Raw genomic sequence first — 57671 nt, 5'->3', positions numbered from 1 at the left:
TATGTGAAGGTCAATCAGGGCTTTGTGGATCTCACGGGTTATCAGAAGGATGAGGTCCTTGGTCGCAGCCTCTACGAAATCGATATCCTCAAGGACGCGGAAAAGCTCGACGCGGCCAAGGACAGGCTGCGCGAAGGGCGGACCGTCCCGCAAATGCAGGCGGATATCGAGCTGCCCGACGGCGGACGCAAGCTGGTGATCGTTGCCGGACAACCCGTCGAACTGGATGACGAGCCATGCATGCTCTTTTCCTTCGCAGATCTTGAGCCGCGCAGGCAGGCGGAGAACGAATTGCGGCACAGCGAGGAGCGGTTCGTCACGACGTTCCGTCTGGCACCGATAGCGATGGCGATCACGACCTGCGACGAGGGCACATTATGTGACACCAACGACGCTTTCCACCAGCTTACCGGCTGGTCATCGGACGAGGCCATGGGCAAGACCATGCAGGCGCTCAATCTGTGGAAGGACGCGACCTTCCTGGACACAGCTTCAGAAGAGCTGAACGAACGGACGGCCTTTCGCGGCAAGGATGCAACGGTGCGCACCCAGGAAGGCGGCTTGACGGAATGCCTCGTCTCGGCCGCCTCCATCTCGCTGCGGCGGGACACCTGCATCTTGTGGGTCATCCAGGACATTCATCAACGGCGTCATAGCGAACTGGAACTGATCGGGGCGATTGAAGCGGTGATGAAGGACACCAATTGGTTCAGTCGAACCGTCGTCGAAAAGCTTGCCAATTTGCGAGCGCCGCATGGCGCCCCTCGCCCGGTCGAGACCAGTGAACTTACGCGGCGGGAGAAGGAAGTGCTCAGCCGCTTGTGCGAAGGCGGTGATGACACGGTCATTGCCAGGGAGATGGGTGTTTCGCGCAACACGCTCCGCAACCATGTGGCACGCGTCTATGCCAAGATTGGGGTCAACCGACGTGCCCAGGCCGTGTTGTGGGCGCGGGAGCGCGGCTATCCGCTCAAGCTGCCAATAAACTGACTTATTGGTGCAGAACTACTATACGATTTGGTATTTGCGTATCTGCCACGCCTAGGTTGCCCACCCTATTTCTCCATCATCGGCGCCGCTTTGGCGCGCCATGACGATGGAGGATCATATGAACGAGAACCGGATCAAGGGCGATGTGCGCCAGGTGAAGGGATCGATCAAGGAAGCGATCGGCAAGATCACCGGCGACCGTAAAACGCAGGCGGAAGGCGCTGCGGAAAAGATGAGCGGCAAGGCGCAGGCGAGCGCGGCCGAAACGATCGAGGCCGCCATCAAAACGCTGAAGAACAAGTAAGCGCCGCTCCCATTTCCCTCCCCCAATGATCAAAGAACAGGAGGCTTCCATGGCAACGACCATGAACGATCCGCATTTCGACGTCCGCGTCACCCCGCGCATGAGCTGGTCGGCGCTGCTCGTCGGCACCGTTGTCGCACTCTCGATCGAATTGATGCTGGGCTTGCTGGGTGCAGGCATCGGTTTTTCGAGCCTGGATCCAGCTGGCAATGATGGACCCAGCGCGGGCAGCCTGGGTATCGGCGCCATCATCTGGTGGACGCTGAGCACGGTGATAGCGCTGGGCGCAGGCGCCTTCGTCGCCGCGACAATCTCTCATACACGGCGTCCTATTGACGGCGTCCTGCACGGCATCGCCATTTGGGGTCTGACCCTGCTGCTGACCTTCTACCTGCTCAGCTCCGCGATCGGCGGCCTGGTGGGTGGCGCATTCCGTACTGTGGGTAGCCTCGCCACCGCAGCAACGACCGGCGCGAGCGTGATTACGCCCACCGTGGCCAAGGCCGCAGGCATCGACAAGGCGGATATCGATGCGCAGGTCAGCGCATTGCTGGACGACGCCCCCGATAACCCCGCACAGATGACGCCAGAGCAGAGCCGCAAGGCGATCGTCGCCGAACTCCCCGGCATGGCGCGCGGCGGCGCGGAGGGCCAGGAAGCGGAAAATCGCATCGCGGCGATTATCGCGGTCCAGCAAAAGATCAGAGAAAGTGATGCCCGCGCCAAAGTGGAAAAAGCCCGGCAGGACTTTCTCTCCGCCAAGAGGAGTGCCGTAGACACCGCGATCGACGCAGGAACGAAGGGTGCAGACTATGCTGCAGGTACCGCTTTCGCAGTGTTTCTCATCATGCTGCTCGGTGCGGGCACGGCCGCAGCGGGGGGTGTCGTCGCGACCCGGCGTAACCTCTGACCGATCCAACCATCCTTAAATCTGACTGGAGCATAATCATGAACAAGCACGACATAATGGGCACCATCAAGGACAAGGCCGGCGCACTGGAAGAGGGCTTCGGCACTCTGACCGGGGACAAGGCAACCCAGCGACGCGGGCAGGCCCGCCAGCTTGAAGGGCAGGCGGAAGCGTTGCTGGGGACAGTGATCGACGAGGCCCGTGCCTTTTATCGGGCACACCCCGTCGTCAGCCTGCTCGCAATCGGGTCAGCAATGCTCGCCCTCATCCCCGCCCTCAAGGGCAAAGGCTGAAACATCTGATGGGAAGAAAGGACAAGACCATGAAGACGATCACCCTCGCAATGGCGGCACTTGCCGCTCTTGGCCTCACCGCCTGCAACACGGTGGAAGGCGCAGGCAAGGATCTGCAATCCGCCGGTAGCGCCGTAACCCAGGCGTCCGGACAATCAGGGAAGTCCAGATAAGTCCTGATCCGCAAAATGGAGAAAACGGCGCGGGCCACTCGCGCCGTTTTCTCGCTTGCGCGGCCTTAGCCTTTGCCTTTCCATGCAAGGCAATTGGCCCTATCGCCTTTCCCTGGGCTTCGTCATCCCAACGGGCGGCAGCTGATCCAACTTCATCATCAGATCGGCAAATATGTCGTCGCGCGAGACCGGAAAATGGCGTTGAAAGCCCTCGCCCAGCCTCTTTAGGTCCCGCTCGGTCAGGAACCCTATCGACACGATCCTGTCGGACATGATGCACTCTCCTCAGCCCGCCAACAGCTGACGTTCCTGTAAGTGCCAAAGATTCCACATGCGTCATAATCGGATCGGCGAAAGTCTAGGGTCCCGCGCCACGTCAGGCATGGCGATCGGTTGTACCGATGCGTTGTTTAACCGGGCGATTTTCTACAGAATATGACAAAACCCGATTATGCATCTCTCGCTGGTCAGCAGGCTGACATTTCAAGCGATGGCCAGACTGGGATCTCATCCTATTCTTCAATCTCAGGTCTGCGGCCTGCCTTTTGCTATCAGGTCTTGCCTATGCTTGAACCCTGGCTCGGCCCCGTATGACCGAGCCAGGGTTCGAGTTAAAATGCCGCGGTCAGGGATGCTACCACGGCGCCATCCGATATAGACCCCCGACCGTCCTGCCCCTTGCTGAAATTGGGTTGCAGCCGGGCTGCTTCGTTCGAGGAGATGTCGGTATCCATATGGGAGATATTGAACGTCAGATTGCGCCAGGTCGTATCCACACCAAATGACCAGTCCCAATATTCGCCCGTGGGCGCCACGCTGGTGCCGTTCGGCCCGAGACCGGGATTGCCATTCGAATAGCCGATATGGGCCTTGGCCGTGAACGGCGTACCGGCGATTCCCGCTGCGCCATCACCCCAAAGATAGAGATTGTCCTGCTTCTGGCCGCGGCTGTCAGGATGATTGGAGACATTGGCCAACGCATATTGCTTGGGCGCGAAGGCCGCGCCAGCCGTCAACGTCACCGGCCCGGTGGTCCCGCTAAGCTTGATGTAAGGTTCGGCAAAATCGGTATCGTCCGCGCCACTGGGATACATGTACCAGGTAAGGCCGACATCCAGCGTGGCGTTGTCGGCCAACGGCACCCGGTAGCCCGCAATGAGATCCAGCTCCATATTGGCGCCGCCAAAGGTGCCCCAGCCAGACAGGTTCGAGGCCCATGTCCCGACATAAAGCCCGCTGTCATGCGTCACAGTCAGGCCGCCCTGGACCGCCATGCCCTTGTCGGTTTGCGAGACCCCACGGAAGCGATAGTCGGACGCCAGGGTCGCCGAACCCGATATCGTCACCGAAGACCCGCCGTCGTCCTGCGCGAATGCGGCAGGGGGAACGAAGCCGAACATGACCATCGGCGCGACAAAAATGAATTTCATGATGCCCTCTTGGAAAATTCCGGGCCGCTCGGCGCGGCTCGGCGAGGAGGGTCAACTAGGCCAGATTGACATTTGATATCGAGAGGAACTGAAGGCCGATCACATTGTATTTTCATTATTTTCCGCAGCAGATGCAGACGACGCCCTGCAAGCTCGGCCGGATTTCCGGTGACGAGCAGATCAGGCCGATCTCGTCATGGCACGCGGGTTGCCCAGCGATCCGAGACCATAACGGGCTCCCACAGCCCGGCACCGACGAACGTCAAAAGCAAGCCGGCACTTGCACCGGCGAAAATGGCGGCGGCAAGCAGGCATTGGAGAGGGGAATCTTCCGCAGAAGCACTAACCCTGACCATATTCTGTAACCAGACGCATGCCATCCAGGCAAACGCCAGAAGTCCTATGCCAGCGACCCTGAGGCCGATCCGCGCACCCAATTTTTCATGCCATGCGACCATGACGAGCACCTCTTTGCAAGAGGCACTCCAAATACGCATCGGCGCATAGGAACTCGAGAGGAGGAAGCGGCATTTTGCATTGAGATTGCGTAGGAATCGACGGGTTTTGAGGCTTGCGCGACGCAATCATATGCAATTCATATGGGAATAGCGAAAAGCCCATATGGAAACATAATGCGGCTTCGTGCGATAGCGGGCCTTCAACGGGGCGAGCAGGGATATTGATGACGGACCAGCCGAGCGAAACGCCCGGTCATGAGGCAGGATCGCATGGCAAGCTCCCTGTCCTGGCGCTGGGCGCGCTGGGCGTGGTCTTTGGCGATATCGGGACTTCGCCAATATATGCGCTCAAGGAGAGCTTTGTAGGCCATCATCGGCTGGCAGTGGATGCAGACCATATATTTGGCGTGCTCTCGCTCATATTCTGGACGATGACGCTGCTCGTCACGGTCAAATATGTTTTCATCGTGATGCGTGCCGACAATAAGGGCGAAGGCGGCAGCATGGCGCTGCTGGCGCTGATTTTGCGCAAGCTGGGCGAAACGAAATGGACGCCGGCCGTGGCGATCCTCGGCGTTCTGGCGACCGCTCTTTTCTATGGTGATGCTATCATCACTCCAGCCATGTCGGTGCTGTCGGCGGTGGAGGGGCTGACGGTCGTGAACAGCGGCTTCGAAGCCTATGTTCTGCCGATCGCAACGGTCATCCTTATCGGCCTGTTCCTCATCCAGAAGCATGGGACGACCAAGGTCGGCTTGCTATTCGGTCCGATCATGGCCCTTTACTTTCTGGTTCTGGCCATTTTGGGGGTGATCAATCTCAGCAGCCATCCCTCGATCATCGGCATCATCAACCCTTATTGGGCCATGCATTTTTTCCTCATTGATCCAAAGCTTGCCTTTCTGGCGCTGGGATCGGTGGTGCTGGCGGTGACCGGGGCGGAAGCGCTCTATGCCGACATGGGGCATTTCGGGCGAAAGGCGATCAGCATCTCCTGGCTGTACGCCGCTTTCCCATGCCTGCTGCTCAATTATATAGGTCAAGGCGCGCTGCTGCTCGACGATCCCGCAGCGGCGGCCAATCCCTTCTTCCTGCTGGCGCCGGAATGGGCGCGCCTGCCTCTGGTGATCCTCGCAACCATGGCGACCGTGATCGCCAGCCAAGCAGTGATCTCCGGCGCCTTCTCGGTCACTCAGCAGGCCGTCCAACTGGGCTTCCTGCCCCGCATACGCATAGCGCATACCAGCGCATCGGCGGCGGGCCAGATCTACGTGCCGCTGGTCAACTGGGCATTGCTGGCTCTCGTGCTGCTGCTCGTGATCGGCTTCCAGTCGTCGAGCATTCTCGCCGCGGCCTACGGCATTGCCGTTACCGGCACGATGGTCATTACATCCTGCATGATGGGGGTGCTGACTTTCAATGTCTGGCGCTGGAACCCGCTGCTTGCGGGCGCTACGACCGGGATTTTCCTGCTGATCGACGGCGCCTATTTTGCGTCGAATGCGACCAAGATTCCCGATGGTGGCTGGTTCCCCCTGCTGGTAGCAGCCATCGTCTTCGTGGCGCTCACCACCTGGTCAAAGGGCCGCGCCATCATGTATCATTATATGAAAGAGGGCGCCATGGAGGTGCCTTTGTTCATCCAGTCCATATCCCATTCGCTCAAGCGCGTGCCTGGAACCGCCATCTTCCTGTCGTCGCGGGTCGAAGGCGTGCCGCCGGCGCTGCTGCACAATGTGAAGCATAACAAGATATTGCATGAGCGCGTCATCATCCTGACGGTATTGACCGAGGGCGTCCCGCATCTGCCGCTCGTGGGCCGTAGCGAGGTGACAGACTGGGGCGAAGGCTTCTATCGCATCGTCTGGCGCCATGGTTTCATGGAGGATGTGGATGTGCCGGCAGCGATGAAGTCGGTGGAAGGCTGTGGCGGCCCGATCAACATCAGCAGCACCAGCTATTTCCTGAGCCGCCAGACCCTGATCGCATCCGCGCGCCCCGGCATGGCACCCTGGCGTGAGAAGCTGTTCGCGTGGATGATGCGCAACGCCGAAACGCCGATGGAGTTTTTCAAGCTGCCGACCAACCGGGTGGTGGAACTCGGCTCTCAGGTCGAAATCTGAGCCAATATTCGAGCCAAGTCAGAAGCCGCGCAGCCGTGCTGATCGCGAACACCATGTAACCCGCGCCCTGCCCCCAAGCCAAGACTGGCATGCGGCGAAGTTGCCTGTGGGTCTTTTCTATGAGGGAGGACCGGTCGAGCACCGCCGATACGCTCCGGGGCATTTGCATAGGAACGGGAGAAGGATTGGAGACGAAAAGCCCAGCATTTTGGCTGTGCGCTACGCCGCATATGGAAATTGCTACGCAGCGCCGCGTTTCGTCGTCTCTAAATCAAATGTCCGATTGCGCTAGGCCCGGCTCATGACCTTCCGCCAGACCATGATCGATATTGCGATCCGCGCGGCTGTTCATGCGTCGCTGGGCGCGAACTCCTCGGTTTCGCCTTCGACATTGAAGCGCAGGCGATAGCCGATCCCCAATTCATTGCCGATGATCCGTGGCCGCTGGGGATCGGTTTCCAGCTTCTGTCGCAACGTGCGGACCAGCACACGCAGATATTCGACATGATGCTCCCGCTCATTGGGCCAGACATGCGCCATGATCTGCTCATGCGTAATGACGCGGCCGGGGAATTTGGCGAGTTGCACCAGCACGGCATATTCCTTAGGCGTCAGGTGCACTTCCTTGCCCGCCTTGAGCACGGTGCGGGCAAGCAGGTCGATTTCCACGTCCCCGGCCCGCACCAGCGCCATGCCGCTATCCTTGGTCATGCGATTGCGCAACGCCACGCGCACGCGGGCCAGCAATTCCTCCGTATCGAAGGGTTTGGTGAGGTAATCGTCCGCCCCCAGGTCCAGCGCCGTCACCTTCTGGTCGGTCGCGTCGCGGGCGGACACGATGATGAGCGTCGTATCGGACTGCTGCTTGAACAACGGCACCAGTTCCAGCCCGTCCCGGTCGGGTAAACCCAGATCCAGAAGGCTGATGTCTGGGCGTTCGTTCTTAAGCATTTCCAGCGCCTCTCGCGCATTCTCCGCTTCGACGGTCGCATAGTCGGCGCGCGACAGCGCGACCTGGATCAGCTTGCGGATATGCGGTTCGTCATCGACGATCAGCACCTTGTGACGGATTTTCATATGATATCCTCGTGCGGAAGCTCGGTGATGATCAGCGCGTGCGGGATGATGATAGTGAAGCAGGCGCCGAACGGGTCAGGATTATTGGTCGCAGACACGCTCAGGCCCATCGCTTCGGCGAAACCCTTGACGATTGCGAGGCCAAGGCCGGTGCCATGCTTGACGCGATCCGACCCTTCCAGCCGTGTAAAGGTATCGAACACCCGGCTTTCCGCACCCGATGGGATGCCCGGCCCTTCGTCCAGCACGGACAAGGTGATCGCATCGGGCAGGCGCCGTCCGCGAACGATGACAGGGGTACCCGGATCGCCATAGCGCCCGGCATTGTCGAGCAGGTTGATGAGGCAGTGGTGCAGCAGCGTTGGGTCCACCCGCACCAGCGGAATGTCGGGCAGGATGTCTACCTTCACCTCATGCCCGATCAGGGACTTGCGCGTGTCATGAACCGCGCCGGCCACAGCGTCGAAAAGGTCGGTCGGTTCCACCTTGAGCGGCAGTGCGCCCGCCTCTACCCGCGCCATGTCGAGCAGATTGGCGACGAAGCGATTGAGCCGTTGGGCCTCAGCATCCACCGTGTCGACCAGTTCGGACGGATGTTGCCGCTTCAATTCATGCATGGCGGAGATGATGGTGGTAAGCGGCGTGCGCAGGTCGTGGCTTACCGACGAGAGCAGCGCTGAGCGTAGCCGGTCGCGCTCGCGAATTTGCCGCGCGTCCAGCATTTCCTCTTCGAGTGCCATGCGATCGAAAGCGATGGACGCCTGATCGAGCAGGCTCATGAGCAAAGGTATCTGGTCGGACCGCAGCGGCGCGCCGGCATCCTCACGCGCCAGGCCCAGCACGCCCAGCACGCCCCTGGTCGTGCGCAGCGGATGAAAAAGCCAGTCGGATGCGGTCAGCGTGGACGAACCGCGCCCTGCGGGCTGTTCATTGTCCATCGCCCATTGCGCGGCGGCCCTCTCAATCTGTTCCAGCCGGTCTTCGGGCGGGAAAGCCGCACGCAGTTCAGGACCATCGCGCGACGGCAGAAGCAGCACAGTGCGAACCGACAGCAGGCGCGACACTTCAGCGCAGATGGTCTGCATCAGCTCTTCCTGGCTGGCCGATACCGTCAACTGGCGCGAGAAGCCAGCAAGCGCCGCGTTCTGGCGCGCACTCGACTGGGCAAGATCCGCCTGTGCCCGGACGCGTGCGGCGAACTGGCTGGTCACGATAGCGACACCCAATAACACCAGAATGCTGATGACATTTTCGGGATTGTTGACAGTCAGCGTGCCGGTGGGCGGCAGGAAGAAGAAATTATAGGCGAGGCTGGACAGCAGCCCGGAAAACAGGCCTGCACGCAGGCCGAAACTGGCCGCAGCGAACATCACGGGGATCAGGTAGAGCAAGGCGATATTGCCCAGATCGATGATCTCTATCAGGAGCCGACCAAGCGCCGTCATGCCCATGATCATCAGCGTCGACCAGACATAGTCGATCGGCTGGCCCCAACCCTGCCCGACCATCTGGGCCAGGCTGCGCGGGCCGCGGCCCGGATCGTCGCCGGGCAGCACGTGGATGGCAACATCGCCGACCTCGCGCACCAGCTTGTCGACCACGGAGCCATGGCGCAGTTCAAACCACCAGGAGCGCGTCGACTTGCCGATCACGATCTGGGTCGCGCGTGCGTCGCCGAGATAGTGCCGCAGCCCCTCCACTACCGATGGCGCGGGAATAGTCGCTGTCGTCGCGCCCAGCCGGGAAGCAAGCGCCATGGTGTCGGCCAGTTGCTCGCGTTCCTGCGCTGTGAAGGCCAGGCTGCGCTGCGTTTCAATATGCACTGCCGCCCAGGGGGCCTTGAGCGCGTCAGCCAGCCGCTTGGCAGCGCGTACCAACCCCTGCGCGCTCGGCACTTCGCTGATCGCGACAAGGATGCGCTCGCCCGCCGCGAAGCTGCCCGCGAGTGCATGGGCGCGGACATAGTCGAGCATCTGCGCATCGACCGCCTGCGCGGCACGGCGCAGCGCCATCTCGCGCAGCGCCGTCAGATTGGACTTGGAAAAGAAATGGCCGAGCGCCCGCGTCGCTTCCTGCGGGATATAGACCTTGCCGTCTTTCAACCGTTCGATCAGTTCGTCGGGCGGGATGTCCACCACCTCGATCTCGGCCATCTCCAGAATCGAGTCCGGTACCGTCTCTCGTACCCGAACGCGGGTGAAGGAGGCGACGACGTCGTTCAGGCTCTCCACATGCTGGATATTGACGGTAGAGTAGACATCGATACCGGCATCGAGCAGTTCCTCGACATCCTGATAGCGTTTGGGGTGGCGGCTGCCGGTCGCGTTGGTGTGGGCAAGTTCATCGACCAGAACGAGCGCTGGCCGCCGTTCCAATATGGCGTCGATGTCCATCTCGCCCAGCCGATGACCCATATGGTCGATAGAGCGTCGGGGAATGATCTCATGCCCCACGAGCAACGCCTCGGTCTCCTTGCGACCGTGGGTCTCCACGACGCCAACCACGACATCGATTCCGGCCTTGCGCCGCTGCATCCCGTCGGTCAGCATTTCATACGTCTTGCCCACGCCGGGCGCCGCGCCAAGAAATATCTTGAGGCGGCCACGACCTTCCTGCGCCGCCTGACGCAGGAAGGCTTCGGGATCTCGGCGATCAGGATCGTTCATTAGCGCTTGGTAGCGCCGATCTGGTCCAGGCGTCGATTGATTTCCAGCACATTGACCCGCGGTTCGCCAAGGATGCCGAACAGCGGCTGTTGGATTCCGGCTTCAACCAGCGCACGAACCTTCGCGATTTCGATTCCGCGAACCCGCGCGATCCGCTCTACCTGATAATAGGCGGCCTCTGGGCTGATGTCGGGATCCAGGCCCGATCCGGATGCCGTCACCAGATCGACGGGGATCGGCTTGCCCGGATTGGCCTTGGCCAGCGTTTCGCTATCCGCCTTCACCCGGTCCACCAGCGCCGCGCTTGTCGGGCCAAGGTTCGAGCCGGAGGAAGCGAGACCGTTGTAGCCATCGCCAGCGGCAGAAGGGCGCGAGCTGAAATAGCGGGCGGACGCGAAGCCTTGCCCGATCAGCGTCGAACCCACGACCTTGCCATCCTGCTCGATCAGACTGCCATTGGCCTGAGCGGGGAACAACATCTGGCCGATGCCGGTCAGCGCCATCGGATAGGCCAGACCGAGTAGAATGGCGAAGAGGATCGTCATGACCAGCGCGGGCCGAAGTGATGTGATTATGTCCTTGTTCATGTTCTTGTTCCTCAGGCGAGGCCAAGGCCGTTGACGGCCAGGTCGATGAGCTTGATGCCGACGAAGGGGGCCAGCAGGCCACCAAGTCCATAAATGGCGAGGTTACGCGCCAGCAGCGGCCCGGCACCGATCGGCCGGTAAGTGACGCCCTTCAGGGCCAGCGGCACCAGGAAGGGAATGATCAGCGCGTTAAAGATGATCGCGGACAGGATCGCGCTTTGGGGTGTGGCGAGGCCCATGACATTGAGCACCCCCAGCCCCGGATAGAGCACCACGAACATGGCCGGAATGATCGCGAAATATTTCGCCACATCGTTGGCAACCGAGAAGGTGGTCAGCGCGCCGCGCGTCATCAGCAATTGCTTGCCCAGACCCACGACTTCGATCAGCTTGGTCGGATCGCTGTCTAGATCGACCATATTGCCCGCTTCGCGCGCGGCCTGCGTGCCGGTGTTCATTGCGACACCCACATCCGCCTGTGCAAGCGCCGGCGCGTCGTTGGTGCCGTCGCCGCACATGGCAACCAGGCGCCCTCCTTCCTGTTCCTTGCGGATCAGGGCCAGCTTGTCCTCCGGGGTTGCCTGGGCGAGAAAATCGTCCACGCCCGCCTCAGCCGCGATGCTGGCGGCAGTCAACGGGTTGTCACCGGTGATCATCACCGTGCGGATGCCCATCTGCCGCAACTCACCGAAACGCTCGCGAATACCGGCCTTGACGATATCCTTGAGGAAAATGCAGCCCAGCAGTTCTCCATCCTTTGCGACGGCCAGCGGCGTGCCACCCGCGCGGGCAATCTCGTCGCTGACGCGGCGTAGTTCGGTTGCGGCGGCTGTCGTTGCGGCGGCAGGATAGGCGCGCAGGATCGAGTCCACCGCCCCCTTCTGGATCGTCGAGCCATTGAAATTGACACCGGACACGCGGGTTTGCGCGGTGAAGGGAATGACTTCCGCCCCCGCAGGCAGCGCGGTGGCCGTCTGGCCGAACTTGTCACGCGCGAGGACCACGATCGAACGGCCTTCAGGCGTTTCGTCAGCCAGGCTGGCGAGCAGCGCGGCCTCGGCAAGGCCCGCCTGCGACGTGCCGCCAACGGCTCGGAATTCGGTCGCTTGGCGGTCGCCCACCGTAATCGTGCCGGTCTTGTCGAGCAGCAGCACGTCGATGTCGCCGGCTGCTTCCACTGCACGACCCGACTTGGCGAGCACATTGAAGCGCACCAGCCGATCCATGCCGGCAATGCCGATCGCCGACAGCAGAGCTGCAATCGTGGTCGGGATCAGCGTGATGAGCAGTGCCGCCAGGATCGCCACCGGAATCGATCCGCCGGCATAGCTGGCAAAGCCCGGAATGGTGCCGACCGCGATCAGGAAGATGATAGTGAGGCCCACGAGCAGCAGCGTCAGCGCAATCTCGTTGGGCGTTTTCTGACGTTCGGCTCCCTCCACCAGCGCGATCATCCGGTCGAGGAAACCCTGTCCCGGATTGACAGTGACGCGCACCCGGATCTCGTCGGAAATGACGCGCGTGCCCGCCGTCACGGCGGAACGGTCGCCGCCCGCCTCGCGGATCACCGGGGCGGATTCGCCGGTGATGGCCGCTTCGTTGACGGAGGCGACGCCGGACACGACTTCGCCATCGGCGGGGATAAGGTCGCCGGTCTGCACCAGCACCACGTCACCCATTTTCAGGACGCTGGCGGCGACGCTTTCGTGCGCGTCGCCATCGCCCTTCAGGCGCTTGGCAGTCAGTTCCGCCTTTGTCGCACGCAGCGAGGCCGCCTGCGCCTTGCCGCGCCCTTCAGCCAGCGCCTCGGCAAAGGTGCCGAAAAGCACCGTGAGCCAGAGCCAGATGACCAGTTGCAGCTTGAAGCCTGCGGCCAGCCCGTCCTGCCCGACCACGAGCAGCACGGTCAGCAGGACGGCCACGACGGCGGTCGTGAACATCACCGGGTTGCGGATCAGTTCCCTGGGGTTGAGTTTGCGGAATGCGTCGCCGATCGCAGGCACGATCAGGTCAGCGGTAAAGAGCGATTTGGACGCAGTGCGTGCCATTTATGGGCTCCGATCCTTAGAAAGTCTGGCCGTTGATCATCGCGACATGGTCGGCGACGGGGCCTAGGACGAGGCTGGGCAGGAAGGTGAGGCCGCCGACGATCAGGACGATGCCGACCAGAAGGCCAGTCCACAACGGTCCGGTCGTCGGAAAGCTGCCCGCCGTTTCGGGCGTGTACTTCTTCGCAGCGAGGCCGCCTGCGATCGCCAGCATCGGCACGATGACGCAGAAGCGACCTATCCACATCGCGACGCCCAGCATGCCGTTGTAGAAGGGCGTGCCCGACGTCAGGCCGGCAAAGGCCGAGCCATTGTTGCCCACAGCGCTGGTGAAGCCATAAAGTATCTCGCTGAAGCCATGCGGCCCCTTGTTAAGCGGTCCGGCAAGGCCAACCTCCAGCACTGAAGCGATGGCGGTACCCCCCAGGATGATGAGAGGCAGCACGGCAATGGCGAGCACAGCCAGCTTCACCTCCCGGCTCTCAATCTTCTTGCCGACATATTCCGGCGTCCGACCCACCATCAGGCCCGCGACGAACACCGCCAGGATGGCGAACAGCAGGAAGCCATAGATGCCAGCGCCCACGCCACCGATCACGACTTCGCCCAACTGGATGTTGAGCAGCGGGATCATGCCGCCGAGCGCGGTGAAGCTGTCATGCATCGCATTGACCGCGCCGCACGACGCCGCCGTGGTCACAACCGAAAAGAGCGCCGAAGCAGCGATGCCGAAGCGGACTTCCTTGCCCTCCATATTGCCCCCGGCGATGCCGAGATTGTGAAGGATCGGGTTGCCAGCCGCTTCCTGCCAGTAGACGATGGTGACGCCGACCAGAAAAATGGTCATCATCGCAGCCAGGATCGCCCAACCCTGGCGGACATTGCCGACAGCCTTGCCGAACGTGTAGGTCAGGCCGACACCGATCGAGAAGATCGACAGCATCTGTACCAGATTGGTGAGCGCGGTCGGGTTTTCGAACGGGTGCGCGCTGTTCGCATTGAAGAACCCGCCACCATTGGTGCCTAGCATCTTGATCGCTTCCTGACTGGCGACCGGACCCAGCGCCAGCGTCTGCTTGACGCCTTCCAGCGTGGTGACGTCGACGGATGCGGCAAAGGTCTGCGGCACGCCACTGGCGATCAGATAGATCGCATAAACGATGCTGATCGGTAGCAGCAGGTAGAGCGTCACGCGGGTCACGTCCGCCCAGAAATTGCCGATGCCCTTGGCTTCCCGACGCGCAAAGCCGCGAAACAGGGCGAAGGCCAGCGCAATGCCGGTGGCGGCCGACAGGAAGTTCTGGATCGTCAGCGCCAGCATCTGGCTGAGGTTGCTCATTGCCGCCTCACCCGAATACCATTGCCAATTGGTGTTGGTTGTAAAGCTGACGGCGGTGTTGAACGCTCCGTCCGCACCGATACCCGCATAGCCAAGCCCATTGAGCGGCAGCACGCCCTGAAGGCGCAGTACCGCATAGGTGAAGAAGAGCAGCGCCGCGTTGAAAATCAGCATATGCACCGCATAGCGGCGCCAGCCCTGCTCCTCGTTCGGGTTGATGCCGGCGAGCTTGTAGAGGCTGCGTTCGATCGGCCCGAAGACCGTGTGCAACGGTGTGCGGCGTCCTTCATAGAGGGCAAAGAGCCACAGGCCCATGGGCTTGGCCAACGCCAGCAGGATGCCGACAAAGGCCAGGATCAATATCCATCCCTGGAATGTCATTACGTGCGCCTCCCGATCAGAAGCGTTCGGGGCGTGCGAGCACGGCCACCAGATAAAGAAGAAGACCGACTGCGGTAATCGCGGCTAGCCAGAGGTCGATGGTCATGGCCGGCCCCCCCTATGCATTATCGCAAAGGGCTGCATAGCCAAGCGTCGCCGCCAGCAAGCCCAGGGTGAGGCCGATCCAGAGGATGTCCTGCATGTAAAATCTCCCGCACGGCGTCGGGGTCGCAGGAAGCGCGGCACCGAGTCGTGTGCAGCGTTTCAACTAGGGCAGAGCCGCGTTTGAATTCGAGAGCGGGAAAATAGCAAACGCATAGTATTTGCATATGATCGGCGTATTTTCGTTACGAAGGTCGCTAGGATGGGGCGTTCTGCCGCAGCTTTTCCGACGCCTGGCCGCTGGGGCGGTGCCCAGCAAAACCAAGATTGGTCGGTTGGGTTTCACGAGCGGGACGGGATGCCTGGGCCCGATCATATGACCTGAGATGTCATTCCACTCTGCTAATGCAAATGACTTGCAGAATCGGATGTGCATGATTAGGCAGCGGGAAACCGAAAGGGGAACTCGCTCTCTCATGCCTGCCTTGTTGACCATCCTCGCCGCCACCGCTGCCGCCGTCCCGGCCGCCGAAGCTCCCAATGTGCCTGGGGAGACGGAGATCATCGTCACTGGCGCGCGCACCGAGGGGCAGGATGATTATGCGGTGAAGAAGCAAACGACGACGATGCGCTTTCGCCTGTCACAGCGTGAAACGCCGCAGTCGGTCAGCGTCGTTACCCGCGCGCAGATCGAGGATTTCCAGCTCAACGACATCAACGATCTGCTCAAGACTGTACCGGGCGTTCAGGTGCAGGCGCAGGAGACCGACCGTATCTATTATTCCGCCCGCGGTTTCGACATCCAGACCTTCCAGATCGACGGCATCGGCCTGCCGTTCGCATTCGAGGTGCAGACAGGGTCGATCGACACGGCAATCTATGATCATATCGACGTGGTGCGCGGCGCGCCGGGGCTGCTCTCCTCCACTGGCAACCCTTCCGCCGTCGTCAACTTCATCCGCAAGCGCCCGACGAGATTGTTTCAAGTGAGCGGCAGCGCCCAATATGGTTCCTACGATCATCTGCGCCTCGACGCCGATGTCAGCGTTCCCCTGACCAACGACGGCGGCATCCGCGCGCGCGCGGTAGGCGCCTATCTGGACGAGGACAGCTATCTCGACCGCTACGGCCTGCGCCGCTGGACTGGCTATGGCATCGTCGAGGCCGATCTTGGCCCGCAGACGACGCTGACGCTCGGCTACGGTCATCAGGACCATCAGAGCCACGGCGCGACCTGGGGGGCGCTGCCGCTCTACTATACCGACGGAACCCGCATCGACCTGCCCCGATCGGCCAATAGCGGCCCCGACTGGGCTGGCTGGAACGTCATCGACCGTCAGATTGTCGGCGACATCGTCCATCATTTCAACGACGACTGGCACGCCAAACTGACGGTCGTGCGCCGCGCGGTCAGTGAGGATGACAGGCTCTTCTACGTCTATGGCAATCCCAGCGCTGGCTTCCCCGACGGCATCGACCCGGCGCTGAGCGCGAAGGGTGGCAATATCCGCAGCTATCCCGGCGCGTTCCGGGCGGAAACCCGCAACCTCACCATCGACGCCTATGTCGCAGGCAAAGTAGCGCTGTTCGGGCGCGAGCATGACGTAATGTTCGGCGTCAATCGCAGCGCACAGCGTTATGTCCAGACGTCGGGCTATGATTATGGTGCGATCGGGCTTGAACTTTCGATCGACGATGTGTTGAGCGGCAACACGCCCGAACCGAACTTCCCCTCTGTCTTCAACACCAGCTTCCTGGAAAGCGGTGACCGCACCACGAAGCGCGAAACCGGCTACGGCCTCATCCGGCTCAGCCTCACCGATCCGCTGAAGCTCATGCTCGGTGGCAACCTGACCCATGCAACCAGCAGGGGTTTTTCCTACGGCGCGAACATGGCCTATGACTGGACGCGCTTCCTTCCATTTGTCGGCGCGACCTATGATCTGACGGACAATATCAGCGCCTATGCGAGCTTCGCGACCATTTTCAACCCGCAGACACAGACCTCAATCGACCGCCAGCTGATCGCGCCCATCAAGGGCGACAACCTGGAAGCAGGCTTCAAGGGCGAATGGTATGGCGGACGTCTCAACGCCAGCATCGCCATTTTCCAGGCGCGTCAGAACAACACCGCCGAAGCCGCGGGCTTCGATCCGACCATCGGCCAGACCGTCTATCGCGGCGTCGACGCCAAGTCGCAGGGCATCGAATTCGAATTCGCCGGCATGATCGCGCCGGGGCTTCAGGCGACCGGCGGCTATAGCATCATGCGTCTGCGCGGCGAGAACGACCAGCCGGTCCGCACTTTCGTCCCCCGCCAGCTCGGCCGCCTGAACCTCACCTATTCGCCGCCGACGCTGCCCGCGCTCAAGGTCGGCGCGGCAGTACAATATCAAAGCAAAATCTATCTCGAACCCGGCACCATTTCGATTACCACGGACCAGCCGATCCGCATAACCCAGCCCAAATATGTGCTGCTCGACCTGCTCGCCAGCTACAAGCTGACCAACAACATCCAGATCAGCGCCAACCTCAAAAATGTGACCAACGCCAAATATCTGACCGCACTAAACTATGACCAGGGCTATTATGGCGCGCCGCGCACGATCCTGGGCACGATCAGCCTCAAATATTGATGTTGGGAGAAAGGGCATGACCGCTACGACGCGCCGCTGGATACGCATCGCCTTCGCTGGACCCGGCGCAGTGCTGATCGCGCTGATCATGATGGCCGGAATGGCGCTGTGGCTGCCGGGTGGGGCGGCAGGCATCGACAATCTGGTGCTGCCCCTCATTCTCGCGCCACTGATCTGGGCAGGGCTCTTCTTCCACGCCTGTCTTGATAGCCGCCTCTGGCGGGTGGCGATCGTTGCGCTGGGGATGCTGCTGATCCATTCTGCCCTCATCGCAGACAAATATCTCGATAAAAGCACAGCATCCGCGGAGGCGCACCGATGATCCATCTGGCCAAGGATAAGACCAAGGCCATGGTCGCCGTCCATGGCTGGTCGGGCATATTGCTCGGCTTGCTGCTCTATGCCGTGGTGCTGACCGGCACCGTTGCCGTCTTCGCAGAGGAAATCGGCGCATGGTCGGCCGGCCATGTGGCCACCCGTTCCGCCTTTCAACGTCCCATGGCCGACACGCTGCGCCAGCTTGGTGACGAGACGCCCGCGAAATATCGCGAAGCAGTCGACCTGTTCGAGACAGGCGACCATGATCTCGGCCTCTTCTTCCACCGGCATGAGATGGACGGCGGCGAGTTGATAAGTCGCGGCATATTCTATGTTGTGGGGCAGGACGGTCGCGTCGTCCATCGCCAGACCGGCACCAATGAAGATGTCTATGGCGCGCGCAACGACAATGCGCTGAGCGCCTTTCTGGTCGACACCCATGTCCGGCTGCACGTCCCCAATCCATGGGGCTTGCTGCTGACCGGCATACTCGGTCTCTCGATGCTGGTGGCGGCCATCTCCGGCCTCCTCATCCACCGCCATCTCTTCAAGGACATCTTCACTCTGCGCCGCTCAGGCAGCCCAGTGCTGGCGAACCGCGACGCACACAGCGTTGCGGGCACATGGAGCCTGCCCTTCGCCTTCGTCCTTGCATTCACCGGGAGCTTCTTCTCCTTCTTCGGGACGATCGGCGTGCCAGTCGTGGCGATGGCGGCGTTCGGCGGCAATGTGCAGGCACTGACCGAAGCCGTCTACGGCAACCCCGGCAAGCCCGATCCGCGGCCCGCCGCGATCGGCAATATGGACCGCATCAACGCCGACGCCATCGCACGGGCCGGCGCGATCCCCACCTTCGTCACGATCGAGAATTTCGGTCGGGCCGATGCGAAGGTCACCACTTATCATCCGCCAAAAGCTGGCGCGATCGCGCCCATGTCGCTGCTCTATGACGGCGCGACCGCTGCCTTCGTCCAGGAAAAGCCACTGATCGGGCCGAAGCCGTCGACCGGCGGAACCCTGGCCGCGATCATGTCGCCGCTGCATTTCGGCGATTTCGCCGGGCTATTGTCCAAGGCGATCTGGTTCGGGCTGGGATTCGCGATGTGCTACGTCACCTATACTGGCATCCGCGTCTGGCTTGTCCGGCGGGAAGGCGGGGTGCGATCCTTCGCCTGGCTGGAGCGAACCAATATAGTCGTGGGTCTCGGCCTTCCCTTTGCGCTCGCCGTCTCCGCTGCCGCCTTCCTCCTCGCCATGCCGATCGGCAGCGCGACCTGGTGGACACCGGCAGGCTTTCTGATCGGTGCCGCGCTCGTGATCGCAGCAGGCGCGATCGCGCCTAGCGCCGTCCGGCTCAGCCGATGGTTGCGCGGCGCGACTGGCATGCTGTTAATCCTGTTGCCGCCGCTACGCCTCCTCACCGGAGGCCCAGGCTGGGGCATAGCGATTGCCGCCAACCAGCCCATCATCGTCACGCTCGACATGGCCTTCCTGCTCGCCGGCGGGTGGCTGCTTTGGCAATTGCGCGGCAGGGCGAGCGCGCCAAGTCAATCCGTCGCGTTGCAACCGGCAGAATGATGACTCTCCTCACCCTCGCGGCAATCCTATTCTCGGCCAGCGTCGTCCTGCTCCTTGGCCTTGGCGATCCAAAACGCCGCCGCTCCGCTCGCGCGGGAGCGGGGCATCGCGCGACCGTACGTCAGTTGCTTTCCTTGTTGGCCTTGCTCCCTGGCATGGCTTTCCTCGTGCATGGCGATGCCGCCGCCTTCCTCCTTTGGCTAGGTGGAGCCGCGGTTGCAGGCTGGGTTGTTGCACTGGCGCTGGCAACCATGAGTGATCCAAAAGACGTGCGCCGCAGAGACTATTAAAGCAGGCAAGAAGCACAATCGGCCGACTGATGGCCAAGTGCGATACATCTGCGCGTGTTTGATCTGATTTCTGGGAGTAGTAGATACCAAAGACCCGCTCGATCATCGATTTTTATCGCCCGAGCTACTCCATCCTCCGCACAGTCGAAATCCATCGTGAAGCAATTGCTCGAACTGGCTTTCGACAACAGGGGGAGCAAACAGATAGCCTTGACCTACCGAGCAACCCAGCGCCTGCACGATCGTGCGTTCCGCCTCCGTTTCGATACCTTCAGCCACAACGTGAATATCGAGTGCAGCGCCAAGCTTTACGACACTTTCCACGATAACGCGTTTGGCCTCACTGTGCGCCACGTCGCGGACGAAACTGCGGTCGATTTTTATCTCGCTGAGCGGAAAGCGCTCCAGATAGCGCAGGTTGGAATAGCCGGTGCCGAAATCGTCGACCGAAATATTGACGCCAAGGCGCCTTAGCTGTTCGAAAGACCGGCGCATGTCGTCGGGCTCTGGGATCATCAAATTCTCGGTTAGTTCGAGCGTCAGCCATTGCGCCTGACAGCCAGTCTCTTCGAGCTGCTGCTCGACGAAGGCGGCCATATCGCGCCGCAGAAATTCAATGACAGAAACATTGAAGGCAAAGCGAACTGGGGTGTCACGCCTTTGATTGACGCGCGCTGCATAGGCTGCGATCGTGCGCAGACCCCACGCGCCGATCTCCATCATCGCGCCGGTTTCCTCCGCGACACCGATAAACCGGGCGGGAGGCTGTAACCCGAACGCGCCGTGGTTCCACCGCAACAGCGCTTCGGCGCCAACCAGAACGCCCGATCCTAGATCCACCTGGGGCTGATAATGGAAAAGCAGTTCCTCGTTCGACACTGCGGTCTGCAACTCGTTCGCCAACCGGATGCGATTGCGCGCATCACGCTCATCACTCGCCGCGAACGGATACGGCGAATGACCGGGCGTCGCCTTGGACCGTTGCAGTGCCGCCCCTGCCTGCCGCACAAGCTGAAGCGGTTCGGAACATGCCAAGCCGATCGTGAAACCGGCGGCGAATTGCACCGCAAGGGATGTGCCAGGAAGGATGAAGCGCGGTCTCAGAAGGTCGAGGACGCCATCGACTATTCCCGCAGCGCGACTGGCATCGTCCAGTTCGAAAGCGAGCGCGAAATTGTTGCTGTCCGCCCGTGATATGGCCGCAGCGGGGAGAGTTGCCAGACGCGCGGCCACCGCACAAAGCAGCGCGTCGCCGACATCATAGCCGAACCCGTTATTGACATCATGGAAACGCAGTATGTCCAGTTTGATGACCAGCAGAACACAACCAGTCGATAGTTCGAGCTGTGCCAGTCGGTCGAGCAAAGCGTAGCGGTCGAGCAAGCCGGTTAGACGATCGATACCGGCGGCGTGCGTCACATCACGGATCAGGCCAAGGAAATGCGTCAGATTTCCTTCATCGTCCCGAAGCGGCTCCAGACGCAGTGCATTGCGAAACATAGCCCCGTCCCGCCGGTAATTGCGCAGTGTCACGGCGCAAGAGCGTCCTTCGGCAAGGGCGGCGCGGATTTCGGCGATTTCAGGTTGAAGGCGATCGTTGCCCTGAAGGTAGCGGCAATTCTTGTCGATTACTTCGGCAGCTGAATAGCCAGTGATTGTCTCGAACGCAGGGTTCACCTGCACGATCGGATGCCCCCTCAAGCGCATGTCAGCGATCAGAACGCCATCGCTGACATGGTCGAGTATCAGCGAGCCCGCATCGCCCGGAACGGCTGTTTCAGTCGACTGCCCTACCAGTCGGTGCCAACGCGCGGGTTTGAACATAGGAGGCTGAGACGCTGGAATCATCCGATCTGCTTCATGCGTCATCGCGCGGCTGTGGTCCCAAAGCGACCACCGCGTTCCAGAAGTTCCATTCCGCGGTATCCGCGATTTTCCGTTCGCATATGACGACCTCCCTCACCGACGATGAGGCCCGGACGTCGTCGCTTCAATCGCGCATGAGCGGCAATTCAGGACAAAATGGCGGCCTTTTCGTCCTCGCCGGGATGACCCGATCCGGTTGTCTGAAAACGCAGGCGATATTGAAGCGGGGTAACGCCCAACCTGCGCAGAAATGCCCGCCTCAGCGTGGTCGTCGATCCGAAGCCTGCGGCATGGGCAATAGCCTTTATCGGTGCCACTGTATCCTCCAGCAGCGTCCGCGCAATGTCGATCCGCACCGCCTCGACATAGGCAAGCGGGGTAACGCCCAGTTCGGCCCGAAAAAGGCGGGAAAGATGACGTGGACTGACACTCACCACGTCAGCAAGTGCTTCAAGGCCAAGCTCTGCACGAGGATGCTGAAGGATGTGCATCCTTATCCTGTCGATCGGGCTGGTAGTTGCGGCTTGTGCCGTCAACGCGGCACTGAATTGCGACTGACCGCCAGGCCGCTTCAGGAACACGACCAGTCGGCGAGCCACCCAAAGTGCAAGCGCACGGCCATGATCTTCCTCGATCAGCGAAAAGGCGAGATCGATTGCAGCAGCCACCCCGGCCGAGCTGAACACCGGTCCATCGCGTATGAAAATGCGATCCGGTTCTACCTGGACATCGGGAAATTCGGCGGCCAGCCGCTCGGCATATTCCCAATGCGTTGTTGCGCGGCGGTTGGCCAGCAGACCAGCATGGGCCAGCAGGAAGGCACCCGTGCAGGTAGATCCATAGCGCCGCGACTGGCGTGCCTGAACCTGGAGCCACTGTGTCACGGCTTCGCTTGGTTGAGCAGGCACGCCATATGGTCCTGCTACGATCAACGTGTCAGACGGCTCGGTCGCATCCTCAATCCCAGCATCGGGCACAAAGGTCATGCCCGACGCGCTAACTTCTGCCACGCCGCGTTCGGTCACCAAGTTGACGCGATACCGGTCGGCAGACGCCATCTTGCAATTCGCCTCGAAGAGCGCATCCCTGACCCCGGCAACTTCAAGCAAATGCACTTTGCTGGGCGCGAAGATTGTTATGAGCATGGCGCCGACTCCGAGCCGTTACGAAAGGCGTCCCCGAGAGGAAGCAGGATACGCCTTCCTCTGCCGGTTACATAGGCGTTTGCAGAAGTAGCCAGTGTCGCCGACACCCTCTCACCTCTTTGCCGCTGAGCTTCGCGATTAGGCTCAGGATATGATCGACCCTTTGTCGTCATACATATGCCAATTTACGGTCCCAGACCCTACCCCGTCCTAGCGGAGCAGCTTAAAGCGGCACTCCAGCACGAACTGCCAGTCATCTTGAAGAGCCGGATTAACGCACTCACTACCGTTACCAACCGTAACGAACGAGACGGCGCGGCATCAATCCGCAATCAATCTCTACGCAACCCGTGGGTCCCGCATCGCTCTGGGGCGCTTTGCCGCTGAGGGCGACAATCGGGTCCGCCCGTGGCGCTTATTCTACGATCAGGCTGATGTCGGCACGGGGACAGATCCGGCCGATGCATGGGGCGCTCCACTGGAGTGTTCTTTCGTGCCGGACCGGCCGCACTGACAAAATCGAAAAAAGGGAGGAGCATTATGATTTCCAGAAGAAAGGTCTCACAGGTGGCATTGGCGATAGCCTTGTCCGGCGGCTGGTTCAGCCAGGCCAGCGCGCGGGAGGCCGATGAGACCATCATCATCACCGGAAGAAGCCTCGAGGAAACTCTGCCCCAGGAATTGTCGCATTACGGCCATGACGTCGTGACGGTCGATGCAAAGCAGATCAAGGACGGTGCTGCGCTGGACGTCGCGCGCGCGCTGGAAGCCGTGCCGGGCCTCTACATCCGGTCGCAGTCCGGCCCGTTCAGCTATGTCGATGTGGCGCTGCAAGGCTCACGGACGCAAGACGTGCTCTGGACCTGGGATGGGATCCGCCTCAACAACCGCCTCTATGGCACGACGTCACCGAACGACACATTGCCGGCCAGCATGATTGAGCGGGTCGAGATATTGAGAGGTGGCGAAAGTCTCTTCTACGGCACGCAGGCAGCGGCAGGAACGATCAATATCGTGACCCGTGATTTTGCCGATGATTTCGACGGCCAGATCAACGGAAGCGTCGACAGCTTCGCAGGAACAAGCGTGGATGGCTATGCGCGCGGCGCGGTCGGTCGGCACAAGTTCGTTGCCTATGCCACGCACAATCAATCTGAAGGTTACCGGCCTTATAGCCGGATCGAACCCAGTGCGACGGATCGCAAACGCGGCTACGATCTTTGGTCGGCGGGGCTTAAATATCAGTTCGAACTGGCTGAGGATCTCAAGCTCAACGCATTCTGGCAACACACAGAAGCCAGGATCGACAATCTGTCGCCAGCGCGAGTGAACGAAAGCCGCAACGATCGCAACGAGGAGATTGCCAGCCTTCGCCTCGATTACACCGGCAGCGACATGGTGCAGTTCTTTCTCAAGGGCTATTTCCACGACTGGAAGACCGCTTACGTCAATATCCGCAATCCTGTTCCAGCCGGGCCGCCGGTCGTCCTTTATCCACCCGGCACCTTCTGGGGTTATCAGGATTATGGCGGAAGCGCGGTCGTGAAGCTGCGTCCCCATCGCGGCCTCGAATATCTGGTCGGCTATGACTATCAGAGCTTCAACGGTCGTGACGATGTGCTTCTGATCGCCCCGACCAACGAGAAGGTGCATGCGGGGATCCTGCAGGTTCGCACGACCGATGATCTTTCGCGCAAGGCGCGTATCGCCGCCGGCGCGCGCTACAACAGGGCGCAACAGGCCGAAAAAACGATATGGAATGTCAGCGGCCGCTACGACTTCAGCGATGCCTTGTTCGCAGAGGCGAATGGGGGCACATCCTTCATCCTGCCCGATGCGTCCCAACTCTATGGTAATGATCCTTGCTGCGAGTTTGGAAATCCCAAGCTGAAGGCGGAGGAAAGCCTCAATCTCAACGCAGCGCTTGGCGGCAATCTCGCGTTCAGTTCAGGCCGTTTCCAGTGGAAAGCCGCCTATTTCAACCGTCGCATCACCAATCTCATCGATTATGACTATGATGATCCCGCCGTTCCGAACGGCACCTACATCAATGTGCCCAATAAGGTGAAAGCCCCGGGTGCGACGCTGGAACTGAACGCGACGCTCGATAAGGGTTTGACGGCCAGTGCAAGCTACACCTGGTCAAGGGTCCGCAACCCCGGCAGCGGCGTCCAGCGCGACCGCAACCCGGAGCAATATGGGCGCGCGGCGATCGGCTATGCGCCTACCGACAAGCCCTTTGGCGCAAACGTCGCAGTCCTCTGGACGGGCGATGTCTATTCGACCCTGCCCGGGTTTGGACGGCGCAACTACGGCAATTATGCCATCGTTGATGCTGGCGTTTATTTCTATCCGGACGTCGGACGAAAACACCGGCTCGGCATCAATGTCGAAAATCTGTTCGATAGGGAATATGCCAGTGGAGGTTTTCGGCGCGCGGTCAGCGACGCAGGCGTCCTGGACGGCACCAACACGCCGTTCCTCTACTATCTGCGCGGCGTGCCCCGGACACTTCGCGTGAGCTACGGCATCGGCTTCTAGGGCGATGCTGAGACCAGTCCTGTTCCTGCATCGATGGTTGGGCATCGCGGTGGGATTCCTGATGACAATCTGGTGCTTGTCAGGTTTCGTCATGATGTATGTGGACTATCCGCGGCTATTGCCGACCGAGCAGTTGCACGGGCTCGAGCCCCTGCAACTACCCGATGCGGCCCGGCTTCAACATATCGACCTGCCACCCGATCAGGCGCTGTCCCGGGCAAGCATCGAGATGATGGCGGGCCGCCCGGTCTTGCGGATCACGCCGCCCATGGATTCAGGCGGCTCAATCGAAGAGATGCGGATCACCGCGAACCGCTTTAATCTGCTCACCGGGGCCGCCTTCCAGCGAGTGCCCGATCATGACCTGCAAAAGGTCGCAGCGACCTTCGGCCGATATAGTGCGATCAGCGGGGGCGTGGCAGGGTTGAAGGAAACGCCGGTCGATCAGTGGACGGTGCAGACCTTTCGATCGAACGCCCCGCTAATGCGCGCGGACTATGCCGATCCGGCAGGAACCCAAATCTACATCTCGGCGACCTCTGGCGAGGTCGTCCAGCAAACCACGCGCGGCGAGCGCTTCTGGGGTTGGCTGGGCGCCGTGCCGCACTGGCTGTATCCGACACTTCTCCGGCAAAATGGGCCGCTCTGGAGCCAGGTGGTCATCTGGACCTCTCTGATCGGCTGTTTTCTCACCCTGACCGGCCTCTGGACAGGGATTGCGCGGCTGCAGCGCAAGCGAGACGGGACGATCGGCTCGCGCTTTCGCGGCATCTGGTGGTGGCACCATATTTTTGGTCTCTGGTTCGGGGCGCTCACTCTCACATGGGTAGCAAGCGGCCTGCTTTCGATGAATCCCTGGGGCTTTCTTGACAGCATGGCGGGCTTCAACGAACGCCAGCTGCTTGCAGGCAGGATGGACTGGAAATCCGTGAGGCAGGCGTTCGCGGCAAGACCTCAACTTCCTGAAGATACGGTGCGGCTGGACGCAGCGCCGCTGGGAGGCAGGATGTACCTCGCCGCCATTACAAGATCAGGTCGGGTGTTTCGGTTCGATCACGAAGGTCGCGCAAGGCCGCTGGACAAGGGATCGCTCAAGACAGCACTCGCTGATGTCGGGCCTGTTTCAACACTCGATTTCCTGACCGATGAGGACGGCTATTATTACCGGCACAAATATGCGCTGAAGCTTCCCGTATGGCGTGCCATCCTGGCCGATCCGCAGGAAACGCACATCTATATCGATCCCGATTCCGGCACACTCATCCGTGCGATCGATCGCGACGGGCGTAGATTCCGCTGGCTCGTGAATGGCCTGCACAGCTTGGATCTGCCGGTGCTGCGGACGCGCCCGCTCTGGGATCTGATCGTCTTGCCCCTGCTGGCCATGGTAACGCTGATCTGCGCGACGGGCACATGGATGGGCGTCAGCAAATTGCGGCGCGATGTGCGCAGATGGCGACGCCGTCGGCGCGGAACGGTCAAGGACCGCATGAAGGATCAGGACAAGGAATTGCCGCAACCGATCTGATCCATGCGCAACGGTTCGTAATATGCTCCGCGGCCAAGGCTTGTCCGCAGGCATTTGCAACATCTGGCAGGCACGCACGCGTCTGTTTACAAAATCGAACAGTTAGATCATATTTAGCGTAATAAGTATGAATTTAACAACGATATTACGCATGGCAAAGCGTGCAGCCGGAGGGATGGCCGTCTTGGCGGACCGGAAAATAGGCTCAAACCATATCCTCTGCCTGCGCCGGGGTTGGGAAAACCGCGCGCTATCGCCACGACGCCCAATCCCTGGTTCTGGACGACCTCATGTTTTTTGACTCGAATGAGAATATCAAGCGCCTAGTGGCAGAGGCGGCGCGTATCCGGGAGGAGATCGGTTCCAGTCGAACCGATACCATGCTCCGACTTTTCGACTATCTGCTCGAGCATTCGACCGCTGGATATGCTCCAAAGGAACTGGAGATCTATCATGCCATCTTTGCAAAGGCCGGTACCAACGACGCCGGCCAGGATTCGACGGTTCGCGTCTACATTCACAAGCTCCGAAAAAAGCTTGATGAATATTATACCGACCGTGCGGGGCCCCGTATCGCGATCCCCAAAGGGGAATATCGGCTAACGCTTATCGACACGCCGATCCCTGCGGACGAAGAGCCGACACCCCCCATCACCATCGCGATCACAAATGGCCTCAAGAAGCACAAGACGCTTGCCCAGATCGTAGCCATATTCGCGGTGCTGAACGTCGCAGTCTGGACCTTGATGGCATTTGCCAGTCCGAGCCAGCCTGTCCCACCAGCCACCGATACGTTCTTCTGGCGCCCGCTTTCTCAAGACGGAATGGCAAAGCGGCCCAATCTCATTGTCGTGGGCGACTATTATCTGATCGGCGAAGCGATCGACGACAAGGAGGTGACCCATCTTGTGAGAGATGCTTCGGTCAATTCGCGGGAGGATCTCGAACAATATCTGGCCAACCATCCGCAGGATTATGGCCATTATATCGATATCAACCTCTCCTATCTCCCTACCAGCACGGCGATCGCGCTGCATGACATCGTTCCGATCGTCAAAGCAGCCGATCGAAACAAGGCCAGACCGTCCGCCTCCATCATCATGTCGCACCTCAATCCCGACATTCTGCGGAAGTCGAATATCGTCTATATCGGTTTCTTGAGCGGGCTCGGCATGCTGCGCGATCCCCTGTTTCAGGCTTCGGGCTTTTCCATCGGCGAAAGCTATGATGAGCTGATCGATCGCAAGACCGGCAAAAGATATCTGGCCGATTGGGGAATGTTCGAGGGCGACAATAGACCGACGAACGACTTCGGCTATATCGCAAGTGTACCGGGTCCGGCAGGCAATCATGTCCTCATTGTCGCTGGAACGCGCGATGCTGCGGTCATGCAAATGGCCGAAATCGTCTCTGATCCTGAGCAACTCGCGATCCTGTCGAAGCGCGTATCCGGCAGCCGTTCCTTTGAAGCGCTCTACCAGGTGCGCTCGATCGGCAATATGAACCTCGACAGTTCGCTTCTCATAGCACGCCAGTTGCAGACCCGCGGCATCTGGAATGGCGGGAAGCCAAGCCAGCAGTTCCCTGACACCGCCCCCCAAAGCTCCAGGCTAAACGAACGCCGGATCGGGAATTGATCCGGCAATGCACAAGCCAGTCCATCACCAACCCGATGCATCGGAGATTCTAGATGCTTGACTATACGTTCGATCCTGCCGCCCGCCGGCTGCATCTACGCTACACCGATTTCTGGAGCATCCATGACGCGCTCCGCGCGCAAACAATTTTTCAGGACGCCCTTCGCCTGGCGGGCACCACCGGATCTGCCTTTACATTGCTCGATGACCTGCGGAAATGGGGACCGCAATCACCGGAAGTGGTTGAGGTGAACAGGCAATTCGTGAGCATGTGCCGCGATGCGCAGATCAGCCGGAATGCGATGATAATCCCGAGCGCGCTTCTGAGAATCCAGATACACCGGACATTGGACGATTTGGGAAATTGTCGCGTTTTTGAAACCTTCGAGGAAGCGGACGAATGGCTCAAAGAGGCCGAAGCCCGCTAGCGATGCGCAGCGATGCCCCTTTCGAGGCTCACCTCCGACGCCCTCACGCCTGATCATTCGATGTCTCGGAGGCCATCTCAGGTAACACTTTGCGTGAAGGTCTCTCCACCAACTATCGGAATTGAAAGATGAAACTCTATCATGAGGTCCGCGGCTGCTCGCTCGCGGTCGATATTGTCGCGCGGGAGTTGCAGATCCCGCTCTGTCTGCAATGGGTCGACATGAAGACAAAGACCCTGCCCGACGGGACCGATTATTTCTTCGTCAATTCCAAGGGAACGGTCCCCACTCTGGAATTGGCGGATGGGCAGCATCTGAGCGAGGGCATTGTGATCATGCAATATCTCGCCGATGCAGAAGGATCGGCCAGGCTACTTCCCAAGCCGGGGAGCATCGCGCGCCTGCGCGTCCTCGAATGGATGAGCTTCATCGCGGCCGACCTCCACAAGGGCGGCTTCATGCCGCTCTTCAAGCCCACTACGCCACGCGAATATCGGGCGATCGCCGTGGCCTATGTGAAGGGCAAGCTGGCCTGGCTCGATTCCCAGCTCCGCGATCGGCAATTTCTCACCGGAAACGATTTCACGATCGCGGACGCCCATTGCTACACGATCGCGATGTGGGCGCAAGTCCACCATATCGATACCAATGCATGGCCCGATCTTGAGGCCTATCTGCAGCGCATCGGGTCGCGTCCGAGCGTTAAGGCCGCCGAGCAGGCCGCAAGGGAACAAGGCGAACGCGACCGTCTCAAAAAGATCGCTGTCAGCGATTAGCCCTGGTCAGGCTGCACTCGGAAGAAGCGACCGTTCCAGGCGCCCATGTGCAAACGCCTGCAACCCAGGGTTTGGAACACAGGCGCGCCCTAAGAAAAGCCGATCCAGCGGCCGAAAATGACCACGCCGATCCAGAGGCAAAGCGACATGGCGCCAGCGACACGTACACTTACGGGAGGCGGAAGCAGATCGTCCCATTCCGTGATTTTCCTGTACGCCCCAAGGTGGAAAATCGCCATGTTGATGCCGGCTGCAAGAAGCAGACCCATCTTGATGAGGAACAGCGGGTTTTCAAAATATTTTACCGCGTTCGAAAGGAACAACAAGGACCCGGTAATGACCGCCACCACGAACGCCACCCAGGTGAAAGGCAGGAGTTCGACAATCAATTGGCGTGCGCCGCGGCGGTGGGACGGATAACCGATCAAACGCAGGTCGACGATCGCAATCGTTCCGACAACCAGCGTAATGGCAAGGACGTGGAAGGATTCCAGCCACGGGAACAAGTTGTCGCCTTCCTTGATGGCCAGCGCGATCGATGTCTCTTCAAGGGATTGTAAAATGTTGAGTAAGTCCACGATAGACCCTCCCGATCCAGTATGATGATAATGGGCGCGATCAGATGGTGTAGGCGATCCAACGCCCGCAGAAGATCACGCACACCCAGACCGCAAGAGAGAGCCACGCAGCCGGTTTGACGAACGGACGCCATTTGGCGTCTTCGAAATTGAACTCGGGATGGAGCAATGGTCGCCGGAAGAACCAGGTCAGCAGGCACGCGACCACGACCATGCCCATCTTGAGCCAAAAAGTTGAATTGGTGAGCACACGATCCGGCTCACCCGTCGCCATGAGGCCGCCGGTTATGAGCAGGACGACCAACGCAATCCACATCCAGCGCAAATAACGGCGGATGACGGCATTGGGCATCGTGTCGGTCGCGAAAACGCCCGCGAGCCGCAGGTCCGATACCAGCGCCGCGCCGACAACGACTGTGATGGCAAGGATATGGACGGACTGGATCGACGGGATGATCCAGGGAACGTCCCTGATCGTCGTGGCAAACGGCGTCGCGTACAGCCACGTCGTGAAACTCTGCAAAGTCATATTTCACTCCCCTGATCAAGCACCGGATCCAGGATAATCGGGTAGATCGGCACACAGGTCTCGACCGGAGCCTGAGAGTGCCCACGATCGTCTTGGCATCCTCTGGATCGGGCCGCCGCCGCCCATTTCCGCGAAGAGGTGGTCAGGGCGCGCGCCGATGCGCGTGGCGCTCCGTTTTTGAAGAGGCTTTCCTTGCTTGCCTGGTCCGTCATTGGCGGCTGGCACCGTGCCCAGAAATCGATGACGGACCTTTCGCCTGCTGATACCCTCATTTCCTCTCCTTCATTCCAAGCGTCGCTACCGCCGATTGATCCTCGGCAACGAGCCCCCTCGTCATCTCCATCTCATTCAAGACCCAAGCCTTATCGGTAGCCCGAAAAACGACTGAGATTATTCCTTAAATGAAACAATAACTATCATCATAGAATATTGTCGATTTCGTTGATAGCAGGAATCGCCCTCGTACGCCATTCAATGTGCTATCTGCTCGGCTTCCTTTCCGCATTGCATCGGAACGTCGGGAGCCAACATCTACCATATTGTTATAAATAGGTTTAATGTGAATATGGCAACCTGATCATGCAGGTTAATCGGTTGGGTTTACCGTTCGCATAACGCAACAGTCTTGCCATAAACGGTTATTGTGTTACCTAAACGAGACCATTTCCTTGGGGTGACGGCATGATTCGGCGCGCGCTGGCGCAAGTCGACGATGCGCGAACCCCACTCCGAGGGCTTGAGAACCAGGGAACGGCGCACACCGCTGTAAATAAGGGGAGAAGAGTAGACATGGCATTTCGCAAATCCGGCCATCACAGGATCAACGGCGTTCTTGGCTCCTATGCCGTACTTCTGATGGCGTCAGCCGCCTATCCCGGCATCGCAATGGCTCAGACCGGGCCATCCCCGTCGGAACAATCAGCGGAGGATACGACGCCCCAACCCAGCGACACGCGACGTGCCGATCGCGAAATGTCGACGGGTGACATTGTCGTTACGGCGACCCGACAGTCGCAGCGTTTGAGCAAGGTGCCCATCAGCATCGTCGCAAAAGATCAGGAAGCGCTGGATCAACAGGGAATCCGCTCCGTTTCCGATATTGCGCGACTGACGCCAGGCATCACCTTCGGGCAAACCGCGCTCAATTATGGTACCGGCCAGACCGTGATCTCAATCCGCGGCATCCAGTCCGATAGCGGGATCCCCACGACGGGCGTCTATATCGACGATACGCCGATCCAGACCCGCATCGGCATTTCCCCGTCGCTGACCAATGCCTATCCGGAGGTTTTCGACCTTGACCGTGTCGAAGTTCTGCGCGGTCCTCAAGGCACCCTGTTCGGGAGCGGCTCGGTGGGCGGCGCAGTTCGCTTCATCACCCCGGAGCCATCGTTCAGCGACGTCAGCCTCTACGGGCGCACCGAGGTTGCCTCGACCCTGCACGGCAGCGAAAGCTACGAGGCCGGGCTGGCGGTCGGCGCCCCGCTCATCGAGGATAAGCTCGGCTTCCGGGCCAGCGGCTGGTATCGCCATGACGGTGGTTATGTCGATCGGCTCGATCGCTACAGCAAAGAGGTCATCGACAAGGATATCGATGGCAAGAACAGCTTCTCCGGCCGCCTGGCGCTTGGCTGGCGCCCGACCGACACGGTAACGCTGGTCCCCTCGATCTTCGCGCAGAACATCAACATCAAGGATAGCTCCCGTTTCGAGCTCGCAACGTCCGATGTTCGACATACGAATTACCGCACCAGCCTCACTCGCCTGCCAGAAAATCACAAGGATCGCTTCTATCTGCCGGCACTGAAGGCAACTGTCGATTTCGGCAGCCTGAGCCTTGTGTCCAACAGCTCCTATTTCTGGCGCAAGACCCAGACGCGTAGCGACGATGTGGCATTGAGCCTTGCGCTCTTCGCCGGCTGGGCCGAGCCTGATTTTCCGGATGGCTTCGAGGATTATCAGTCCCGCACGGACTCCGTTACCTATCAGAAGGCGTTTACGCAGGAGCTTCGCCTGCAGAACAACGATCCGAGTGCGCGATTCAACTGGGTTGTCGGCGTCTTTTATCAGAACAGCAGGGTCCGCGACACATTCGCAGCCGCTGATCCGGATGCGCTCCGTGCAATCAATCTGGGCCAGTCGCTGATCGAAGAACCCCCGTTCGATTCGATCAGTGAGCTATTTGGAGTGGAACTGTATCAGGGGCTCTTCAGCAATTATCAAAGCGTCCAGCACCATGATAAGCAAAAGGCGATCTTCGCCCAGGTCGACTATGAAATTCTGCCTCGCGTCAAACTCACCGCCGGTCTTCGATACACGGACTTGAAATATACCTATGACGGTTTCGTCGCCGGCCCGTTCAATACTACCGATGGGACCGCGACCAGGCTTTCCGCTCATGAAAAGCCGCTGACGCCCAAGTTCGGCATCTCGTTTCAGGCGGACCAGAACAACCTCTTCTACGCCAATGCTGCCAAGGGCGTGCGCGGGAGCGGTGTCGCGCCTCCAGTCGGGACGAGCTGCTCCGCAGATGCTGCCGCAATCGGCTTCGATCCCTTGCAACCCACGACGGTGAAACCGGATTCGATCTGGAGTTTCGAGGTCGGCAGCAAGAACCGGCTGCTCGGTGGCAAGCTACTCGTCGATGCTTCAGTCTATCGGGTGAACTGGAAGAACATCCAGACCCTGTTCAACCTGCCCAGCTGCGGAATTTACACCGCGCTGAACTTCGGCGATGCCAAAATCGATGGTTTCGACCTGGCTGTAACTGCGAAACCGATCAGTCAGCTCACACTCGGTGCCTCCGTCTCATATTCAAATGCGCGCTACACAACGCCGATCCTGGGGGCCGATGATATGATCATTCGCCGCGCGGGGGAGCCTTTCCTGATTGCTCCTTGGACCATCCAGCTCAACGGCGAATTCAGGCAGCCGGTCGGCAATAACGAAGTCTATCTGCGCGCTGATTTCGCTTACTCAAGCCATGACAGCACGCCGCTAGACGTCAACTCGCCGCTGGTCGATCCCGATCTGCCGCGCGCACCGAAAACGACAACACTCAATCTGCGGGCAGGTGCATCGCTCAATCAGAACATCGATGTCAGCCTGTTCATCAACAATGTCACCAACAGCCATCCGATCCTGAGCCTGTATCACGACCTGCCAGGCACGGAAATGTATCGCGCCAGTTCCTTCCGACCGCGGACCATCGGGCTGACGGCGACGATCCGGCAATAACGCATGATGTGCACCAGGGTAACAGCGCAGCGCCAAGGCTTGTGTTGCGAAGATAACGCCATTCAGCGGCAAGGAGTGTATCGATGAAACTGAAATCCGCCATCGCTTTAGCCGGGCTGACTGCGGCCTCTGCCGCCAGCGGTCCGGCGTCTGCCCATCATTCTTTCGCGATGTTCGACCAGACTAAAACGGTCGTGTTGCAGGGTTTGGTCACCAAGTTCGAATGGACCAATCCGCACGCCTTCGTGATCCTGGAACTGCCCGTTAACGGCAAGAAGGTCACTTACACGCTGGAATGCAGCAGCCCTGCGCTGATGCGCCACGCCGGCTGGAAGTTCAACACCGTCAAGGCCGGCGATCGCGTGAGGGTCGCCATGCATCCGCTCAAGGACGGCAAGTCCGGCGGCATGCTCGCCAAGATCAAGGTTCCCGATGGAAGACTGCTCGCCGCCTGGTGAGCGCCCAAAAACGATAATGGCTCCATGCCGTGCCGATGAGGAGAGGATAGAATGGCTGAAACCACGCAGGGCCGCAGTCGGCGCAAATTGGCCGTTATCGTCATAGGCTGCATCTTGGCCGCCTTCGTCGGCGTCGGTGCCCTGATCATGTCGAAAGGCTGGGCATCAAGTGACCCCGACATAACCGGCGTATGGAATCGCTATCCACCCTATCCGGACACCTTCTCGACCGAACCGGAACCGGCAGAGCTGGCGGTCGTCGAGCCTCCGCTCAAGGAACCCTATCTCACCGAATGGCGGAAGATGCGGCAGCGCCGTGCCGATGCGGACGCCGCCGGCAGGCCACTGCCAACGCCCAGTTCGCTTTGCCAGCCCGAAGGCATGCCTTCGATCATGGGTGCTCATTATGCCATGGAATTTCTGCAAACGCCGGGACAAGTGACGGTCCTTGCCGAATTCCTGACTCAGACCCGTCGGATCTATCTGAACCAACCCGCGCCGAACCCCGACGACATCGAGCCGACATATAATGGCTATGCCTTTGGCAAATGGGTCGGAAATACCCTTGAGGTGACCACTTATGGCGTCAAGGAAGACGTCCGTTATGAGGATATACCGCACTCGGCCAAAATGAAGATTACCGAACGTTGGCATCTTATCGCGCCCGACATCCTGCAAAACGATATTACGATCGAAGATCCCGAATATCTGGCGAAGCCTTACGTCTTCAACTTCAAATATAAGCGGGAAAAGCCCGACTATAAAATTGCTGAATTCGTTTGCGAGAATGAGAAGACCATCATCGAAAAGGACGGCAGCCTCGGCGTAAAGACTGAATAACGAAGCCGCAGCAAGTCAACGATACGCACTCCAGGATGACTGAACAGCGCATCCTGGAGCGTGTGCCGCGAAAACACGAGCGGGACAGCCGATTACCTGGTGCAACGAGCGAGCCTCATTTACCGAGGAATAGGCACATAAAAGCATCGAGACGAACAATCACGCGCGCGTTTAGAGGCCTATTGACGAGCAGCCCCTTCCACGCAGCGAGAAGCTGCAAGAGCGGCAGGGTCTTCCGCCAGCCCTGCCCAACGGGTCCCGATAGTTTTTATACAGCGTCCGTCGCTCACTATGGGTTTCGCGAGTGAATGCCTTGACCCGCCACGGGCAAGGCTGGCAGCCTCACTTTTTCTTGAGGTGCTGAAGGCGTGGATCTCCGCCGTCCGGATACCAGAAGGTCACATGGCAGCTCTCGCAGGCGCTGTCGATTGCACTTCCCGCCTCGAACAGTGCGGCCGGGTCGCGCTTGTCGATCGCCGTCAACGCCAGTCTCGTGGTATTCTGCATATTCTGGGCAAAGGCGACGAACGTCTCATGATCGCTCGATAGCAGGCCATCGATCTGCGCGGAGCTCAACTCGCCGGGAGGCCGCGGCGTATCGGCGGGCGCCGCGTGCCTGCCTTTCATCATTACCAGATTCATGGCTTCGATCAGGGTAATCGCGTGTCGCCGGAGCCCCTTCCACTCTTCCTCAGTCCGAGGCTGCCGCCTGTCCACCCCATTCTTGTCCGACACGGTCGCCACCGAGTCCCAAATAGCATCAGCAGCAGGATCGACGGTTGAATCCATCAACTCCTTGATCGAAGTCGATGTGTCGAATGCAGCAATCTGCGCGACCTTGCCCTGCACGGCCTCGGCCTGGTTAGCGTCCGCCTGTTCCGACGCCTTTTCGGAGCATGCCCCAAGCGCTGCAATGGCACCTAGTGATGCCGCCAAGGTTATGAGATGCCGACGCATTGTCCCTCCTTCGATCCCTGCTCTGACGTTCTGGATGATTGGCCCGGCACTGTGCGCCGTGGGGCTGATAGCTACTGCGCCGCAGCCGTCGGCTGGTCGCCCCCCGCCTTCGCGTCAATATTGATGATGCCATCCTCCGCAGGATTGATCGGCTTGTCCAAAACCTTGTCTACTTCGCTGGATGTTCCGGCCTGTTTCCCGGGCTGCCCTCCACTCGCCGAAGCAGCGGCTTGATTGTCGCTCGCCTGATCCGAGGTCTTGGAGGAACAGCCACCGAGTGCCGTGACCACACTAACCGCCGTTGCAAAGGTGATCAGAAAACTGCGCATTGTCTCTCCTTTCGAGGCACCTCTCGATTGGCGCCGCTCGACTCGTCGGCTGATTATAATCTATATATTTCAACAATACACCATTTTCTGCCGTCATAGTTTACATAAATGACTGCATAAAGAGCGGTCTCGGCCATGCGTTCTGTCGGCCAGTCATTCCGCATTCCCCAGACATGATAGATCATCGAAATCGACCGGCCAATTTCACTTAACTATCTGATTTACCGTCTGCCGCTTGGCCATTCAGAGACCGTTATACCATTCGCACAAAAGTTCATCATTCGTAACAATTATATTGATAATGGACATTGTGTTGCAAAATAGCTATGTGTCAGTCATGCCGATGAGAACATCCTCCACATCCCGGCGTGGCGGAGGCCATCAGCTCAGAGGTCGACCCCACCAAATCGGCCTCCGTGGCGATATCTAGGGAGCGTCAGGCGGGGCAGATGCGCACCAAATTTCTACCAGCCGAAGCAAGGCCCTTTTGGCCGGGGCGTACGCATCGGCGGACGCCCTGCCCGCTCGTGCTGGCAGGTTTGGCTCTGATGCTCGCCACGGCACCGGCCGCAGCGCACCACTCATTTGTCATGTTCGACAAGCATCGCACCGTGCAGATCGAAGGCGCCGTCAAGCGCTTCGAATGGACCAATCCGCATGTCTATATCGAGGTTACGACGGACGGCCCGCGCGGAGAAAAAGTCGTTTACAAGCTCGAAAGCGCCAGCATCAACATGCTGACGCGACATGGCTGGCGCTCCAATTCGATGCGGATCGGCGACTCCATTTCCGCCACATTCAACCCGCTCAAAACACGACGGCCAGGCGGGTTGCTCCTCGACGTCACGCTTGCGAACGGAACGAGGCTCAAAGGATGAGGCATGCGATCCTGTTCATGCCCGAAACCATGAAGATGGTGCCGACGGACAATCAAATTTTGGAGAATGTCTGATGAATGCCTTGCGCATTGCCGCGCTGCCGATGCTGGGATTGACCCTGCTTCTCATGACCGCTTGCGGCGCGCCATCTCATGATGCGCAACAGGTGTTTGCGTCGGACAGCGGAAAACCAGATTTTACCGGAACCTGGGATCGCTATCCCGAAGACTGGTATGGGGAAGATCCCGATCATCCGCCGCCACCCGGAGGGCCTTTCGATCTGAAGGAGCCTTACGCATCGCAATATGCCGCGCTTCTTAAAAAGCTCAAAGCCGCCGATGACGCCGGAACGCCGATCGCGAGCGCAAGCACGAAATGCCTTCCGGAGGGCATGCCGACGATCATGGGCGCCATATACCCGATCGAGATCATGCAAAACGCCAAGCAACTCGTCGTTCTTGCGGAGTTTCTTGCACAGACCCGTCGGGTCCATATCGGCAGCAAAATGCCAGCGGCCGAAGATATCGAGCCGTCCTATAACGGTTACTCCGCCGCTCATTGGGAAGGCGATACGCTCGTCGTCGAGACCCGTGGTGTTCGACCCGATGTTCAATTCTTCAATGTTCCACATAGCGTGAACATGAAGATTACCGAACGCATGCGTTTGATTGCGCCGGATATGATCGAAAACAAGGTCGTTCTCGACGATCCTGAGTATCTGAACAAACCCTACAGCTTCACCTTTCAGTACAAACGGAAGAGTGATTATCAGATCGGCGAATATGTCTGCGAGAATAACCAGACAAAGGTGGATGCCGAAGGGAAAGCCTCTCTTATCCTGGATAAAAATCAAAAGTGATCCTGGAATCTTATTTCTATCGCAAGGCAGACGTTTTCTGCATTTATTCTGATGTGCAAGATATTGGCGATGGTGGAGCAACTCGTGATCGTCAGCTTGGACACAACCCCCATTCCTCCGAAAGAATAGGACGTCCCGTCCTGGCGCTTCTTTCGGGAATTGGCGCATAGCTTGCCGATTCTCGTGCCCCCATGCCGAGACAGGGCGTTGGATGCTCCGTTGCCTGCCTATTTACATTCAGATTGACACGTCCTGTCTGTCCGGCGTGCTAAAGCCGTAAGTGCGATACCGCGCCTCGACATGGCGTCCCGATATGAAAATCTCGCTATACCCCTCGGGCGTGCCGAGGAAGCTGCCGCGCCAGTCCGCTCCTGCAACCGCGCCGGTGCTAATGAAGCGGACGCCGCCAAGATCGATCTGTTCGAAAACATGGCTGTGTCCTTGCAGCACGGCGAGAACGTTATAGTCGCGCAGGATACGCAGGACTTCGCGGCCGTTGACAACGAACGTCCAGTTATGCGGCGTGTTCAGCCAGGACTCCGGTTCGTAGCACTGCATGGCCGTTATTAGCGGGATATGGGTCACAACGACGATCCGCACGCCCTTCGGCTGGGCGGTCAGATCAGTCCGTAGCCACTCCAGTTGCTGCGTATCCACCCGCCCTTCATAATTGCGATCCTCAGTCAGGCCAACGGAATCGAGCACGACGAAATGGACGCCCTTATGATCAAAGGCGTAATAGCGGGGACCGAACCGATCGATGTAAAATTGCTTGCCATAATCGGCGGACGACGGATCGATCCCGCTGTTGGCGAACACTCCCAGGCAATCATGATTGCCCAGCACATGCCGGACCGGCTTGCGCAGATGACGACGTTCAGTGCGCTGGTAAAGGTCCATTAGCATCGTCGCACGTTCCCGACTTGCTTCCAGAGCATCTTCAACATGGTCGCCGCCATTGATGACGAAATCATGGTCGGAAGCGGAGATTTGTTCGAAGCAGGCAGCGCAGCCTTCGGCCGCCTTCAGTTCCGGCCGGATATGGCAATCGCTGATGAAGGCGAAGCTGAAACCCTCGCCGTCCGACCGCAGCGCGGCCGACGCGGCCCTGGCGGAACAGGGGATGAGCGGCGCGCCGATTGCGGCCTTGATAAGAGTGCGGCGGTCCATTCTGGCCCCTTGTTCTGGAAGAAGAATGAGCGTCCCCGGCGCGGCCGGAAACGCTCGTTACCCGTTGTCAGAAATGCACGCGCACCGTACCGAACACCTGCCGGGGCGCGGCGGACTGCAGGGTCGTGTAGGTGCCATTGGGATCGGAAGTCACAAAGCCGGCCGTGCCTGTCGATGCGATGTAGCGCTTGTCGAACAGGTTCATGACATTGAGCTGCACATCCAGCATACTGCTGAACCGATAGCCGGCCGACAGGTTGACGTTGACCGCACCAGGCAGCGTCGCGTCGTTGAGATAGCTGTAATAGCGCTTGCTGCGATAATGCGCCATGGCCTGCCCCCACAGCATGCCGTCGTCATAGTTGAGTTCGAGGTTGCCTACATGCTTGGGCGATGCGACGACCTGCTTTCCCTTGGTCGCGACGACAGCGCCGCCCAATGGCCGCACATTGTCGTCATAGGTCGCGTCATTATAGGCCCAACTGCCGTAAACCGACCAGAAGGGCGCGAACTTCCAGTTCGCCGCCGCTTCGACGCCGCGCGAGGACACGCTGCCGACATTTTGCAGCACATTCTGGTTGCCGACCACCGTGGCGCTGATGGACGAGGCCAGCAGGCGGTTGGTGAACTTCACATAATAGCCGGTCAGCGACAGTTGCAGGTCGCGGTTGTGGAACCGATAGCCCGCTTCGAATGTGTTGGTCATCTCCGGTTTCAAATCGCCCCGGATGTAGTTGAAGCCGGCCTGCGAACTGCTGGAGAAAGGGCCGCTCGACGTGGAAGCGACGAAGGCGGCCATGTTGCGGGTGTAGCCGGCAAAGACTTCGCTGCCGCCATCCAGCGTGTAGAGGATGCCCGCCGTCGGCAGGAACCAGTTTTTCGCCTGAATCGATCCGTCGATGGGCTTTGTGCTGACGATGCTACGCGCCTTGTTCGTCGAGACAAGACCCTTGAATCCTGCGTTCAGGCGCAGGTGATCGGTCGCTTGCCAGGTATCGCTGATGTCAACCTGTACCGTGTCGGTGCGATATTCGTTCTGGTAATTGACCTTGAAGGGATTGCTGTAGAACTGCTGAAATTCGTCCGGCGTAACGCCGGCTTGCAATCCATACAGATAGGACGCTTGGTTGAAGGCATTATGTTCGTACCAGATGCCGCCTTCGATCCTGTGCTGTCCGGCCTCGAACTTCAGGCGGGAAATCACGCCCTTCCGGTCGATGTCATAGCGGTTCGCGGATACCGATACTGGTGATCCGCCAAAAGCGGCAGGGGTCGGCTCGTACGGATTGGCCCAGGTGCCAATGCCCTTGTCGAGATGCAGGTAGGCGGTCGTAAAGCCCGACAGGTGGTTCGAAATCACATATTCCAGCTTTTCATAGCCCAGGAGATCGCGGCGTACGCCCCCGCCCTGATAAACGCTGTCGTCGGCGTTCACATAGGGCGCGGGCGGAGTCCCGCCATTCTGTACGATCAATGCCAATTGTTCGGCGAGGGCGAAGGTCGGGATATTGTCGAAATCCCAACCATAGGTCTTGAGCTTTGCCAGCGAGACATCATTATAATCGTCCTCGCTCCTATCGATCAGGTTGAGGAAGGTGGTCGATTTCACGCTGTCGCCGATCGGCTGCACATATTTGACGTTGATCTGGTCCTGCTCCTGCTTGCCCCAGCCACGCCATTTGCCCTGCCGGTCATGCGCGTAGGACAGTGCCAGTCGCCCGCCCCAGGGCAGTTCGCCGCTGTTGATGCGTATAAAACTGCGCCAGCTATTTTCGCTGCCATAGCTTTGTTCGAGGTCGACGCCAAAATCTGGGGTCGGGTCGATCGAGGAAAAGTCGACGGTCCCACCGATATTACTGGTCGATGCGGTGCCGAGCGCGCCACTACCCTGCGACAGCGTTGCTGGGCCGTTATTCTCGGTCAGCAGCGCGCGATTGATCGAAAGGCCGTTATTGTTGCGATATTGCATGTTGCCAAGTGGTACACCGTCCAGCGTATAGCCCATCTGATCGGACAGGAAACCGCGGATCGACAATTGGGTCGCCGCTTCATAGGTGCCGCGCGCGTCCGACGAATCGAAGTTGACGCCCGGCAAGCGGCCTAGCGAGCGCAGCGGCGAGGAGCCGGCTGTCGCTTTAGCCATCGCCTTGGGCGCCACAGTCTGGACCTGGCGCGAATTGCCCTGCCCAAGCACAATAATGTCTGTCTGCGGACTGTCGTCCGCCGCCATATTGAGAGGGGCATTCGCCGCGACCGGGGCGGCTTTGAGCGATATCATGCCCGCCGTTTCCCTGGCGATCAGCAGCCCCTGCCCCGCGATCAGGCGCCGCAGCGCCTCGCCGCGCGTGAAGTTGCCACGCACGCCTGCGACGCGTTGATTAGCCACCACGTCATAGGGAAAGACGACATGCACATGCGCCTGGTTGGCAAATTGGTTCAACGCTGCCGCCGTATCGCCGGCCTTGATATCGAAATTCATGCGCGCCGGTTGCCCTTGGGCATGGACGGCAACAGGCATCGCGGCCGCCACGATGGCGGTCGTCGTCAGTAACTTCAGCATGATTGTCCCCGATTTATGGATGTGTCGGGGCATGGATGGATGAGCGCTGGCGATCCGCTACTCGACCCGAAAAAAAGTTCAGGCGCGGGTGAGGATGATGCCGCCGTTGGCGCTGGGCGTAGCGCGGATGCCGAAAGAACTATGCAGTGCCTTAAGAAATTCGTCAGTGTTGGTTGTTGCGAATGTTCCGCCCATACGGATGCAGGACAGTGCTGGATCGCCGATCACGATCTTGTTGGGCAGGTAGCGGTTTATCTCTGACAAGGCATAGTCGAGACTCTCGCCGTTCAGCACGAGCGTATCGCGTTGCCAAGCCGTAATGCGGTTGAGATCCATATTCCCGCCTGGGCGCGCGGCTATCCGGCCGGCGGTGGCAAGCCCGATTTCCCCTTTCTCCAGCTTGGCCCCATCGGCCGAAATGCCGCCTTGCAGCACAGCCAACTCGCAACTCTCATTGCGTAAACGGGCGTTGTAGATGCCTGGCATCAACTGGAAGGCTCCACCCGGCGTCAGCAACTCGACCTTTTGCGCGGGAGCCAGACGGATCGCCACTTCACCGCGCTCCAGCCAGAGCCGGGTAAGCTCTCCGGCCCGCCAATGGATGCGACTGTCGGTATTGAGGTCTATTGCCAAGCGATCATTTACCGAAACGGCCCGTCGTTCGCCTGGCAGTGTGCTGGCCGTGTCACGCGCATAGGCCCGGTAGGCAAGACCGCCGCCCGCCACGATCACCGCAGCCAAGGAAGCGGCTGCGCGGATGACATGCCGACGGCTTGGCTGCTCGGGCGCGGGTTCTTCACCAGCGGGAGACTGCAAATGCCCCTGCACCAAACGAAGATTGTTCAAATCGCGCCAGGTACGAGCCACTTCGGCAAAGGCTATTGCATGACGAATATCTGCGTCGCGCCATGCCTCGAACGCGACCATGTCCGCCGAACCCGCATCGAGCGCCGCCAGCCAATCGGCAGCAACGTCCGTCAGGTCAGCTTTTGGCTGAGAGATGTCAAAACTGCCGGACAAGGACACTCCATCTGGGCTTCGATCTCGCGCCGGGCCTTTGTGATGAGGGCAAGACCTTTAGCGACATGTTTTTCCACGGTCGAGACGGATATTGAAAGAGCCTCCGATATGGCTGCAGGGGTCATACCCTGGATCTTGCGCATATGGAGGACGCGGGCGCACTGCGGTGGCAGCGCGCTTATCAGATGCAGCATCTGTTGCAAGTCGGAGCGGCCGGCCATCACCGCGAATGCGTCCGGAGCGCCATCGGCGACATCCAAGACATCCATGGAGGCCAGAAAGTCGATGCGCACCACATTCGATCGGCGCAAGCGCTCAAGCGCGAGATTATGAACGATGGTCAGCACAAAGCTGCGTGGAGCAGCGATGGCGCGATAGTCCGGCGTACCAAGAACACGGGCATAAGCTTCCTGGACAAGATCGTCCGCATCTTCGCGACCGCAAAAATAGGCGGCCCTGGCACGATAGGCTGCCGCATGAGGCAACACCTCCGCCATGAACCAGCGATCTATGTCACGCAGCCAACTCAACGCGCACTCCAATGTTCGAGCAGGCGGATAGTTTGGGCTTGCTCTTACCCACAAGTGCCTGCTGGGGGCCTCGAGATTCGAGCTCCCTCAACGAGATCGGCGAGTCGCGTCATTCCTCTCCATATGACGGTCGTGCCGGGTGGTGGGTCAGACGCGCGGTCCAGGTAGCCTCCGAGCCTTGCGACGGCTCTGACATAGAATGCGAGGTTGCGGGATGGCGCGCGTCTCAACTTTGGCGTCGAGCTATCGAGAAGGTTGCGCTCCGTTTCGGTGAAGACGGCAGCAGGCGTGGCCTCTGGAGCCTCACGAGCCAGGATCGTCAGCCATGACACGCGCCAGGCAACGACGCAGCACAAGGCGATACAATTGGCCAAGCGGTTGATCGTAGTCAGGCGAAGTTCTTCGATCCGGCACCCGGTTTTCAGGGTCCGGAAGAATGTCTCGATCTTCCAGCGCTTGGAGTACCAGTCAAGCTTATGCACGGCATCGGCGTGGTTTTTGACAGGCAAATTAGTTATAAACTTCCAGTGAATCCGTTCGCGATCTTCCGGCGGATTGAGTTCTTCGGCATGGATGATCTGAAGCTCTTGGTTTATGTATTTCTTCTGTTTTCCGATTGGAGGCCGGACCGTCATTGTTGCATATCGTATCGATAGCACTGCCCGCTGCTCCTTGCCTTTCGCATCGCGGAATTGGATCTCGTGGGTCCCGCTGCACGGCGTCCTTTCCATAACTTGGGCGATGGTCGTCTTGCCATCTTGAGCCAGGCGGTCGACGCAGCTGCGCACGAGGAATTTGGTACCGAGCTCTTCAGCCAAGCAATAAAGCTCGTAAATGTCGCTTTCGCGGTCTCCGATATGTACACATCGCCCCGGCTCTCCAGCCAATTCGGTAGACCGGCGCAAATTATCAAGCCAACGGATACTTTCCTTTTGATCGATGGGAATTCGGGTCAAATTGACCCTGCGCTTGAGCTCTGCAGTTCCCTTGAACTTGGAGCGTGACCAGAATTTCGCCGCCGTGAGACCCAACGGCAGTCCATCTGGCGTAATCGCAAGGCTGACATGCATCAGAAGGCCGCAGATCGTGAACTTCTGGAACCGGCCATCCTTCAACTTGCGACCAGTCGAGCTTTTCGTAAATCCGATCTTATCCGGATCCGCGCGCTTGAAATTGAATTCGGTGGTGTCCTGCAAGATGAGGATCGGACCTTCGGTTGCCTGAATGCGCAAGGCGGATGCTGCAAAATGCCCTTCCAGGATTTTGTCTTCGCTCACGTTCTCGTTCGAGAGGAACCGGTAGGCGGCCTTAGTATTCGACCAGTCCTGAAAAGCCGTCGGCAGAGATTGCCCAGGGCGCTGTTCAAGTGCTTCAAGCATCGCTCCAAGTCGTCGGTTCAGCCGCGCATCACCCAAATTGGTCTCGGCCGTTTCCTTGTCCACCCAGCTATGTTCCATCCCGGCACCTCACTATCCAAAGGTGCCGGAGAATGAATCATGGGTGATTCCAGCCACGCAATGGGCGCGCGGCAGGCCGAATCACGCACGCGACCACTTGTGGGTAAGAGCAAGTAGTTTGGGATGTTTACAAGCTGGCGACATCTGCCAGCCGCCCAAGAGAGCGGATCACAGGCGACACGGGCGATTGATCGATCAGCTTGGCAACTATCGCCTCGCGCAATTGCCTGGTGACGGCAGGCGACAGTCCGAATGTCATTGGGAATGTGCGCGCGGCGCTGGCTTTGGTAGCCCCGCAGCTTCACCGGCGTGTTCCGGCTTCCCTTCGGTGGATTGTGCAACATCGCATTGCCGCGATGGGAGCAGGAGGATCCCCCACCATGACGATCATATGGACGGTCCGGTGCTGCGTTTCGCTACATCCTGTCCGGCCCGCCCTCATTTCACCCTGACCATGGCTGTCCAGCGATCCCGCCAGCTTGTCGCGCGGGCGACATCGGTCGCAATGCCCGCCCATTCGCGCAGCGCCAGCTTCACGGGATTGGCTTCACGTGCCTTGCCGACCAGGCCATAGCGCTTCTCGACCTCGCTCTCCGGCGCGATCGTGCCGAACAGGCGGTCCCAGACGATCAGCATGCCGCCATAGTTGCGATCCAGAAATTCCCGGTTGCTGGCATGGTGCGCGCGATGATGGTGCGGCGTGTTGAAAATCCATTCCAGCGGGCCGAGGCGTGGGATAGCCTCGCTGTGCAGGAAGAACTGGAAATTCAGGTTTATCGCCAGCAGTCCGGCCACGATGCGCGGATCGACGCCCAGCGCGATGACCGGGAGGTAGAACAGCCAACCCAGCGACAGCGTGTTCGTCCAGCCCAGCCGCAGCGACGACAGGAAAGTCAGCTGTTCCGCGCTGTGATGTACGCTGTGGCTTGCCCACATCCAGCGGATTTCATGGCTCGCACGGTGAAACCAGTAGTAAGCGAACTCAACCGCGAAGAAGCCGATCGCCCAACTCTGCCACTGCGCTGCTGGAAAGCGATGCGGGACATAGGCCCAGACCGTGCTGAAGGCGGCGGCCAGCACCGCGGCGTGCAGCACGCCCGCGACGAGATTCCCCGCCACCAGCCCGGCGGTGGTCAGCGCCGCGCGCCCATCATAGCCGCGCCCGGAGCGGAGCCGCCAGACCAGTTCAGCCAGGATGGCGATTGCTGCGATGCTGAGGAACAGGGGGGAACGATGCGCCATAACTATTTCCGCCTTGCGGCTACCGCCGCCTGCATCCGATCGCGCGCCGCGTCGAACTCGCCCCTTGTGACCTCGCCATTACCATTGGCGTCGGCAAGCGTGAACATGCGGGGCGGCGAGGATCCCATTTCCGCGCGCGTGACCACACCGTCGCCATTGGCGTCGCTCTGGCCGATCATCCCGGTCAGCTTCGCATAAGCGTCGGGCCGCAGTTTCGCGAGCCTTGGAAAATCGGTTGGGCTGACGACGCCGTCACCGTTGCGGTCGAGTTGGCCGAACTGGCTCTGGCGAAAGGCGGAGAATTCCGCACTGGTGACGCGATTGTCGCGATTGGTGTCTGCCTTGTCGAACCATTGCATGGGTTCGCCGCCGCCCAAGCGGCCCGTCTGCGCGGCGGCCGGGCTCGCGCCCAATGCCAGGGCGCCGATCTGGCAACCGATGAGGAGAAGGGAGAAGGTCTTCATGACGCTGCTTTCAAAAAGGGGGCACGCCGGGCCGTTCGGGGGTCAGGAGGAGCCGACCCGGCGTGCCGTGCGCGGGATCAGTAGGGGCTGGTTTCCCGCGTCACTGTGCTGGTGGAGCCATCGGGGCGCGTACGCGTCGTCGCGGCGCTAATGCTGCCGTCGTCGTTGCGCACTGCGCTGGTCGATCGGCCCCAGCTGGTGCCGTTGTTGGTGGTGTGGCTAGCGCCGCCTTGATAGCTGCCATTGCCCCAGTTTGCGCTGCGGCTGGAGGAGGCGCCGCGACCGCTGTTGGTCTGGATGCCACGATTGACCGAGGTCGAGCCAGGCTGGCGGGTCACCGCGCGCGAGCGGTCATAGCCATGGCCATAGGCGCCTTGCGCGCTGACGCTCCGGCTGCGTGTACGCGCCTCGGCGGCGGTGGCCGCAAGGCTGCCGGCCAGGGTCAGGCCAAGGGCGGCTGCGGTCAAAAAATTCCTCATGTTTCGTCTCCTTGCGTGAGTGGGATCATATCCCGCTGGAGCCTGATTTGCCGGCGCGTGGTAACGGCTGAACGAACCGTCGGAATCATAGGGTGACAAAATGTAACAGCGCTTGCGGCCCCAAGGCGCGGTGGCATTCTGCGGGGATGGAAGACTCGAACCGTCCGCATGTCGCCATTGTCGAGGATGACGATGAAATTCGCGATCTCGTCTGCGGCCTTCTGATGCGTGAGGGCTTGCATGCCCATCCTTGCCGCACGACGTCCGATTTCGACGCGCTCGTGCAACGCCAGCCAATCAACCTGGCACTGGTCGACATCATGCTGCCGGGAGAGGATGGCCTGTCGCTATGTCGTCGTGTCCGCGCGGCGGGACAGCTTCCCCTGATGATCCTATCGGCGCGCAGCGACGATGTGGACCGTATCGTGGGGCTTGAGATCGGCGCCGATGATTACCTGCCCAAGCCCTTCAACCCGCGCGAACTGGTGGCTCGTGTGCGGGCGCTGCTGCGTCGTTCGCAGGCGAATGAGGCAACGATGCAGCCGCCGGGCCTGCGGCGCTATGCTTTCGAAGGCTGGCTCTGGGACGTCGATGCGCGCAGCCTGATCGCGCCGGACGGTTCTGCGCTGGACCTGACCGGGGGCGAGCATGACCTGCTACTGTGTCTGGTCGAGCGCCCGCAGCGCGTACTGTCGCGCGAGCAGCTGCTGGACTGGACACGCGGCCGGGAAGCTGCGCCCTTCGATCGTACCATCGACGTGCAAATGGGGCGGGTTCGCCGCAAGCTTGCCAGGGTGCCCGGCGGGGATGCCCTGATCAAGACCGTGCGTGGCGGCGGCTATGTGTTCGTTGCTCCCGTGCGCAAGGTTTGAGCCGGTGGGCACGACGCTGTCGTTCCGCATTGGCATGGTCATGCTGGCCGGCTTCATCCTGATGCAGCTTCTGCTGCTGCTCGTCTGGCAGACACCGGACCGGGTCGGTGCCGACGCGAACTACGGCCTGCCAGCCCCCGCTTCGCTGGCCCGCATGGTCGATGCGATGGAACGGGCTGGACCTGCCGGGGCAAGCGAACTTGCCGACAGCTATGACGGGTCGCTCTTCACTGTAACGATCGGACGCACGCCACCTCATGATTATCGCGAAGTGCCACCCACTCTATCTGAACTTGCCACCCGCTATCGCCGGGCTCTTTCCGATCATAATGTCGTCGTGGACGGCGGGCCGGGCAAGTTGGGCGCATGGCTGGGTGATCGGGCGCGGCCGATGCGGTTCTTCGTCCCGATCCGCCTGACCATCTGGATGCGCGACGGGCGCGTGCTGATACTGACGGGGCGGCCATCGCGCGCGCTCAGTGCCTATCTGGCACGGCGCAGTCTGCTGGGTGCTGTTAGCGGTGCGTTTCTTCTGCTGATGCTCTGGATCGCACTGCGCCAGACCACCCGACCGCTGCGCCGCCTGACGCGGGCGACCGAGGCATTGGGAGTCGATCTACGCGCGCCGGATGCGACCGTGGAGGGCAGCCGCGAAACGCGCGCGCTGGCGCAGGCCTTCAACGACATGAAGGCGCGGATCGTATCGCTGATGGATGAGCGAACCTTCATCCTTGCTGGTATCGCGCACGATATGCGGACCTATCTTACCCGGTTGCGCCTGCGCGCGGAGTTCATCGCCGATGATGACCAGCGGGCCCGCGCGGAACGTGACCTGGACCAGATGTCCGCGCTCCTCGACGACAACCTCCTTTTCGCCAGCATCGATCGTCACAACGTGACGCCGATGCAACGGATTGATCTGTCTGCGCTGACACGCGCTCTGGTCGAAGCGCGGTTCGAGGCGGATCGCATCGAGGTTTCTGTTCACGAGCCAGCACTGATCGAAGCGGACGCGGCCGGGCTGGAGCGAATATTCGGCAATTTGGTCGACAATGGCTTTCGCCACGCCGATCACATGCGAATAGCCGTGCGGCACGACGCACACACCATCGTCTGGCAGTTTGAGGATAATGGTCCGGGAGTCGCGCCCGCAGACTTAGCCCAACTCGGCATGGCCTATCGTCGGCTGGATCCTTCCCGCAACCCAAAAGCGGGAGGGGCTGGCCTTGGCCTGGCGATCGTGCAGGCGCTGGCAGACGCCATGAGGGCGCAAGTGGCGTTTGGAACTTCGAATGACGGCGGTCTGCGGATCAACATCGTCTTTCGTACGAATGCGACGACATAGCCACAAACTTGGTCGGTCGCGTGTGGTCGGAAGGAGTGAGCGTCCTCCGTGACTGCACTGTGCACTCGGGCGTCAAATCAGGCGGTTGGCACAGTTCCGCCGTCGATCACATACTCGGTGCCAGTGATTGATCCGGCGCGGTCAGAGGCGAGGAAGGCGATCAGGTTGGCAATCTCCTCAGGCTTTGATGGGCGGCCGATCGGCACGCCGCCAAGCGATTGCATGATCATCTTCTTTCCCTGCTCGACACTGACACCGTGTTCCGCAGCGAGTCTGCGCGCCAGATCGACGGAGGATTCGGTCTCGATCCAGCCTGGCGAGACCCGCACCACGCGCACCCCCTGCGGTGCGACTTCCTTCGACAGGCTCTTGCTGTAGGTCGATAGGGCAGCCTTGGCTGCGGCATAGGCCGTAGTCGCCTCGGGCAGCGGCAGTTCGCGCTGGATCGACGTGACGTGGATGACCACACCCGATCCGCGCCTGGTCATACTGGGCACGAGGGCCCGGTCGAGCCGGACAGCGGGCATCAGGTTGAGGTCAAGCTCGCTCCGCCAGTGCACCTCTTCAAGTGCCTGATAGCCCCCTGCCGGTGCCGATGATCCGCCGAGCATGTGGACAATGATATCAACTCCGCCGAGCCGCTGCAGCACTGCGCTGGAAACGGCCGCGCATCCCTCAGCCGTTGTCAGGTCGGCGGCAACGAATTGCGCGTCTGACACATGCTCGGGCTTGCCGCGCGCCGTTGTCAGCACCTGTGCGCCAAGTTCTTCGAACAGGGCCGCCGTAGCTGCACCGGCTCCGCGGGTGCCCGACGTGACAAGCGCGCGCTTGCCCTCCAGCGTGACGAAGGGGGTCATGGCACGATCTCCAGCGCGGCGATCAGATCGCCTTCGAGTGTAAAGAGATAGCGCAGGTCCACCGGGCTACCGGGGAAATTGCCGGCGAGACTGCTCGTGACGACGATCCGCCCATCGTCATGCGCAAGCGCGACGGGATCGACCGTGTAGGTGTACTGGGTGGAGGCATTTGCCAGCCACTGGCGGATGGCTTCTCTCCCGGCATAGATATTGCCTTCGTCGATCACGGTTCCATCGGGGGTGAAACAGGCGGCAAGCGAGGCGGCGTCGCTACCCTTGTCGGCTGCGAAATAGCGCGCGATGGGGCCGGGCAATTCGATGCTCATGGTCATTCTCCGTTGAGATTTGCTGGTGTCCCGCTTCAATAGACCTTTGACGCCGTCCCGATAAGCAGGATAAAAGGGGATGTGGTGTTGCGGATAACGGGATAATGGGGAATTTCAGCCTTGCCGATTTCGACGCGGTTCTGGCCATTGGGCGCAGGGCATCTTTTCGTGCGGCCGCGCTCGATCTTGGCATGTCGACGAGCGCGCTCAGCAATACGATCGCGAGGCTGGAGAGCCAGCTGGGCGTTCGCCTGTTCAACCGCACCACGCGCAGCGTTGCGCTGACCGATGCGGGGCGTCGGTTCATCGAGCAGGTCTCGCCCGCACTTTCGGATATTCATCAGGCGCTCGACATGGTGCGTGCGCAGCAAGACATCCCTGCCGGCATCTTGCGCATCAACACCTTTGCCACCGCCGGGCGCGAAGTGCTCGCGCCGTTGGTGCTCGAATGCCTTAAGCGTTTCCCGCAGATCCGGATCGACCTGGTGACCGAGGGCAATCTCGTGGACATCGTCGCCTATGGTTTCGATTTCGGGATCCGTAGCCAGAACCGTGTTCCCAGTGACATGATCGCCATTCCGCTCGGACCCGCGCGCCGTCATGCGGTGGTTGCCTCGCCTGCCTATCTGGCCGAGCAGGGCGTGCCGCGCGTGCCCTCGGACTTGTCGGGGCATGCGTGCATCCGCACCCGGCTGCCCAATGGCGCGCTTTTGCGGTGGCCGTTCGAAGCCGAAGGCCAGCCGCTGCCGGTCGATGTCGACGGCCCGCTGACGCTCGACGAGCCGAGTCTGGCACGCCTCGCGGCACTCGCCTCGATCGGAATCGGATTTTTCATGGAGTCCGACGTGCGCGAGGATATCGCGGCCGGGAAGCTGGTCCGACTGTTGGAGGCGTGGACGCCGCCGTTGGCACCGCTGTGCCTTTACTACCCCAGCCGCCGCAATCCGCCAGCGGCGTTCAGGATTTTCGTCGATCTTGCGCGAGAACTGGCGCGGGCCAGAGCCGCTTGAAAGCCAAAGGCCCGGTCAACCGCGCGGTCGACCGGGCCTTGGTTTGCCGGGCATTACGCCTCGGTCGTTACCGCGAGGCGGACCTCGATGTTCCCGCGCACGGCGTGGGAGTAGGGGCAGACGGTGTCAGCCTCTGCGACCAGAGCTTCGGCGTCCGCTGCGTCCAGCCCGGGCAGCACGATGTCGAGCGTGACTGCCAGACCGAAGCCCTTGTCGGCGCGCGGTCCGATGCCGACTGTAGCATTGACGCTTGTATCGACCGGAACCTTGGCGTGCTTGCCCTGCGAGCCGACGAACTTCATCGCGCTGAGGAAGCAGGCGGCATAGCCCGCGGCGAAGAGTTGTTCGGGATTATTACCCTGTCCGTTGCCGCCCAATTCCCTGGGCGTGGCCAGCACCACGTCGAGTGCCCCATCATCAGTCCGGGCGCGGCCATCGCGACCGCCGGTGGCCGTGGCGCGGGTGGTATAGAGAATCTTGGTCATATCCATGGTCCTTCTTCCTTGGGGTTTTGCGGATCAGTTGCCAAAGGCGGCACGAAGGCGCGCCGCGCCTTGGGAAATGGCTGCTCGGGCCGGTTCGCTCGCTGCCAACGGGTTGAGCATCACGAAATCATGGATCGTGCCATTGAAGCGGGTGGTGGCAACCGGCACACCGGCTTCGATCAGACGGCGCCCATAGGCCTCGCCCTCGTCACGCAGCAGATCGTTCTCCGCTACAATGATCGTGGCCGCGGGCAGGCCCGAAAGCCGGTCGAGCGAAGCGCGCAGCGGGAAGGCCAGCACATCCTGGCGGCGATCGGCGGGGAAGTTCGCTTCGAGAAAGTAATCCATCGCCCTGCGGGTCAGGAACGGGCCCTCGCCGAACGCGCGGTACGAAGCATTGTCCGAAACGTCGTCGGTCACCGGATAAAAGAGTAGCTGGTGGCTAATCTGGGGGCCGGCGCGGTCCTTGGCCATCATCGTGATGGCAATCGCCATGTTGCCTCCGGCGCTGTCACCCGCGACCGCCAGCCGCGTCCCGTCGATGCCGAGCGCAGCGCCGTGGGCCGCGACATATTCGAGCGCGGCGTAGGCCTGCTCGTTGTTGACCGGATAGCGAACGTCCGGGGCATTGTCATATTCGACGAAAACAACCGCCGCCCGCGATTGCACGGCCAGTTCGCGGATCAGGTGATCATGGGTGTTGCGATCGCCCATCACCCAGCCGCCGCCGTGATAGTAGAGTATCGCGGGCAAGCTGCCCTGCGCATCGGCGGGCCGGACGATGCGGATGCGCACCGCACCGGTAGGGCCGATTTTCCACACCAAATCCTCCGTCGTGGTCGGGGCGGAGGCCGCAACCTTTTCGGCCTGCACCCCCGCCAACACGGCGCGGGCATCGGCATAGGCAAGTTCGTAGATGGGTTTGCCAGCGGCGGCGGCTTCGGCAAAGCCCGCAGCAGCCGGTTCCAGCGGTTGGGCGTGGGAGGCAACAGGTGAAAGGGCCAGCAGGGCGCTGGAAGAGAGGGCGGAAAGCAGGGTCGATTTGGTCATGGCTTGGCTCCTTTAAAATCGTTCACGATTAAATCGTGTACGATTTAAATAGGCGAATCATTCCTGGGGTCAACCCTTGCGATTAAATCGCGTGCGATTTATATCTCACCCATGACCCAAACCACTCCCCCTGCCCCCGCGGGCGATCCGCTCGACCAGTTCCTGTGCTTTTCCGTCTATTCGGCGGGACTGGCGTTCAACCGCGTCTACAAGCCGCTGCTCGATCCCTATGGCATCACCTATCCGCAATATCTCGCGCTGGTGGCGCTCAGCAGCAAGGAAAGCCAGACCGTCAGCGAACTGGGCGAGCGACTCCATCTGGAATCGAATACGCTCACTCCCTTGATCAAACGGTTGGAGGCGGCCGGATTGGTGACCCGCACGCGGGACAAGCAAGACGAGCGGGTTGTCCGCCTGGATCTGACATCGGCGGGCAGCGACCTTGCCAAGACAGCTCTGGGCTGCGTCCCTGCTGAAGTTCTCAAGGCAACCGGCATGGATGAAGCCGCGCTGAAAACGCTGAACAGCAATCTTGCCAAGCTAGGTGCCGCGCTGCGCGATCCTGCGGCACGATAGGGGCGATCTGGTAAGGTGTCCCGGGAAAGCAGCGCTGAGCAAAGCGGCCAGTATTCCCTCTCCGCATTCGTCGCAGATGCTTGAACACCGACCATGCTAAAATCTGTTTGCGGACGTTCCGCTTGTGGCAACTGATGCGCATGACCAATGTTGGTCGAGGCCGCTAGGCGGCGAACTGCCCAATGCCGAGGCCAAGATGTTGATCGAAGTCGGGCGGCGACATTGCAACACCATCCGCCTGGCAACCAAATCCAACTTTGAAATTAATCCATGTTATGTTTTTTGCGACGTGCCGGGAACTTCAGCAAAGACATAACGTATTCGACACAAGTTGAATTAGGCGGGACCATGTTGGTTGGCCGCTCAGGGGTGACATATGGCACATCGGGAGAATTCCGGCCGTCCCAAGGACGAGGGGCTGGCCTGTGGCTGAGCCTCCGCCCCCATTGATCGACAAGGCCGATGGATATGCCTTTAAGCCGCATGAAATGCCGATCCTACCTGGATCGCCCGCCAACCCGGACCACCCAGCCCGTCGGCGCGCTGCCTATCTGGCGATCGGCGTATTCATCGGCCTCGTCGGCGGCGCGCAAAATGGCTTCTTGCTGGCGAACACGCCAGCTCTGCAGGCGGAATTCGCGCTGACCCCGGTCGAGGCGGGGTGGATGACGGTCGCATTCTACGCGACCTATGCCACGATGAGCATGCTGCTGTTTCGCGTGCGACAAGAATTTGGCATCCAGCTGTTCTTGCGATGGGCGATGGCGGGGCTCGTGCTCGCCAATTTCGTGCAGCTTATCGGACCGGGCTATCACGCCGAATTGGCCGCGCGTGCCGTCGCCGGAATTGCTGCGAGCGGACTGTCGGCTCTCACTATCTATTATCTTATGCAGGGCCTTCCGCCGAGGATGCGCACTGCGGGTCTAGTGCTCTCACTTGGACTCACGCAAATCGCGTTTCCGTTCTGCCGTGCGCTGTCCCCCGCGCTGTTGGTCGATGGCGATATGACCCATGTTTTCCAGTTCCAGTTTGCGCTCTCGCTGCTCGGTCTGGCATTTGTCTACCTGCTGCGTCTGCCACCGGGCGTGCGCAAAATGACATTTGAAAAACTCGATATCCCGAGCATGATGCTGTTTGTGCTGGGCGTCGCCTCGCTCTGCGCGTTCCTGATCTTGGGACGCATCGTGTGGTGGGACGCGCCATGGCTGGGCTATACGGTGGTGCTTGCGGTTATCGGGCTAGGCGGCTGTCTGCTGATCGAGGCCAACCGAAGGAGCCCGATGCTCGACCTGAGCTGGCTATCGAGCCGTGCGATCCTCAGCATCGCGGCGATTGGGGCGACGGTGCGCATCCTGGTCGCAGAGCAAGGTTTCGGGGCGAGCGGCATGTTCACGGCGCTTGGTTATGGCAATGAGCAGCTGACCGGCTATTTCTGGGTGCTGACCGGAGCGACTACTGCTGGCATGCTGCTATCGGTTATCCGGCTCGACCCAAAGGATTTGACCCGGCCCGTGCTATTTGCCGTGCTGGTGATCAGCGTCGCCGCCTTTGCCGACACCCGCACCGGCGTCATGAGTCGCCCTCAGGATCTCTATCTGTCACAGGCAGCTATCGCCTTTGCTGCCGTGTTCGCCATGGGGCCCGTGTTGATGCAGGGGATGCTGCGCGCGCTGGCTGCGGGGCAAAATTATATAATCAGCTTCATTGCCATCTTCTCGCTGTCGCAATCGGTCGGCGGCCTTGCTGGCATTGCGCTGCTGTCCGCCTTCCACGCGGTCCGGCTCAAGACGCATCTCATCGATGCTGGCACGACGCTCGCGATGAGCAATGTCCAGCTCTCTCAAGCTTTCTCGAACACGGCGCAGCGCACCGCGCCATTGCAGCAAGACCCGGCGCTGGTGCAGCAGGCTACCTCGGCCAGTATCTCGGCCCAGATCGGCCGCGAGGCAGCGGTGCTCGCGTTCAACGACGTCTTCTTCCTCATCGGCACGCTCTCGGCGATCACCTTCGTTGCGCTGCTCGTGCCTTGGGTGATCAACAAGATTCGCGGGCGCAATCCGCTCGCCAAGGAACTCGCCTTTATCGAGGCCATGCGCGCAAGGAACGACCCATGACATCCGTCAACCCCCAAGCTGCCGCCACCGAAACATCGGCCGCCGCCAGCACGCCTGCGCCGCCCGAAAAGGGCTGGTCGCCGCAACTGTCGCGCGAGCGCGTGCTCATTGCTGGCGCGCTGATAGTCATCGGCGTGCTGGTTGCGCTATTTGCTTGGGGGTTGCCACCCTTTGCCGGAGGCGATCAAACCACCAACAACGCCTATGTGCGCGGGCGCACGACCATCGTCAGCCCGCAGGTCGCAGGCTATCTCGTCGAGGTTCGAGTCGCCGATTTCCAGACGGTGAAAGAGGGCCAGCTGCTCGCGCGGATCGATGCCACGCCATTCCGTCAGAAGGTGCAACAGGGAGCCGCGAACATCGCCGCGCAGCAGGCGACATTGGCCAATAGCGAGCAGAGCCTGCGCTCGGCCCAGGCACAGTTGCAGCTCCAGGACGCGGCTGTAGCCAGCGCCCAGGCGGGCTACCAGAAGGCACAGGCAGATATGAACCGCATCAACGAGCTGGTCGATGAAGGCTCGATCTCCTTGCGCGAACGCGATCAGGCGCTGGCGGCGCTGCGTCAATCGCAGGCCGGCGTAAGGCAGGCTGAGGCTCAGCGTGCCATTGCGGCCCAAAATGTCCGATCCGTCCGGGTGGGTCGCGGAGCACTTGAGGCTCAAGTCCAAGGCGCCGAGGCATCTCGCGATCTGGCCGCCTTCGAACTGTCGCGGACGGAAATTCGCGCACCGCGATCGGGTCGATTAAGCGAAATCACCGCGCGAGAAGGCCAGCTGGTCAGCGCCGGAACCCAGTTGATGTACATCGTCCCCGATGAACTTTGGGTGGTTGCGAACTTCAAGGAAGCGCAGACGGAAAATATGTCCGTCGGCCAGCGCGCCACGCTGGAAATCGATGCGCTGGGCGGGGCACAGCTGACCGGCCGGGTCCAGAGCATCGCGCCTGCGGCCAGCAGCGAATTCAGTATCGTCAAGCCTGACACCGGCGCGGGCAATTTCGTCAAAGTGCCACAGCGGATCGCTGTGCGCATCGTGCTTGATCCTGACCAGAAGATCGCCCGACGGCTTGGGCCCGGCATGTCCGTAGTCGCCACCGTGCATACGGGGGAGTGAAGCCGATGCGCAGCCGCTTCATCGCCACGCTCACCGGCGCCCTGCTGATTTCTGGCTGCGCACCTGCCTTGCAAGATGCGCCCCGGGGTGCGTCGGTGGCTGCGCCGATCGCTTGGCGCACGCAGCTTGGTGTGCCCGCTCCGGTCGAGGCGCAATGGTGGCAACGCTTTGGCGATCCGCAAATGTCTGCGCTGGTCGAAAAGGCTCGCGCCAACAATCCGGATGTCCGGATCGCCGCTGCCCGTGTCGAGCAAGCGCGCGCCACGGAGCGTGGATCACGCGGCTTGTTGCTGCCCTCGCTCGGCATAGGCGTCGATGGCGCGGTTCGGCGAGAGGTGTCTCCCTTCCGCCAAGGCCTAGAATCAGTCGGTGTGCAACCGGCGTTTCGCGCCAGCTACGAGCTTGATCTCTTTGGCAAGAATGCCGCGCAGATCGACGCGGCCAGCGCCAGCGTCGCCGCGAATGAAGCCAGTGAAGAGGCAGTCAGGCTTTCCGTGACTGCCGCAACCGCAACTGGCTATATCACGCTGCTGGCGCTCGACGCGCGTCTGATGGTGCTCGAAGATACGGTCGTAGCGCGTCAGCAGGCGCTCAAGTTCGCCCGTGACCGCGCCGAAGTCGGCTATACGTCGCAGCTCGAACTCCGTCAGGCCGAAGCCGAATATCAGGCGGCGGTCCAGCTGGTGCCACAGCTCCGGGCACAGATTGCGCGG

55 protein-coding genes (3 of these 55 running past the window's edge) are annotated in these 57671 nt (G+C 60.4%); 29 read left to right on the top strand and 26 right to left on the bottom strand.

Translation table 11 applies throughout. The features are described 5' to 3' along the window. Positions 1-7: the 3' portion of a PAS domain-containing protein gene (locus tag IWY39_RS24495; RefSeq protein ID WP_261376074.1), read on the top strand. The gene continues 464 nt to the left of window position 1, outside the view; the window shows 7 of its 471 coding nt (coding positions 465-471); the start codon falls outside the window, past its left edge; it ends in the stop codon at positions 5-7. Next, positions 1-990, top strand: the 3' portion of a protein-coding gene (locus IWY39_RS21655; protein WP_229380750.1) for a helix-turn-helix transcriptional regulator. Its footprint begins 21 nt before the window's first position; 990 of the gene's 1011 nt are visible here — the last part of the coding sequence; its start codon lies beyond the left edge, outside the window; the stop codon is at positions 988-990. Before IWY39_RS24495 ends, IWY39_RS21655 begins: the two co-directional genes overlap by 28 nt. Before the next feature lie 118 nt (positions 991-1108). Continuing rightward, positions 1109-1294, top strand: a complete 186-nt coding sequence (locus tag IWY39_RS21650) for a CsbD family protein (protein ID WP_107125991.1) — start codon at positions 1109-1111, stop codon at positions 1292-1294. 49 nt (positions 1295-1343) lie between these two features. Then, positions 1344-2204 (top strand): hypothetical protein, encoded by an 861-nt coding sequence (locus IWY39_RS21645; protein ID WP_229380748.1) that lies wholly within the window; start codon positions 1344-1346, stop codon positions 2202-2204. 38 nt (positions 2205-2242) lie between these two features. Beyond that, positions 2243-2497: a CsbD family protein gene (locus IWY39_RS21640; protein WP_019052781.1), complete on the top strand. Its 255-nt coding sequence runs from the start codon at positions 2243-2245 to the stop codon at positions 2495-2497. Positions 2498-2526: 29 nt separating this feature from the next. Continuing rightward, entirely contained in the window at positions 2527-2670 is a 144-nt protein-coding gene (locus tag IWY39_RS21635; protein WP_107125992.1) for an entericidin A/B family lipoprotein, read from the top strand. Positions 2671-2769: 99 nt separating this feature from the next. Here IWY39_RS21635 and IWY39_RS21630 read toward each other — a convergent pair whose 3' ends face one another. Together IWY39_RS21630 and IWY39_RS21625 are read right to left on the bottom strand one after the other, a co-directional pair. Continuing rightward, positions 2770-2943 carry a hypothetical protein gene (locus IWY39_RS21630; RefSeq protein WP_165418769.1) on the bottom strand — a complete coding sequence of 58 codons (174 nt, stop codon included), beginning with the start codon at positions 2941-2943 and terminating at the stop codon, positions 2770-2772. Positions 2944-3281: 338 nt separating this feature from the next. Continuing rightward, positions 3282-4100: a TorF family putative porin gene (locus tag IWY39_RS21625; RefSeq protein ID WP_107125957.1), complete on the bottom strand. Its 819-nt coding sequence runs from the start codon at positions 4098-4100 to the stop codon at positions 3282-3284. Between the two features lie 104 nt (positions 4101-4204). Here IWY39_RS21625 and IWY39_RS21620 point away from each other — a divergent pair, with 104 nt between their 5' ends. Together IWY39_RS21620 and IWY39_RS21615 are read left to right on the top strand one after the other, a co-directional pair. Then, positions 4205-4465: a hypothetical protein gene (locus IWY39_RS21620; protein ID WP_145169825.1), complete on the top strand. Its 261-nt coding sequence runs from the start codon at positions 4205-4207 to the stop codon at positions 4463-4465. Positions 4466-4782: 317 nt separating this feature from the next. Beyond that, a complete protein-coding gene (locus tag IWY39_RS21615; RefSeq protein WP_107125959.1) occupies positions 4783-6681 on the top strand; it encodes a potassium transporter Kup in 1899 nt (632 codons plus the stop codon). 348 nt (positions 6682-7029) lie between these two features. On the opposite strand, the gene IWY39_RS21610 is transcribed toward IWY39_RS21615, so the two are convergent. From IWY39_RS21610 to kdpF, 6 genes are read right to left on the bottom strand one after another with little or no spacing between them, the layout of a single operon-like run. After that, positions 7030-7758, bottom strand: coding sequence for a response regulator (locus tag IWY39_RS21610; RefSeq protein WP_107125960.1), 729 nt, complete (start codon positions 7756-7758; stop codon positions 7030-7032). Next, positions 7755-10424 (bottom strand): sensor histidine kinase, encoded by a 2670-nt coding sequence (locus IWY39_RS21605; RefSeq protein WP_107125961.1) that lies wholly within the window; start codon positions 10422-10424, stop codon positions 7755-7757. Before IWY39_RS21605 ends, IWY39_RS21610 begins: the two co-directional genes overlap by 4 nt. Continuing rightward, the gene (gene kdpC / locus IWY39_RS21600) at positions 10424-11011 is read right to left on the bottom strand and encodes a potassium-transporting ATPase subunit KdpC (RefSeq protein WP_107125962.1); all 588 of its coding nucleotides are present in this window, start codon (positions 11009-11011) and stop codon (positions 10424-10426) included. Before kdpC ends, IWY39_RS21605 begins: the two co-directional genes overlap by 1 nt. Before the next feature lie 11 nt (positions 11012-11022). After that, entirely contained in the window at positions 11023-13059 is a 2037-nt protein-coding gene (kdpB, locus tag IWY39_RS21595; RefSeq protein WP_107125963.1) for a potassium-transporting ATPase subunit KdpB, read from the bottom strand. 16 nt (positions 13060-13075) lie between these two features. Then, positions 13076-14779 carry a potassium-transporting ATPase subunit KdpA gene (gene kdpA, locus IWY39_RS21590; RefSeq protein ID WP_196871709.1) on the bottom strand — a complete coding sequence of 568 codons (1704 nt, stop codon included), beginning with the start codon at positions 14777-14779 and terminating at the stop codon, positions 13076-13078. 16 nt (positions 14780-14795) lie between these two features. Next, the gene (gene kdpF, locus IWY39_RS21585; protein ID WP_019052772.1) at positions 14796-14885 is read right to left on the bottom strand and encodes a K(+)-transporting ATPase subunit F; all 90 of its coding nucleotides are present in this window, start codon (positions 14883-14885) and stop codon (positions 14796-14798) included. A gap of 472 nt (positions 14886-15357) precedes the next feature. On the opposite strand from kdpF, the gene IWY39_RS21580 reads away from it, so the two are divergent. The 4 genes from IWY39_RS21580 to IWY39_RS21565 are packed head-to-tail and all read left to right on the top strand — an operon-like array spanning position 15358 to position 19703. After that, positions 15358-17517, top strand: coding sequence for a TonB-dependent siderophore receptor (locus tag IWY39_RS21580; RefSeq protein WP_181316830.1), 2160 nt, complete (start codon positions 15358-15360; stop codon positions 17515-17517). Between the two features lie 16 nt (positions 17518-17533). Continuing rightward, positions 17534-17839, top strand: coding sequence for a hypothetical protein (locus tag IWY39_RS21575; RefSeq protein ID WP_107125966.1), 306 nt, complete (start codon positions 17534-17536; stop codon positions 17837-17839). Next, on the top strand, positions 17836-19413 hold the full coding sequence (locus IWY39_RS21570; protein WP_107125967.1) for a PepSY-associated TM helix domain-containing protein: 1578 nt from the start codon (positions 17836-17838) through the stop codon (positions 19411-19413). The genes IWY39_RS21575 and IWY39_RS21570 overlap by 4 nt, the downstream gene beginning before the upstream one ends. Next, positions 19410-19703, top strand: a complete 294-nt coding sequence (locus tag IWY39_RS21565; protein ID WP_107125968.1) for a hypothetical protein — start codon at positions 19410-19412, stop codon at positions 19701-19703. The genes IWY39_RS21570 and IWY39_RS21565 overlap by 4 nt, the downstream gene beginning before the upstream one ends. Positions 19704-19805: 102 nt before the next feature. Here IWY39_RS21565 and IWY39_RS21560 read toward each other — a convergent pair whose 3' ends face one another. Beyond that, positions 19806-21527 (bottom strand): putative bifunctional diguanylate cyclase/phosphodiesterase, encoded by a 1722-nt coding sequence (locus IWY39_RS21560; protein WP_181316831.1) that lies wholly within the window; start codon positions 21525-21527, stop codon positions 19806-19808. 188 nt (positions 21528-21715) lie between these two features. Next, positions 21716-22714: a GlxA family transcriptional regulator gene (locus IWY39_RS21555; RefSeq protein WP_107125970.1), complete on the bottom strand. Its 999-nt coding sequence runs from the start codon at positions 22712-22714 to the stop codon at positions 21716-21718. Between the two features lie 540 nt (positions 22715-23254). On the opposite strand from IWY39_RS21555, the gene IWY39_RS21550 reads away from it, so the two are divergent. From IWY39_RS21550 to gstA, 5 genes are all read left to right on the top strand, one after another. After that, positions 23255-25255, top strand: coding sequence for a TonB-dependent receptor plug domain-containing protein (locus IWY39_RS21550; protein ID WP_107125971.1), 2001 nt, complete (start codon positions 23255-23257; stop codon positions 25253-25255). Positions 25256-25316: 61 nt separating this feature from the next. Beyond that, positions 25317-26783: a peptidase gene (locus tag IWY39_RS21545; RefSeq protein WP_409994380.1), complete on the top strand. Its 1467-nt coding sequence runs from the start codon at positions 25317-25319 to the stop codon at positions 26781-26783. Between the two features lie 290 nt (positions 26784-27073). Then, entirely contained in the window at positions 27074-28420 is a 1347-nt protein-coding gene (locus tag IWY39_RS21540) for a helix-turn-helix domain-containing protein (RefSeq protein ID WP_107125973.1), read from the top strand. Between the two features lie 53 nt (positions 28421-28473). Beyond that, entirely contained in the window at positions 28474-28848 is a 375-nt protein-coding gene (locus IWY39_RS21535; RefSeq protein WP_107125974.1) for a hypothetical protein, read from the top strand. A gap of 128 nt (positions 28849-28976) precedes the next feature. Continuing rightward, positions 28977-29624, top strand: coding sequence for a glutathione transferase GstA (gstA, locus tag IWY39_RS21530; RefSeq protein ID WP_107125975.1), 648 nt, complete (start codon positions 28977-28979; stop codon positions 29622-29624). An 89-nt stretch (positions 29625-29713) separates the two neighbouring features. Here gstA and IWY39_RS21525 read toward each other — a convergent pair whose 3' ends face one another. Together IWY39_RS21525 and IWY39_RS21520 are read right to left on the bottom strand one after the other, a co-directional pair. Beyond that, positions 29714-30202: a DUF6644 family protein gene (locus IWY39_RS21525; protein ID WP_107125976.1), complete on the bottom strand. Its 489-nt coding sequence runs from the start codon at positions 30200-30202 to the stop codon at positions 29714-29716. 40 nt (positions 30203-30242) lie between these two features. Further along, entirely contained in the window at positions 30243-30731 is a 489-nt protein-coding gene (locus tag IWY39_RS21520; protein WP_107125977.1) for a DUF6644 family protein, read from the bottom strand. Between the two features lie 789 nt (positions 30732-31520). Between IWY39_RS21520 and IWY39_RS21515 the strand changes: the two genes are divergently transcribed. The 3 genes from IWY39_RS21515 (at position 31521) to IWY39_RS21505 (ending at position 35266) form a co-directional block, all read left to right on the top strand. Then, positions 31521-33968, top strand: a complete 2448-nt coding sequence (locus tag IWY39_RS21515) for a TonB-dependent receptor (protein ID WP_186441904.1) — start codon at positions 31521-31523, stop codon at positions 33966-33968. An 83-nt stretch (positions 33969-34051) separates the two neighbouring features. Beyond that, positions 34052-34426 (top strand): DUF6152 family protein, encoded by a 375-nt coding sequence (locus IWY39_RS21510; RefSeq protein WP_107125979.1) that lies wholly within the window; start codon positions 34052-34054, stop codon positions 34424-34426. A gap of 51 nt (positions 34427-34477) precedes the next feature. Next, on the top strand, positions 34478-35266 hold the full coding sequence (locus IWY39_RS21505; protein ID WP_107125980.1) for a hypothetical protein: 789 nt from the start codon (positions 34478-34480) through the stop codon (positions 35264-35266). A gap of 342 nt (positions 35267-35608) precedes the next feature. Here the strand turns inward: IWY39_RS21505 and IWY39_RS21500 are convergent, their stop codons facing one another. Together IWY39_RS21500 and IWY39_RS21495 are read right to left on the bottom strand one after the other, a co-directional pair. After that, entirely contained in the window at positions 35609-36223 is a 615-nt protein-coding gene (locus tag IWY39_RS21500; RefSeq protein ID WP_107125981.1) for a hypothetical protein, read from the bottom strand. Positions 36224-36294: 71 nt separating this feature from the next. Then, on the bottom strand, positions 36295-36552 hold the full coding sequence (locus IWY39_RS21495; protein WP_107125982.1) for a hypothetical protein: 258 nt from the start codon (positions 36550-36552) through the stop codon (positions 36295-36297). Positions 36553-36920: 368 nt separating this feature from the next. On the opposite strand from IWY39_RS21495, the gene IWY39_RS24490 reads away from it, so the two are divergent. Next, on the top strand, positions 36921-37430 hold the full coding sequence (locus IWY39_RS24490; RefSeq protein ID WP_145169829.1) for a DUF6152 family protein: 510 nt from the start codon (positions 36921-36923) through the stop codon (positions 37428-37430). 73 nt (positions 37431-37503) lie between these two features. Next, complete coding sequence (locus IWY39_RS21485; protein ID WP_107125984.1) at positions 37504-38289, top strand: hypothetical protein; 786 nt, start codon at positions 37504-37506, stop codon at positions 38287-38289. A 237-nt stretch (positions 38290-38526) separates the two neighbouring features. Here IWY39_RS21485 and IWY39_RS21480 read toward each other — a convergent pair whose 3' ends face one another. The 8 genes from IWY39_RS21480 to IWY39_RS21445 all read right to left on the bottom strand — a co-directional run bounded on the left by IWY39_RS21480 (position 38527) and on the right by IWY39_RS21445 (position 47211). Next, positions 38527-39459, bottom strand: a complete 933-nt coding sequence (locus tag IWY39_RS21480) for a metallophosphoesterase family protein (RefSeq protein ID WP_107125985.1) — start codon at positions 39457-39459, stop codon at positions 38527-38529. Between the two features lie 67 nt (positions 39460-39526). Then, a complete protein-coding gene (locus IWY39_RS21475) occupies positions 39527-42019 on the bottom strand; it encodes a TonB-dependent receptor domain-containing protein (protein ID WP_107125986.1) in 2493 nt (830 codons plus the stop codon). A 78-nt stretch (positions 42020-42097) separates the two neighbouring features. Then, the gene (locus IWY39_RS21470) at positions 42098-43045 is read right to left on the bottom strand and encodes a FecR family protein (RefSeq protein WP_107125987.1); all 948 of its coding nucleotides are present in this window, start codon (positions 43043-43045) and stop codon (positions 42098-42100) included. After that, entirely contained in the window at positions 42997-43569 is a 573-nt protein-coding gene (locus tag IWY39_RS21465; RefSeq protein ID WP_107125988.1) for an RNA polymerase sigma factor, read from the bottom strand. Before IWY39_RS21465 ends, IWY39_RS21470 begins: the two co-directional genes overlap by 49 nt. A 44-nt stretch (positions 43570-43613) precedes the next feature. After that, positions 43614-45026, bottom strand: coding sequence for an IS4 family transposase (locus IWY39_RS21460; protein ID WP_196871707.1), 1413 nt, complete (start codon positions 45024-45026; stop codon positions 43614-43616). Positions 45027-45464: 438 nt separating this feature from the next. Then, on the bottom strand, positions 45465-46268 hold the full coding sequence (locus tag IWY39_RS21455; RefSeq protein ID WP_107126533.1) for a sterol desaturase family protein: 804 nt from the start codon (positions 46266-46268) through the stop codon (positions 45465-45467). 2 nt (positions 46269-46270) lie between these two features. Further along, positions 46271-46732, bottom strand: coding sequence for an EF-hand domain-containing protein (locus tag IWY39_RS21450; RefSeq protein ID WP_107126534.1), 462 nt, complete (start codon positions 46730-46732; stop codon positions 46271-46273). Positions 46733-46809: 77 nt separating this feature from the next. Further along, positions 46810-47211, bottom strand: coding sequence for a hypothetical protein (locus IWY39_RS21445; RefSeq protein WP_107126535.1), 402 nt, complete (start codon positions 47209-47211; stop codon positions 46810-46812). 146 nt (positions 47212-47357) lie between these two features. On the opposite strand from IWY39_RS21445, the gene IWY39_RS21440 reads away from it, so the two are divergent. Together IWY39_RS21440 and IWY39_RS24485 are read left to right on the top strand one after the other, a co-directional pair. Continuing rightward, complete coding sequence (locus tag IWY39_RS21440; RefSeq protein ID WP_107126536.1) at positions 47358-48083, top strand: response regulator; 726 nt, start codon at positions 47358-47360, stop codon at positions 48081-48083. Positions 48084-48087: 4 nt separating this feature from the next. After that, on the top strand, positions 48088-49428 hold the full coding sequence (locus IWY39_RS24485; protein ID WP_181316895.1) for an ATP-binding protein: 1341 nt from the start codon (positions 48088-48090) through the stop codon (positions 49426-49428). Between the two features lie 77 nt (positions 49429-49505). On the opposite strand, the gene IWY39_RS21430 is transcribed toward IWY39_RS24485, so the two are convergent. Both IWY39_RS21430 and IWY39_RS21425 read right to left on the bottom strand, forming a co-directional pair. After that, complete coding sequence (locus tag IWY39_RS21430) at positions 49506-50285, bottom strand: SDR family oxidoreductase (RefSeq protein WP_107126538.1); 780 nt, start codon at positions 50283-50285, stop codon at positions 49506-49508. Beyond that, entirely contained in the window at positions 50282-50611 is a 330-nt protein-coding gene (locus IWY39_RS21425; protein WP_107126545.1) for a nuclear transport factor 2 family protein, read from the bottom strand. The genes IWY39_RS21430 and IWY39_RS21425 overlap by 4 nt, the downstream gene beginning before the upstream one ends. A gap of 104 nt (positions 50612-50715) precedes the next feature. Here IWY39_RS21425 and IWY39_RS21420 point away from each other — a divergent pair, with 104 nt between their 5' ends. Beyond that, entirely contained in the window at positions 50716-51621 is a 906-nt protein-coding gene (locus IWY39_RS21420; RefSeq protein ID WP_107126539.1) for a LysR family transcriptional regulator, read from the top strand. A gap of 53 nt (positions 51622-51674) precedes the next feature. Here IWY39_RS21420 and IWY39_RS21415 read toward each other — a convergent pair whose 3' ends face one another. Next, on the bottom strand, positions 51675-52106 hold the full coding sequence (locus IWY39_RS21415) for an organic hydroperoxide resistance protein (protein ID WP_409994387.1): 432 nt from the start codon (positions 52104-52106) through the stop codon (positions 51675-51677). Between the two features lie 33 nt (positions 52107-52139). Then, positions 52140-53156, bottom strand: coding sequence for an alpha/beta hydrolase (locus tag IWY39_RS21410; protein WP_107126541.1), 1017 nt, complete (start codon positions 53154-53156; stop codon positions 52140-52142). A 111-nt stretch (positions 53157-53267) separates the two neighbouring features. Between IWY39_RS21410 and IWY39_RS21405 the strand changes: the two genes are divergently transcribed. The 4 genes from IWY39_RS21405 to IWY39_RS21390 all read left to right on the top strand — a co-directional run. Continuing rightward, positions 53268-53732, top strand: a complete 465-nt coding sequence (locus IWY39_RS21405) for a MarR family winged helix-turn-helix transcriptional regulator (RefSeq protein WP_107126542.1) — start codon at positions 53268-53270, stop codon at positions 53730-53732. 602 nt (positions 53733-54334) lie between these two features. Further along, on the top strand, positions 54335-55846 hold the full coding sequence (locus IWY39_RS21400) for an MFS transporter (RefSeq protein WP_231377808.1): 1512 nt from the start codon (positions 54335-54337) through the stop codon (positions 55844-55846). Continuing rightward, on the top strand, positions 55843-56958 hold the full coding sequence (locus IWY39_RS21395; protein ID WP_017183391.1) for an HlyD family secretion protein: 1116 nt from the start codon (positions 55843-55845) through the stop codon (positions 56956-56958). Before IWY39_RS21400 ends, IWY39_RS21395 begins: the two co-directional genes overlap by 4 nt. A 5-nt stretch (positions 56959-56963) precedes the next feature. Further along, a protein-coding gene (locus IWY39_RS21390) for an efflux transporter outer membrane subunit (RefSeq protein WP_107126546.1) crosses the window boundary here: on the top strand, positions 56964-57671 show its 5' portion. 657 nt of this gene lie beyond the right edge of the window; the window shows 708 of its 1365 coding nt (coding positions 1-708); its start codon is at positions 56964-56966; its stop codon lies beyond the right edge, outside the window.

It is taken from the genome of Sphingobium sp. JAI105, from assembly GCF_015752145.1.
Classification (GTDB): domain Bacteria; phylum Pseudomonadota; class Alphaproteobacteria; order Sphingomonadales; family Sphingomonadaceae; genus Sphingobium; species Sphingobium xenophagum.
Note: the sequence above shows the minus strand (reverse complement) of the source record. Positions and strands in the feature narration are given on the sequence as shown.

What these genes read in the sequence shown, in the direction of transcription:
- IWY39_RS21475 (WP_107125986.1), bottom strand. Translation starts at nt 42,019, where the DNA reads ATGCTGAAGTTACTGACGACGACCGCCATCGTGGCGGCCGCGATGCCT.
- IWY39_RS21650 (WP_107125991.1), top strand. Translation starts at nt 1,109, where the DNA reads ATGAACGAGAACCGGATCAAGGGCGATGTGCGCCAGGTGAAGGGATCG.
- IWY39_RS21565 (WP_107125968.1), top strand. Translation starts at nt 19,410, where the DNA reads ATGATGACTCTCCTCACCCTCGCGGCAATCCTATTCTCGGCCAGCGTC.
- IWY39_RS21420 (WP_107126539.1), top strand. Translation starts at nt 50,716, where the DNA reads ATGGGGAATTTCAGCCTTGCCGATTTCGACGCGGTTCTGGCCATTGGG.
- IWY39_RS21430 (WP_107126538.1), bottom strand. Translation starts at nt 50,285, where the DNA reads ATGACCCCCTTCGTCACGCTGGAGGGCAAGCGCGCGCTTGTCACGTCG.
- kdpC (WP_107125962.1), bottom strand. Translation starts at nt 11,011, where the DNA reads ATGAACAAGGACATAATCACATCACTTCGGCCCGCGCTGGTCATGACG.
- IWY39_RS21570 (WP_107125967.1), top strand. Translation starts at nt 17,836, where the DNA reads ATGATCCATCTGGCCAAGGATAAGACCAAGGCCATGGTCGCCGTCCAT.
- kdpA (WP_196871709.1), bottom strand. Translation starts at nt 14,779, where the DNA reads ATGACATTCCAGGGATGGATATTGATCCTGGCCTTTGTCGGCATCCTG.
- IWY39_RS21415 (WP_409994387.1), bottom strand. Translation starts at nt 52,106, where the DNA reads ATGACCAAGATTCTCTATACCACCCGCGCCACGGCCACCGGCGGTCGC.
- kdpF (WP_019052772.1), bottom strand. Translation starts at nt 14,885, where the DNA reads ATGACCATCGACCTCTGGCTAGCCGCGATTACCGCAGTCGGTCTTCTT.
- IWY39_RS21500 (WP_107125981.1), bottom strand. Translation starts at nt 36,223, where the DNA reads ATGCGTCGGCATCTCATAACCTTGGCGGCATCACTAGGTGCCATTGCA.
- IWY39_RS21640 (WP_019052781.1), top strand. Translation starts at nt 2,243, where the DNA reads ATGAACAAGCACGACATAATGGGCACCATCAAGGACAAGGCCGGCGCA.
- IWY39_RS21535 (WP_107125974.1), top strand. Translation starts at nt 28,474, where the DNA reads ATGCTTGACTATACGTTCGATCCTGCCGCCCGCCGGCTGCATCTACGC.
- IWY39_RS21555 (WP_107125970.1), bottom strand. Translation starts at nt 22,714, where the DNA reads ATGCTCATAACAATCTTCGCGCCCAGCAAAGTGCATTTGCTTGAAGTT.
- IWY39_RS21630 (WP_165418769.1), bottom strand. Translation starts at nt 2,943, where the DNA reads ATGTCCGACAGGATCGTGTCGATAGGGTTCCTGACCGAGCGGGACCTA.
- IWY39_RS21615 (WP_107125959.1), top strand. Translation starts at nt 4,783, where the DNA reads ATGACGGACCAGCCGAGCGAAACGCCCGGTCATGAGGCAGGATCGCAT.
- IWY39_RS21410 (WP_107126541.1), bottom strand. Translation starts at nt 53,156, where the DNA reads ATGACCAAATCGACCCTGCTTTCCGCCCTCTCTTCCAGCGCCCTGCTG.
- kdpB (WP_107125963.1), bottom strand. Translation starts at nt 13,059, where the DNA reads ATGGCACGCACTGCGTCCAAATCGCTCTTTACCGCTGACCTGATCGTG.
- IWY39_RS21495 (WP_107125982.1), bottom strand. Translation starts at nt 36,552, where the DNA reads ATGCGCAGTTTTCTGATCACCTTTGCAACGGCGGTTAGTGTGGTCACG.
- IWY39_RS21580 (WP_181316830.1), top strand. Translation starts at nt 15,358, where the DNA reads ATGCCTGCCTTGTTGACCATCCTCGCCGCCACCGCTGCCGCCGTCCCG.
- IWY39_RS21560 (WP_181316831.1), bottom strand. Translation starts at nt 21,527, where the DNA reads ATGTTCAAACCCGCGCGTTGGCACCGACTGGTAGGGCAGTCGACTGAA.
- IWY39_RS21445 (WP_107126535.1), bottom strand. Translation starts at nt 47,211, where the DNA reads ATGAGGAATTTTTTGACCGCAGCCGCCCTTGGCCTGACCCTGGCCGGC.
- IWY39_RS21480 (WP_107125985.1), bottom strand. Translation starts at nt 39,459, where the DNA reads ATGGACCGCCGCACTCTTATCAAGGCCGCAATCGGCGCGCCGCTCATC.
- IWY39_RS21575 (WP_107125966.1), top strand. Translation starts at nt 17,534, where the DNA reads ATGACCGCTACGACGCGCCGCTGGATACGCATCGCCTTCGCTGGACCC.
- IWY39_RS21460 (WP_196871707.1), bottom strand. Translation starts at nt 45,026, where the DNA reads ATGGAACATAGCTGGGTGGACAAGGAAACGGCCGAGACCAATTTGGGT.
- IWY39_RS21485 (WP_107125984.1), top strand. Translation starts at nt 37,504, where the DNA reads ATGAATGCCTTGCGCATTGCCGCGCTGCCGATGCTGGGATTGACCCTG.
- IWY39_RS21610 (WP_107125960.1), bottom strand. Translation starts at nt 7,758, where the DNA reads ATGAAAATCCGTCACAAGGTGCTGATCGTCGATGACGAACCGCATATC.
- IWY39_RS21395 (WP_017183391.1), top strand. Translation starts at nt 55,843, where the DNA reads ATGACATCCGTCAACCCCCAAGCTGCCGCCACCGAAACATCGGCCGCC.
- IWY39_RS21605 (WP_107125961.1), bottom strand. Translation starts at nt 10,424, where the DNA reads ATGAACGATCCTGATCGCCGAGATCCCGAAGCCTTCCTGCGTCAGGCG.
- IWY39_RS21515 (WP_186441904.1), top strand. Translation starts at nt 31,521, where the DNA reads ATGGCATTTCGCAAATCCGGCCATCACAGGATCAACGGCGTTCTTGGC.
- IWY39_RS21405 (WP_107126542.1), top strand. Translation starts at nt 53,268, where the DNA reads ATGACCCAAACCACTCCCCCTGCCCCCGCGGGCGATCCGCTCGACCAG.
- IWY39_RS21505 (WP_107125980.1), top strand. Translation starts at nt 34,478, where the DNA reads ATGGCTGAAACCACGCAGGGCCGCAGTCGGCGCAAATTGGCCGTTATC.
- IWY39_RS21545 (WP_409994380.1), top strand. Translation starts at nt 25,317, where the DNA reads ATGACAATCTGGTGCTTGTCAGGTTTCGTCATGATGTATGTGGACTAT.
- IWY39_RS21440 (WP_107126536.1), top strand. Translation starts at nt 47,358, where the DNA reads ATGGAAGACTCGAACCGTCCGCATGTCGCCATTGTCGAGGATGACGAT.
- IWY39_RS21635 (WP_107125992.1), top strand. Translation starts at nt 2,527, where the DNA reads ATGAAGACGATCACCCTCGCAATGGCGGCACTTGCCGCTCTTGGCCTC.
- IWY39_RS21625 (WP_107125957.1), bottom strand. Translation starts at nt 4,100, where the DNA reads ATGAAATTCATTTTTGTCGCGCCGATGGTCATGTTCGGCTTCGTTCCC.
- IWY39_RS21645 (WP_229380748.1), top strand. Translation starts at nt 1,344, where the DNA reads ATGGCAACGACCATGAACGATCCGCATTTCGACGTCCGCGTCACCCCG.
- IWY39_RS21540 (WP_107125973.1), top strand. Translation starts at nt 27,074, where the DNA reads ATGTTTTTTGACTCGAATGAGAATATCAAGCGCCTAGTGGCAGAGGCG.
- IWY39_RS21450 (WP_107126534.1), bottom strand. Translation starts at nt 46,732, where the DNA reads ATGAAGACCTTCTCCCTTCTCCTCATCGGTTGCCAGATCGGCGCCCTG.
- IWY39_RS21455 (WP_107126533.1), bottom strand. Translation starts at nt 46,268, where the DNA reads ATGGCGCATCGTTCCCCCCTGTTCCTCAGCATCGCAGCAATCGCCATC.
- IWY39_RS21520 (WP_107125977.1), bottom strand. Translation starts at nt 30,731, where the DNA reads ATGACTTTGCAGAGTTTCACGACGTGGCTGTACGCGACGCCGTTTGCC.
- IWY39_RS21510 (WP_107125979.1), top strand. Translation starts at nt 34,052, where the DNA reads ATGAAACTGAAATCCGCCATCGCTTTAGCCGGGCTGACTGCGGCCTCT.
- gstA (WP_107125975.1), top strand. Translation starts at nt 28,977, where the DNA reads ATGAAACTCTATCATGAGGTCCGCGGCTGCTCGCTCGCGGTCGATATT.
- IWY39_RS21550 (WP_107125971.1), top strand. Translation starts at nt 23,255, where the DNA reads ATGATTTCCAGAAGAAAGGTCTCACAGGTGGCATTGGCGATAGCCTTG.
- IWY39_RS21425 (WP_107126545.1), bottom strand. Translation starts at nt 50,611, where the DNA reads ATGAGCATCGAATTGCCCGGCCCCATCGCGCGCTATTTCGCAGCCGAC.